We start from the raw sequence: 54,411 nt of genomic DNA, 5'->3' as shown, positions 1-54,411 counted from the left end.
GGGCTGCTCGCGGGCGAGCGCGGCGAAAGCGGCTATGCGATGCTGATCGGCGACGCCGCGCACGAAGGGCTGGGCTTTGCCGCGAGCCCGGGCATCGGCACCGTTATACGATATAATATATTTGATAATCAATATTTTAGCGTCATACTGGAAAATGGCTGGGTCTCCGGCTCGCGCTGGCAGGATGACCCTCTCCTCCGCTACCGCTCGGGCCGCGACAGCCGCTACCAGCGCCTCGGCGCCGCGTGGGACGGCCGCTTCGGCCCCGTCCGCGCCGCGCTCGGCGCCAGCCGGCTCCGCGAATCGGACAGCCTCCTCGGCGCCCGTCTCGGCTCCGTCTTCGGCGCTGGCGGTGCGACCAGCGTCGTCGGCGACGCCAGCTTCACTCTCGATATGCGCGATGATTGGCAAATTGCCGCCGCCTGGCGCCAGATGTGGACCCGCCCCGATGCCCGTGGCCTCGTTGCGGGCGGCGCGCTTTGGTCGACCGCCTTCTCCTTCGACCTCGCCAAGACCCAACTGCTGCAAGCCGGCGACCGCGCCGTGCTCCGCTTCGCCCAGCCTTTGCGCGTCGCGCGCGGCGGCATCGACCTGATGCTCCCCATCGCGCACGACTATGCCAGCGGCCGGACCGATTTCGGCCGCCGCACCTATAATCTCGCGCCGACCGGGCGCGAACTGGTGGTCGAGGCGAGCTATGCGCTTTCGCTGTTCGGCGGCGACCTCATCGCCAACACATGGTGGCGCCGCGATCCCGGCCACATCGCCGCGATGCCCGACGACCACGGCGCGGCGCTTCGCTTTACGAAGGGCTTCTGATCGGCTTTAACGCCCCCCAATTCAAAACAGGGGATGCAAAAAATGAAGCCGCTTTACCTCCTTCCGCTTGCGCTGTTCGGCGCGGCGCTCGCCACGCCGCTCGCCGCGCAGGCGCCCGCGCGCACGGTCATCCATGCTGGCCATCTGCTCGCCGAACCCGGCAAGCCCGCGCGGGGCGCGTCGACGATCGTGGTCGAGGGCGGCAAGATTCTGAGCATCGCCGACGGCCACCAACCCGCCGAACCCGGCGCGACGTTGATCGATCTCAAGGACAAATATGTCCTCCCCGGTCTCATCGACAGTCATGTCCATTTGACGAGCGACGCGGGCGGCATCGCCGGCCAGCTCGAGGAAATCACGCTCAGCCCCGCCGCGCAGGCCTTCAACGCCGAGGTCAACGGTATGAAGACGCTGCGCGCGGGTTTCACCACCGTTCGCAACCTCGGCGACGGCGACGGGGCGACGCTGGCGCTTCGCGACGCGATCCTCGCGGGCAAGGTGCAGGGACCGCGCATCGTCGATGCCGGTGCCAGCATCTCGGGCAGCGCCGGACATATGGATGGCTCGCTCGGCTATCGCGACGAGCTTCGTCCGTTTTTCGCGGGCGCGGGCAATACCTGCAACGGCGCCGACGATTGCCGCCGCGCGGTGCGGCTCCAGATCGGGCGCGGCGCCGATGTGATCAAATTCGCCTCGACCGGGGGCGTGAACAGCCGCATCGGCGCGGGTCTCGGCAAACAGATGTTCGACGACGAGGCACGGGCGATCGTCGAAACCGCGCATCTTTTCGGCAAGAAGGTCGCGGTCCACGCGCACGGCGCCGACGGCATCCGCCTCGCGATCGACGCCGGCGCCGATTCGATCGAACATGGCACGATCCTCGACGATGCGACGATCGCGGCATGGGCGAAGTCGAAGACCTATTATGTCCCGACGCTCTCGACCGTGAACGGTTACAAGGAACGCCTCGCCGCCAATCCCGACACCTATGAACCCGATGTGCTGGCGAAGATCAAATGGCGCATCTCGATCACCGGCAAAAGCCTCGAAACGCTCGTGCCCAGGGGCGTGCGCATCGCCTTCGGCACCGACGCCGGCGTCTCGAAGCACGGCCGCAACGGCGATGAGTTCGAGCTGATGGTCCAGCACGGGATGACGCCGGTCGAAGCCTTGAAGGCGGCGACGGTCAATGCCGCCGACCTGCTCGGCCTCTCGGAACAGATCGGCACGATCGCACCCGGCAAGAGCGCCGACATCATCGCGGTGGCGAGCGACCCCGTCGCCGACGTGCGCATACTCAAGAAGGTCGATTTCGTGATGGCGCGCGGCGAGGTGATCGATTGATCACAGCGTGCGGCGCAGCGCCAGCCAATGGTCGAGTTTCGCATCGAATCCGATCGTATGCGCGGCGCTGCTCGACGGCAGATCGACCACCGCGACGCCCTCGACAGGCGGGAGCTGCTTCCGCCCGATCGCTGCGGCCTTGCCGCCGTTGAACGCGACCATGCGCAAATCGGGCAGCTTGGCGATCAACGCGGCGAGGTCATGGGCTTCGGCTTCGCGGATGTGGCTGTCGCTGCTCGTGTGCCGTTCGGCGCTGCGGATGACGTCCCACAGCCCGATCTTCGCTTCGCGCAGCGCGGTCAGCCTGTCGTTATAGGGCATGTTGGCAAGCCGCCGGCCCACCACTTCGCCCAGCAGACGCCAGAACTGGTTCGTCGGATGCGCATAATATTGCCGCGCGGCCAGCGAGCGGGCGCCCGGCAGGCTTCCCAATATCAGCAACCGCGTGTCAGGCGCGACTTGTGGGGCGAAGCTGGCGTGGCGGACGGCGGACATGATACTCGATAGCCCGCCCTCGCCCGCGTAACAATATTGCTCGCCTCTCGGTAGGCCCTCTTGACCATCGGGGGAATCGGGTCTAGGGGCGCGCTCGACCGAAAAGGGCGGTTTGCCGCCTCTTTCAGTTGCAACAGCGCTTGAACATTGCTGGCGCGGATGGAGCCTCCGGACGATCTTGTAGGTCTGCCGGGGTCTTTTGCTGTTATCAGGTCGGCCGTTTTCCGCCATTTTCGGCGGGTTGGGGTCGGAGCTTCATCCACCGCGGTACAGTAACCGTTCGCTTTGATGGGCGGACACAAAAAGGTGAAGCATTCATGCCCACGATCAACCAGCTGGTCCGCAAGGGCCGGACTCTCCAGAAGGTGAAGTCCAAGGTCCCGGCGATGGAAGCAAACCCGCAAAAGCGCGGCGTTTGCACTCGTGTCTATACGACGACCCCGAAAAAGCCGAACTCGGCACTCCGCAAGGTTGCGAAGGTCCGCCTGACCAACGCCCGCGAAGTCATCACCTACATTCCCGGCGAAGGCCACAACCTCCAGGAACACAGCGTCGTGCTGATCCGCGGCGGCCGTGTGCGCGACCTTCCCGGTGTGCGTTACCACGTCCTGCGCGGCGTGCTCGATACGCAGGGTGTGAAGGACCGCAAGCAGAGCCGTTCGAAGTACGGCGCGAAGCGTCCGAAGTAAGGACCGCTTTTTCGGCTATTTGATCATCCGTGAGCGCCCCGGCGCCCGGATGCTGTTGTAAAGGAATATCCCATGGCTCGTCGTCGTCGTCCTGAACGCCGCGAAATCCTGCCCGATCCCCGTTTCGGGGATGTCGTGCTGTCGAAATTCATGAACAGCGTCATGCTGGACGGGAAGAAGTCCGTCGCCGAAAGCATCGTCTACGGTGCGCTTGAGTCGGTCGAAGCCCGCGCGAAGAAGGAACCGCTCGGCGTGTTCCACGAAGCGCTGGCAAACATCCGCCCGAACATCGAAGTCCGCAGCCGCCGCGTCGGCGGTGCGACCTATCAGGTTCCGGTCGAAGTCCGCCCCGACCGCGCGCAGGCGCTCGCGATCCGCTGGCTGATCACCGCCGCGCGCAACCGCAGCGAGACCACGATGGCCGCTCGTCTCTCGGGCGAGCTGCTCGACGCGTCGAACAACCGCGGCAACGCGGTCAAGAAGCGCGAAGATACGCACCGTATGGCGGAAGCGAACCGCGCCTTCTCGCACTACCGCTGGTAATTTGCCGGGCGCCCCCCTGTCTGGGGGGCGTCTCGCAATCGCAACAAAACTTCCTATATCGGGGGCGGCTCCAAAGGCCTCCCCCCAAACCCAAGGAAAAGACCATGGCACGCAGCCATCCGCTCGAACGCTATCGCAATTTCGGTATCATGGCGCACATCGACGCCGGCAAGACCACGACGACCGAGCGCATCCTCTATTACACCGGCAAGTCCTACAAGATCGGCGAAGTCCATGACGGCGCCGCAACGATGGACTGGATGGAGCAGGAGCAAGAGCGCGGGATCACCATCACGTCGGCTGCCACCACCTGTCTGTGGAAGGCCGAAGAGGGCAACGGTCCCGAGCATCGCCTGAACATCATCGACACCCCCGGACACGTCGACTTCACGATCGAAGTCGAGCGCAGCTTGCGCGTCCTCGACGGCGCGGTCGCCGCGTTCGACGGCGTTGCCGGCGTCGAGCCGCAGTCGGAAACCGTGTGGCGCCAGGCGGACAAGTACAAGGTTCCGCGGATGTGCTTCATCAACAAGCTCGACCGTACCGGCGCCAATTTCTACTATTGCGTCCAGACGATCATCGATCGTCTCGGTGCGACCCCGGCTGTCCTCTATCTGCCCATCGGCGCGGAATCGGACTTCAAGGGCCTCGTCGACCTCGTGGGCGAACGCGCGATCATCTGGAAGGATGAAAGCCTCGGCGCCGAGTTCTTCTATGAGGATATCCCCGCCGACCTCGCCGACAAGGCGGCAGAATATCGTGAAAAGCTCGTCGAGCTCGCCGTCGAACAGGACGACGAGGCGATGGAAGCCTATCTCGAAGGCAATGTCCCCGACGTCGCGACGCTCAAGAAGCTGATCCGCAAGGGCACGCTGAACCAGTCGTTCGTCCCCGTGCTGTGCGGCTCGGCGTTCAAGAACAAGGGCGTACAGACGCTGCTCGACGCGGTCGTAGACTATCTGCCGTCGCCGCTCGACATCGAAGACGTCCAGGGCATCAACCCCGACACCGAGGAAGCCGATTCGCGCGCGACGTCGGATTCGGCGCCGCTGTCGATGCTCGCGTTCAAGATCATGAACGACCCGTTCGTCGGTTCGCTCACCTTCGCCCGCATCTATTCGGGCACCCTGACCAAGGGCAGCTATCTGAACTCGGTCAAGGACAAGAAGGAAAAGATTGGCCGTATGCTCCTGATGCACGCCAACTCGCGTGAAGACATCGAGGAAGCGTTTGCGGGCGACATCGTCGCGCTCGCCGGGCTCAAGGAAACCACCACCGGGGACACGCTCTGCGCCGCCAACGCGCCGATCATCCTCGAGCGGATGGAATTCCCCGAGCCGGTCATCGAGCTGTCGGTCGAACCCAAGACCAAGGCCGACCAGGAAAAGATGGGCATCGCCCTCAGCCGCCTGGCTGCCGAGGATCCCTCGTTCCGCGTCTCGACCGACCATGAATCGGGCCAGACGATCATCAAGGGCATGGGCGAGCTTCACCTCGACATCCTCGTCGATCGCATGAAGCGCGAGTTCAAGGTCGAGGCGAATGTCGGCGCGCCGCAGGTGGCGTATCGCGAATCGCTCGCGAAGCCGGTCGATGTCGACTACACCCACAAGAAGCAGTCGGGCGGCTCGGGTCAGTTCGGCCGCGTCAAGGTCAGCGTCGCGCCCGGCGAGCGCGGATCGGGCATCACCTTCGTCGACGAGATCAAGGGCGGTAACATTCCGCGCGAATATATCCCGTCGGTCGAAAAGGGCATGCGCGAATCGGCCGAAAACGGTCACATGATCGGCTTCCCGATCATCGACTTCGAAATCCGTCTGACCGACGGCGCCTATCACGACGTCGACTCGTCGGCGCTGGCGTTCGAAATCGCGGGCCGTGCGGCGATGCGCGAAGTGGCGGCGAAGGCCGGCATCAAGCTGCTCGAACCGGTGATGAAGGTTGAAGTCGTCACCCCCGAGGAGTTCATGGGCGACGTCATCGGCGACCTCAACAGCCGCCGTGGCCAGATCCAGGGCACCGACAGCCGGGGCAACGCCCAGGTGGTTGAAGCCATGGTTCCGCTTGCCAATATGTTCGGCTACGTCAACCAGCTGCGTTCCTTCACCCAGGGCCGCGCGCAATATTCCATGCAGTTCTCGCACTATGAAGAAGTGCCGAACAACGTGGCAGAAGAAGTGAAGGCCAAGATGGCCTGATAGGTCGACGCCGCGCGGGCTTGCACCGCGCGGCAAGACCCTCTAAGGGCGGCGCCTGATTCAGCAGGCTCGTCCAGGACTGATCAACGCAAACATCGAACAAGAAGGTTCAATATCATGGCCAAGGCTAAATTTGAGCGGACGAAGCCGCACTGCAACATCGGCACCATCGGTCACGTCGACCATGGCAAGACCTCGCTGACCGCAGCGATCACCAAGGTGCTTGCCGAAAACGTCGCGGGCAACGCCGCCGTCGACTTCGCGAACATCGACAAGGCTCCCGAAGAGCGCGAGCGCGGCATCACCATTTCGACCGCCCACGTCGAATATGAAACCGACGGCCGCCACTATGCGCACGTCGACTGCCCGGGCCACGCCGACTATGTTAAGAACATGATCACCGGTGCCGCCCAGATGGACGGCGCGATCCTCGTCGTGTCGGCCGCTGACGGCCCGATGCCGCAGACCAAGGAGCACATCCTGCTCGCGAAGCAGGTCGGCGTCCCGACCATGGTCGTGTTCCTCAACAAGGTCGACCAGCTCGACGATCCCGAACTGCTCGAACTCGTCGAGCTTGAAATCCGCGAAGAACTTTCGAAGCGCGACTTCGACGGCGACAATATTCCGATCATCGCCGGTTCGGCGCTCGCCGCGCTCGAAAGCCGCGACGACAACATCGGCAAGGACGCGATCCTGAAGCTGATGGCCGCCGTCGACGAATGGATCCCGCAGCCGGAACGTCCGCTCGACAAGCCCTTCCTGATGCCGATCGAAGACGTGTTCTCGATCTCGGGCCGCGGTACGGTTGTCACCGGCCGCGTCGAAACCGGCGTCGTCAAGGTGGGTGAAGAAGTCGAAATCGTCGGCATCAAGGACACCAAGAAGACCGTCGTCACCGGCGTCGAAATGTTCCGCAAGCTGCTCGACCAGGGCCAGGCCGGCGACAACATCGGTGCGCTGATCCGCGGCGTCGGCCGTGAAGAAGTCGAGCGTGGCCAGGTTCTGGCTAAGCCCGGCTCGATCACGCCGCACACCGAGTTCACCTCGGAAGTGTACGTCCTGTCGAAGGACGAAGGCGGTCGTCACACGCCGTTCTTCGCGAACTACCGTCCGCAGTTCTACTTCCGCACCACCGACGTCACCGGCGAGGTCATCCTCCCCGAGGGCACCGAGATGGTCATGCCGGGCGACAACGTCCAGCTGTCGGTCAAGCTGATCGCCCCGATCGCCATGGACCCGGGTCTGCGCTTCGCGATTCGCGAAGGCGGCCGCACCGTCGGCGCAGGGGTTGTGGCAACCGTCACAAAGTAATATAGGGCCGCGAGCCGCGCGATTCGGACTGATTCGCGCGGCTCGTAGCTTAAAGGTTTTTGATGGCCGATCCGGCTTCCTGAGCGGAAGTCGGAGCAGGCCATTTCGGCTCTTTCGCATCGTTAGACGGGATTCGACTGGAACAGTCATGGAAACGCAGAATATTCGCATTCGCCTGAAGGCCTTTGATCACCGCGTGCTCGATCAGGCCACCACCGACATTGCCGATACGGCACGTCGTACCGGAGCGCTTATTCGCGGCCCGATCCCGCTTCCGACGCGTATTGAAAAATTCACCGTGAACCGCGGTCCGCATGTCGACAAAAAGTCGCGCGAGCAGTTCGAGGTGCGCACCCACAAGCGGCTGCTCGACATCGTGCAGCCCACCCCGCAGACGGTCGACGCGCTGATGAAGCTCGACCTCGCCGCGGGCGTGAACGTCGAAATCAAGCTGGCCTAAGGTCAGCGAAGCCCCGGTGAAAACCGGGGTCTCTATCGGCAGGACACTTCGGTGCCTGCATCGTCCGGAACGATCCGGACCGACGATAGGGTGGATACCGCCGGTCGTTTCTTCGGAAGCATCAGACCGGGCTGCGTCCCCCGTCTCGCCGCTTCTCCTTCGGGATGGCGGCACCTCAGCCCGGACGGGGCGAAGCATCGAAATTTCGGGCTGGGAGGGTTCCATTGGGGCAACGCCTCAACGGGTCCCGCAAGCCGTGCGGAATGGTCCGCCCGGCCTCTGTTTAGGAGTATGGATCATGCGTACTGGCGTGATCGCGAAGAAAATGGGGATGACCCGCCTGTTTCAGGACGACGGCCGCCACGTGCCCGTCACCGTCCTGAGCCTCGAAGGCTGCCAGGTCGTCTCTGTGCGCGATAAAGAACGCGACGGCTATGTGGCCGTTCAACTCGGTGCTGGCTCGGCCAAGGCGAAGAACGTCGCCAAGCCGCAGCGCGGCGCCTACGGCAAGGCCGAGGTCGAGCCCAAGGCGAAGCTCGTCGAATTCCGCGTCGCCGACGACGCGACGCTCGACGTCGGCGCCGAACTGTCGGCCGACCACTTCGTCGCCGGCCAGATCGTCGACATCCAGGGCGTGACCCAGGGTAAGGGCTTTGCCGGTGCGATGAAGCGCTGGGGTTTCGGCGGTATGCGCGCGACCCACGGTGTTTCGATCAGCCACCGTGCGCATGGTTCGACCGGTAACCGCCAGGATCCGGGCCGCGTCTTCAAGAACAAGAAGATGGCCGGCCACATGGGCGCGCGCAATCGCACCCAGCAGAATCTCGAAATCGTCCGCACCGACGTCGAGCGCGGCCTTCTCTTCGTCAAGGGCTCGGTCCCTGGCTCGAAGGGCGGCTGGCTGCTCGTCCGCGATGCGGTGAAGCTGCCGCGCCACCCCGAAGCCCCCTATCCGGCGGGCATCAAGAGCGCGGCCAACAGCAACGAAGCCCCGGCTGACGCGCCGGTCGAAACGCCGGTCGAAGAAACCGTCGTCGACACCGCGGCGACCGACGGCGCACAGGAGTCCTGATCATGAAGGTCAAGGTTCAGACCCTCGACGGCAAGGCCGGCACCGACATCGATCTTAACGACGACGTCTTCGGTGTCGACGCGCGCGCCGACATCCTGCACCGCGTCGTCGCCTGGCAGCTCGAAAAGCGCCGTGGCCCGGCTCGCGCCGCCCGCGAACGCAGCGATGTGTCGCGCACCGGCAAGAAGTTCGGTCGCCAGAAGGGCGGCGGTACCGCCCGTCACGGCGATCGCAAGGCGCCGATCTTCATCGGCGGTGGCAAGGCGCACGGCCCGCGTGCCCGCACCTTCGGCCACTCGCTGAACAAGAAGATCCGCACCCTCGGCCTGAAGATGGCTTTGAGCGACAAGGCGAAGGGCGGCAAGCTCGTCGTTCTCGACACGCTCGAGCTCAAGGACGCGAAGACCAAGGCGCTCGCCGGCAAGCTCGGCAAGATGGACCTCGGCAATCGCGCGCTCTTCATCGACGGTGACGCGGTGCACGAAAGCTTCGCCATGGCCTCGGCCAACCTCATCGGTGTCGACGCGCTGCCCGCCATCGGTGCCAATGTCTATGACATCATCCGTGCCGACACGCTGGTCCTGACCCGCGCGGCGGTCGAAAAGCTGGAGGCCCGCTGCAATGGCTAAGGCAAAAACCATCGACGCGCGTCACTATGACGTGATCCTCGCTCCGGTGATCACCGAAAAGTCGACGCTGCTCAGCGAAAATGACGCGGTGGTGTTCAAGGTCGCGAACGACGCGACCAAGCCCGCCATCAAGGCCGCCGTCGAGGCGCTGTTCGATGTCAAGGTGCTCAGCGTGAACACGCTCGTCACCAAGGGCAAGACCAAGCGCTGGAAGGGCAAGCCCTACACCCGCAGCGACGTGAAGAAGGCGATCGTCCGCCTGGCCGAAGGCCAGTCGATCGACGTCACCACGGGCGTCTGATTGTAGGAAGAGGCAGAGAAAATGGCACTTAAATCCTATAATCCGACCAGCCCCGCGCAGCGCGGCCTGATCCTCGTCGACAAATCGTCGCTGTGGAAGGGCAAGCCTGTCAAGGCGCTGACCGAAGGCAAGCGCAAGACCGGTGGCCGCAACAACAAGGGCCATGTGACCTCGCGCGGTATCGCCGGCGGCCACAAGCAGAAGTACCGCTTCATCGACTTCAAGCGTCGCAAGTGGGACATGCCTGCCACCGTCGAGCGTCTGGAATATGACCCGAACCGCACGGCGTTCATCGCGCTCGTGAAATATGAAGACGGCGAACTTGCCTACATCCTCGCGCCGCAGCGCCTGGGTGTCGGTGACACGGTCGTCGCGGGCAAGAAGACCGACGTGAAGCCGGGTAATGCGATGGAATTGTCGCAGATGCCGGTCGGCACGATCGTCCACAATATCGAGATGAAGCCGGGCAAGGGCGGCCAGATCGCCCGTTCGGCGGGCACCTATGCGCAGGTCGTCGGTCGTGACCGCGGCCTCGTCATCGTGCGTCTCGGTTCGGGCGAACAGCGTTACATCCGCGGCGAGTGCATGGGCACGGTCGGTGCGGTGTCGAACCCCGACAACCAGAACACCAACCTGGGCAAGGCCGGCCGGGGCCGCTGGCTCGGCAAGCGTCCGCTGACTCGCGGTGTCGCGAAGAACCCGGTCGACCACCCGCACGGCGGCGGTGAAGGCCGCACCTCGGGTGGCCGTCATCCGGTGACCCCGTGGGGCAAGCCGACCAAGGGTGCTCGTACCCGTCACAACAAGTCGACCGACAAGATGATCATCCGGTCGCGTCACGCGAAGAAGAAGAGGTAAGCCATGGCTCGCTCGGTCTGGAAGGGTCCGTTCGTGGACCTCCATCTCCTCAAGAAAGCCGAAACGGCCCAGGACGGCGGCAGCTCTGCCCCGATCAAGACCTGGTCGCGCCGGTCCACCATCCTGCCGCAGTTCGTCGGGCTGACCTTCAACGTCTACAACGGCCGCAAGTTCGTGCCGGTGTCGGTCAATGAAGACATGGTCGGCATGAAGCTGGGTGAATTTGCGCCGACGCGCTTCTTCCCTGGCCACGCGGCCGACAAGAAGGGCAAACGCTAATGGGCAAGGAAAAGTCCCCCCGCCGCGTTGCGGATAACGAGGCGCTCTCGGTCGGCACGCAGATTCGCGGCTCGGCGCAGAAGCTGAACCTCGTTGCCGCGCTGATCCGCGGCCGCAAGGTCGAAGACGCGATGAACGTCCTCGCTTTCTCGAAGAAGGCGATGGCCGTCGATGTGCGCAAGGTTCTCGCCAGCGCCGTCGCCAACGCGGAAAACAACCACAACCTCGACGTCGACGCGCTCGTCGTCAAGGAAGCGAGCGTCGGCAAGTCGCTCTCGATGAAGCGCTGGCACGCGCGTGGCCGCGGCAAGTCGACCCGGATCGTCAAGCCGTTCAGCCGCATCCGCATCGTCGTGCGCGAACAGGAAGAAGAGGCGTAAGATGGGCCAGAAGAGCAATCCGATCGGCCTGCGCCTGCAGGTCAACCGCACCTGGGACAGCCGCTGGTTCGCCGAAGGCCAGGACTATGGCCGCATGCTTGTCGAGGATCTGAAGATCCGCAAGTTCGTGTTCAAGCACCTGCCGCAGGCCGCGATCTCGAAGGTCGTGATCGAGCGTCCGGCGAAGCTGTGCCGCGTGTCGATCTATGCCGCCCGCCCGGGCGTTATCATCGGCAAGAAGGGCGCGGACATCGAAAAGCTGCGCAAGAAGCTGGGCGAGATGACGGGCAGCGACGTGTCGCTGAACATCGTCGAGATCCGCAAGCCCGAAGTCGACGCCAAGCTCGTCGGTCAGGGCATTGCCGACCAGCTCGAACGCCGCGTCGCGTTCCGCCGCGCCATGAAGCGCGCCGTTCAGTCGGCGATGCGTCTTGGTGCCGAGGGCATCCGCATCAACTGCGCCGGCCGTCTCGGCGGCGCGGAAATCGCGCGCACCGAATGGTACCGCGAAGGCCGGGTGCCGCTGCACACGCTGCGCGCCAATGTCGACTATGCCGAGGCCGAAGCGCACACCGCTTACGGTGTCTGCGGCATCAAGGTCTGGATTTTCAAGGGCGAGATCCTTGGTCACGACCCGATGGCGACCGACCGTCTGATGCTTGACGCGCAGACGACCGGTGTCCGTCCGGCCCGTGAAGATCGCCGCTAAGGACTGCTGACATGCTGCAACCGAAAAAAACCAAGTTCCGCAAGGCCTTCAAGGGCCGCATCCATGGCAATGCCAAGGGCGGTACCAGCCTGAACTTCGGCTCCTACGGGCTGAAGGCGATGGAACCCGAGCGCATCACCGCGCGCCAGATCGAAGCGGCCCGCCGCGCGATCAGCCGTGCGATCAAGCGTCAGGGCCGTTTGTGGATCCGCATCTTCCCCGACGTCCCCGTGTCGTCGAAGCCTGCCGAAGTCCGCATGGGTAAGGGCAAGGGTTCGCCGGAATTCTGGGCCGCGCGCGTGAAGCCGGGCCGCATCCTGTTCGAACTCGACGGCGTCCCCGGCCCCGTGGCCGCGCTGGCGTTCGAACGCGCCGCGATGAAGCTGCCGATCAAGACGAAGGTTATCGCCCGTCTCGGCGACACTTCGCACCTGGAGGGTTAAGGACATGGCCAAGACCGAAGATTTCAAGGCCAAGACCGACGACCAGCTCGCCGAACAGCTTGGCGAACTGAAGCGCGAGGCGTTCAACCTCCGCTTCCAGGCGGCCACCGGCCAGCTTGAAAAGGCCTCGCGCGTCAAGGAAGTGCGGCGCTCGATCGCCCGCATCAAGACGCAGCAGACCGAGCGCGCGCGCTCGGCCGCGAAGTAAGGAGACTATCGATGCCGAAGCGCATTCTGACCGGCACGGTGGTGTCCGACAAGGGCGACAAGACCGTCGTGGTGAAGGTCGAACGGAAGGTGAAACACCCTCTGTACGGCAAGATCATCCGCCGCTCGAAAAAGTATCACGCCCACGATGAGGACAATGCCATCAAGGCTGGCGAAACCGTCCGAATCGAGGAAACGAAGCCGATTTCGAAGCTGAAGACCTGGAAGGTACTCGACAAGGTCGACACCCACAGCAAGCCCAAGGGTGCCGCTCCGGCTGCTCCCGCCGCGGCCGAAGGCTAAAGAGTTTCACGGAACCGCCGGGGCATCCCGGTAGGCCAAGGAAGAAGGAAGTGCATCGATGATTCAGATGCAGTCACAATTGGAAGTCGCCGACAACAGCGGCGCGAAGCGCGTCCAGTGCATCAAGGTGCTCGGCGGCTCGAAGCGTCGTACCGCCGGCGTCGGCGACGTGATCGTCGTGTCGATCAAGGAAGCGCAGCCGCGCGGCAAGGTGAAGAAGGGCGACGTGCATCGCGCCGTCATCGTCCGCACCGCGAAGGATGTGCGCCGCGCCGATGGCTCGGTGATCCGTTTCGACAGCAACGCCGCCGTGCTCGTCAACAAGAACGAGGAGCCGATCGGCACCCGTATCTTCGGCCCCGTCGTCCGCGAACTGCGCGGCCGCGGCTATATGAAGATCATCAGCCTGGCGCCGGAGGTGCTCTGACCATGGCGAACAAGATCAAGAAGGGCGACACGGTTGTCATCCTGTCCGGAAAGGACAAGGGCAAGACCGGCGAAGTGACGCAGAGCCTGCCGAAAGACGGCAAGGTCGTCGTCGCGGGCGTCAACGTCATCACGCGCCACCGCAAGCCGAGCCAGACCAACCCGCAGGGCGGTCTGGAACGCAAGGAAGCGCCGCTGTTCGCAAGCAAGGTTGCGCTCGCCGATCCCAAGACCGGCAAGCCGACGCGCGTTTGTTTTGAAACCAAGGACGGCAAGAAGGTCCGCGTGGCCGTGAAGTCCGGGGAGACGATCAATGGCTGACAATTACACCCCGCGCATGCGCAAGCGCTATGACGATGTGATCGTCAAGGCGATGACCGAGAAGTTCGGTTACAAGAACGCGATGGAAGTGCCGAAGATCGAAAAGATCACGCTCAACATGGGCGTCGGCGAAGCCACGCAGGACAAGAAGAAGGTCGAAGCGGCCGCTGCCGAGATGGAACTCATCGCCGGCCAGAAGCCCGTCGTGACCAAGGCGAAGAAGTCGATCGCCCAGTTCAAGCTGCGCGAAGGCATGCCGATCGGCTGCAAGGTCACCCTGCGCCGCGAACGTATGTATGAATTCCTCGATCGCCTGATCACGATCGCGATGCCGCGCATCCGCGACTTCCGCGGCGTGTCGGCGACCAGCTTCGACGGCCGTGGCAACTATGCCATGGGCCTGAAAGAGCAGATCATCTTCCCCGAGATCAACTATGACCGCATCGACCAGGTGCGCGGCATGGACGTGATCGTCACCACCACCGCCCGGACGGACGAAGAAGCCCGCGAACTGCTCAAGCTGTTCGGCTTCCCCTTCCCGATCGAAGCGCAGGAAAAGGAAGCCGCCTGATCCCCGCAAGGGACCAGGCAGGCTCTTTCAAGAAGGAAAGAGAACTTAAGTCATGGCGAAACTGAGTTCGGTAAACAAGAACGAGCGTCGCAAGCAGCTGGTGAAGAAATATGCCGGCCGTTACGCGAAGCTGAAGGCGATTGCGGCGGACACGTCGCTCGACGATGGCGAGCGTCTGATCGCGCGCCTCAAGATGGCGGAAATCCCGCGCAACGGCAACCCGACCCGCATCCGCAACCGGTGCGAGCTGACGGGCCGCCCGCGCGCCTATTATCGCAAATTCCGGCTGTGCCGTATCCAGCTCCGCGATCTGGCCAACAAGGGCCTGATCCCCGGTGTTGTGAAGTCGAGCTGGTAAGGGACTGACAAGATGGCAATGACCGATCCCCTGGGTGATATGCTCACCCGCATCCGCAACGGCCAGCAGGCGAAGAAGGACAGCGTCCTGACTCCCGCCTCGACCCTGCGCGTCCGCGTTCTCGATGTTCTCCAGCGCGAAGGCTATATCCGCGGCTACAGCGAAGAAGCGCTGGGTGCCAAGGGCCAGCACAAGGGCATTCGCATCGAGCTTAAATATTTCGAAGGCCAGCCGGCGATCCGCCACGTGGCCCGCGTCTCGAAGCCGGGCCGTCGCATCTATTCGGGCTCGAAAGAGCTGCCGATCGTGCGCAACGGCCTTGGCATCACCATCGTGTCGACCCCGCGCGGCGTTCTCTCGGACGCCGAAGCCCGCGAGCATAATGTCGGCGGCGAAGTGCTGGCGGAGGTGTTCTGATGTCGCGCATTGGTAAAAAGGCAGTAGCGATCCCCGGCGGTGTCACCGCTGCGATCGACGGCGGCCAGCTGTCGGTCAAGGGTCCGAAGGGCACGCTCGCGATGCCGCTGTCCGACCTCATCAAATATGAAGTCGGCGAAGGCAGCATCTCGGTGCAGCCCGCGAACGACACCCGCGAAGCACGCGCCTTCTGGGGCATGCAGCGCACGCTGGTCCAGAACCTGATCACGGGCGTGACCGAAGGCTTCACCAAGGTGCTCGAAATCACCGGTGTCGGCTATCGCGCCAACGCACAGGGCAAGAATCTGAAGCTGCAGCTCGGCTACAGCCACGATGTCGATTTCGCGGTGCCCGAAGGCATCGAGATCAAGACGCCGGACAATACGACGATCGAGATCAACGGCATCGACAAGCAGAAGGTCGGCCAGGTCGCGGCGGAAATCCGCCGTTGGCGCAAGCCCGAACCCTATAAGGGCAAGGGCATCAAATATCGCGGCGAGTACATCTTCCGCAAAGAAGGCAAGAAGAAGTAAGCCATGGCACATCTTACCCCTTTCCAGAAACGCCGTCAGCGCGTTCGTACCGCCCTCCGTCAGCGCGCCGCTGGCCGTGCCCGCCTTTCGGTGCACCGTTCGGGCCGTCACATCTATGCGCAGCTCATCGATGACGCTGCCGGGCAGACGCTGGCTTCGGCCTCGACGCTCGACAAGGATGTTCGCGGCAAGACCGGCGCTACCACGGCGGCGGCTGCCGACGTCGGCAAGCGCCTCGCCGCTGCCGCCAAGAAGGCGGGCGTGACGCAGGTCGTGTTCGACCGTGGCGGCTTCCTGTTCCACGGGCGCATCAAGGCGCTGGCCGACGCGGCTCGCGAAGGCGGATTGGAGTTCTAATCATGGCAGACGAAATTCAGAACGCCGAAGGCGCCGCCCCCGAGGCGACGACCCCGACCGAAGGCCAGGCTCCGCGCCGCGGCCGTGGCGGCGGCCGCGATGGCGGTCGTGGTGGACGTGACGGTGGCCGTGGCCGCCGCGACGATCGCCGCCCGCGCGACGAGGATGGCGGCGAAGAGCTGATTGAAAAGCTCGTCCACATCAACCGCGTTTCGAAGACCGTGAAGGGCGGCAAGCGCTTCGGTTTCGCCGCGCTCGTCGTCGTCGGCGACGGCAAGGGCCGCGCCGGTTTCGGCCATGGCAAGGCGCGCGAAGTGCCCGAAGCCATTTCGAAGGCGACCGCTGCCGCGAAGAAGGCGATGATCCGCGTTCCGCTGCGCGACGGCCGCACGCTGCACCATGACGGTCGCGGTGTGTTCGGCGCGGGCAATGTGACGCTGCGTTCGGCGCCCGCCGGTACCGGTATCATCGCCGGTGGCCCGATGCGCGCTGTGTTCGAATCGCTGGGCGTTGCCGATGTGGTGACCAAGTCGGTCGGCACCTCGAACCCCTATAACATGATCCGCGCGACCTTTGAGGCGCTCGGTGAACAGACCAGCCCGAAGTCGGTCGCGCAGCGTCGCGGCAAGAAGGTTTCGGACCTGATCAAGCGTGGCGGCGCGTCCGACCGCGCAGCCGAGGCGGAAGCCGCGGCGGTGACGGAGTAAGACCATGGCCGACAAGAAGATCAAGATCCGCCAGATCGGTTCGCCGATCCGTCGTCCCAAGAGCCAGCGTGCGATCCTGACCGGCCTCGGCCTGGGCAAGATGCACCGCGAGGTCGAACTGGTCGACACCCCGGAAGTGCGCGGCATGATCCGCAAGCTTCCACACATGGTGGAAGTCGTCGAGGGCTGAAGCCGGTGAAACTCTATCGCCTGTTGACCGGTCCCGACGACAGCGCCTTTTGCGCGCGGGTCGAGGGACTGCTCAACCGGGGATGGCAGCTTCACGGCAGCCCCTCGATTACCAGTGTCGATGGCCGCGGCTATGTCGCCCAGGCCATCGTGATGGAAAAGGCTGGGCCCTATCCCGGCTTTCAGCCGTCGAGTGAAATCGAACCGGACTGAAGCGTTTCGGTCCATAGCGCGAACACAGCGAAAGCGAGTGCAACATGACTATCAAGCTTAACGAACTTCGTGACAACAACGGCGCCCGCAAGGGCCGCATGCGCGTCGGACGCGGCATCGGCTCGGGCAAGGGCAAGACCGCCGGCCGCGGCCAGAAGGGCCAGAAGGCGCGCAGCGGCGTCGCGATCAACGGCTTCGAGGGCGGCCAGATGCCGCTCCACATGCGCATCCCGAAGCGCGGCTTCAACAACATCTTCGCGAAGGACTTCGCGATCGTGAATCTGGGCCAGATCCAGAAGCTGATCGACGAAAAGAAGCTCGACGCCAAGAAGACCGTCGATCACGCCGCGCTCAAGGCCGCTGGCGTCGCGCGCGGCGGCAAGGACGGCGTTCGCCTCCTCGCCAAGGGCGAACTCACCGCGAAAGTCAACTTCGCCGTTGCCGGCGCGTCGAAGGGCGCGATCGAAGCGGTCGAAAAGGCCGGCGGCAAGGTCGAGTTGCCCGCAGCTCCGGCCGAAGCCAAGGCGGAATAATCTGGCAAAGGGGCGGCTCGGGATACGGGCCGCCCCTTCGTCGTTTGGCGATCTGATACTTCCCGTTCGATACGAACGGATGACGCAGCCGGTATCGACGAGCTGCGTTGCAAAATAGGCCTTTCCCCTTGCGCTTCGCGACCGCCGAACGCACATAGGCGCCGGGTCGCGGGGGGCGCGGCCCGGACTATCCGAGGAAAACACCCATGGCCTCTCGCGCCGACCAGCTTGCATCCAACCTCAATTTCTCGAAGTTCGGTCAGGCGACCGAACTCAAGAACCGCATCTGGTTCACGATCGGCGCGCTGATCGTCTTCCGTTTCCTGTCGTTCGTGCCGCTTCCGGGCGTCGATCCGGTCGCGCTGTCGAACCTCTATTCGCAGGCGGCCTCGGGCGGCGTCCTCGATATCTTCAACACCTTCTCGGGCGGCAGCCTCGAGCGCATGAGCATCATCGCGCTCGGCGTCATGCCCTATATCACCGCATCGATCGTCGTGCAGCTGGCGGCGGCCTTGTCGCCGAGTCTCGCCGCGCTCAAGAAAGAGGGCGAGAGCGGGCGCAAGAAGCTCAACCAATATACGCGCTACGGCACCGTCGCGCTGACCGCGATCCAGGGCTATTTCATCGCCGTCGGGCTTGAAACGCTCGGCGCGAGCCAGGGCATCGCCGCGGTCGTAGACCCCGGCATGATGTTCCGCGTCGGCGCGGTCATTTCGATCGTCGGCGGCACGCTCTTCCTGATGTGGCTCGGCGAGCAGATTACCAGCCGTGGCATCGGCAACGGCGTCTCGCTGATCATCATGGCGGGCATTCTCGCGCAGTTGCCGCGCAGCTTCGCGCAGATGTTCACGCAGGTCCGCGAAGGCTCGATGGGCGGCGGCACGATCATCGCCGTCATCGGCGGCGCGATCGTGATCATCGCCTTCATCAGCTTCATGGAACGCGCGCAGCGCCGCGTGCTGGTCCAGTATCCGAAGCGGGCGACGCAGCGCGGCGTGATGCAGGCCGACCGCAGCCACCTGCCCTTGAAGGTCAACACCGCCGGCGTCATCCCGCCGATCTTCGCCTCGTCGCTGCTGCTGATGCCGCTGACGGTGACGCAGATGATGGGCCAGAACGTCCAGGGCGACACCGCGACCGGCGATTTCCTGATCACGCTCAACCAGTATCTCGCGCACGGCCAGCCGCTCTATATGGCGCTCTATGCCGCGGGCATCATCTTCTTCTGCTTCTTCTACGTCGCGGTGGTCTTCAATCCTGAGGAAACCGCCGACAATCTGAAGAAGCAGAACGGTTTCATCCCCGGCATCCGCCCGGGCAAAAATACGGCGACCTATCTCGACTTCGTGCTGACTCGCATCACCGTGCTCGGTGCGGCCTATCTGGCGGCGATCTGTCTGATCCCCGAATATTTCATCGCCGGATCGGGCCTCCCCTTCCAGCTCGGCGGCACCAGCCTGCTGATCATCGTGAACGTCACGATCGATACGATCAGCCAGATCCAGAGCCACATGCTCGCGCATCAATATGGCGACCTGATCAAGAAGGCCAAATTGAAAGGCGGCGTTGCGCGGCGCTAAGGCGCCCGCTACGGCACTCGCGACACGGTAGGGCAAACAGGGGTCCCCATGACGCTGAATATCATTCTGCTTGGTCCGCCGGGAGCGGGCAAGGGTACGCAGGCTTCGCGGCTCGAGGACGAGCATGGCATGGTCCAGCTCTCCACGGGCGACATGCTGCGCGCCGCGGTCAAGGCGGGAACGCCGATCGGCCTCCAGGCCAAGGCGGTGATGGACGCGGGCGAACTCGTCTCCGACGCGATCGTCTCGGGCCTCATCGGCGAGCGGCTCGACGAGCTCGGCCCCGACGTCTCGGTGATCTTCGACGGCTATCCGCGCACCGCGGCGCAGGCCGACGCGCTCGACACCATCCTCTCGGACCGGGGCCGCAAGCTCGACCATGTGATCGAACTGCGGGTCGAGGAAGACGCGCTCGTCGACCGCATCACCGGCCGCTTCAGCTGCGCCAAGTGCGGTGCAGGCTATCACGACCGCTACAAGCTCCCCAAGGTGGAGAATGTTTGCGACGTTTGCGGCAGCGACGAATTCAAGCGCCGTCCCGACGACAATGAGGAAACGGTGCGCACGCGCATGGCCGAATATCGCGCCAAGACCGCGCCGATCCTGCCGATCTACGAGGCGCGCGGCATCGTCACCCATGTCGACGGCATGGCGCCGATCGACCAGGTCAACGACGCGATCGAAACGGTCCTGGCAACCGCTGGCTAGCCAGCGTCCCCCGCGCCGGTTATTGAGGCGTCAAGGGGGATAGGGCTGATGAGGATTTCGCGATTTTCGACCGGCGCGGCGTTCGTCGCCGCGTTCGCTGTCGCCCCGGCGGCAAGCGCCAAGATCATCGATCAGGGCGAGATCGGCTTCACCGTCGCGCACACCGCGCAAGTTGCCGCGACTCCCGCCGACGTCTGGAAAATGCTCCGCATGCCGCAAAGCTGGTGGTCGAAGGAGCATAGCTGGTCGGGCGACGCCGCCAATTTCTGGCTCGATTCGCAGGCCGGCGGCTGCTTCTGCGAAAAGCTGCCCGACGCCGGATCGGGCGTCGGCAGCGTCCAGCACGCGCGCATCGTCTTTGCCAAGCCGAACGAGATGCTCCGCCTGTCGGGCGCCTTCGGCCCGCTGCAGGGCGAAGCGCTCGCCGGCACGCTGACGATCCAGATCAAGGAAACGCCGACGGGCAGCGCGCTGCGCTTCGATTATGTCGTCGGCGGCTATATGCGCTTCAAGGTCGCCGACATCGCACCCGCGGTCGACAAGGTGATCGGCGAGCAATTGCTCGGCCTCGCCAATGTGCTCGGCGGGCCGCTGCCACCGACGCGCGACGAAAAGGCTGCCGAAACGCCGAAGGAAGAAGCGCCCGCCGCGAAGGATGAGCCCGGGCTCGACGCCGCGGTCGCCGACCTGGTCGAGGAAGAGGCGAAACCCGCGCCCGACGAAGGTCGCTAGGCGCCGGGCTTGCCGCGCAGTTTGGCGAGCGCGGCGAACGGCCCCGCGGCCTCTTCGCTGAGCACGCCCTTTTCGGCAAGGATGCGGTCGGCGTCGGGGTGGCGTGGAAAAGGATTTAGCGCGAGCGAAAGCGTCTGCACCGCGGCCTCGCCCAAATCGATCCGGTCGCCCTCGAGCGGCAGCAGGTCGAGATCCTCGCTGCCGATCTCGATTTCTTCCTCCTCGCTTGCAGGCGCATCGACGTCGCGCAGGAAGCGCAGGTCGAACGGCTCGACGATCGTCGCAGAGACGGGCAGGTCGGTCGCGGCGCACGCCTGTACGACGTCGGCGCTCACCTCGCCCTTCGCGGCAATTCCGCCCGCGATCGCACGAACCTCGGCGGTGAGGACAAAGCGATCGAGCGCGAGCAGACCGAGCCGGCGGGCGATCGCAGCGCGCGCGCCGGTGTCGGCTTCGACTGCAATGGCGCGGCCGTGCGCCGCGTCGGCCAGCGTCACGATCAGCGAAAATTCGGGCAGCGAGAATTCGGCCGCGGTCACGCCCGCGCTCCGTCCAGCCGGGAGGCGACGACCAGATCGGACACCGGCGTAGCCGCGAGCTCCGCGCGGAGTGCCGCGACCTCGGTCATCACATGCGCCAGCCCCGCTTCGGGGGGGGCGTTGCCGCGCCACAGGTTGCGGACCAGCGCCTCGCGCAATTCGGCCGAGCCGTCCGCGGCACGATAGGCGCCGAGCCGCCCGCCGAGCGCGCTCATCATCCGTCCGACCTGCTTGCCGACGACCATGTCGCCGAACCCGATCTGGCGCATCTGCCCGTCCATGTCGTTCACGAACAATTCGGTGAGCTGGACGCCGGCAAGTCCCTGTCCGGGGTCCTCGTCGATCCGGTGCAGCACGAGCGAAAGCACGAGGCTGATCATGTCGAAGCGGCCGTCGAGCGTGTCAGGCACCGCCCCCATCGCATACCAGTGCGGCGCGCGCGCGGTGGTGACGACGGCATCCCATAGCGGGCGGCGCGCCTCGCGCGGATCGGGCTCGGATTTGAAGAGTTTGCGGAGCGAAGAAAACATGGCGCAACGCTTAGGCCGAATCATGTCGGCGGAAAAGGGGCCTGAGTCAGCTTGGCGCAAGCTTTGCCGCGGCATAAGCCGCTTGTGCGCGCCGACCGCTTGCGGTTAAGAGGCGCGATTGCCAGCGCCCGACACGAGCGGCGCAACGGAGATATGTTGATGCCGACCCATGACCCGAAGCTTCCTGTCCGCCCCGCGCGTCTGATCGTCGCCGGGCTGGCGCTCGCGTTGACCGTTGGCGGCTGCGCGCAGCTCAAGGGGCGGCAGGGCTATGTTGCCGATCCGGCGCTGACCCAGGCGATCACCCCCGGCGTCGACAATCGCGAGTCGGTCGAAAAGACGCTCGGCCGTCCGACCTTCGTCGGACAGTTCGGAACCGACGAATATTATTATGTTTCGCGCGAAACGCGCCAGCTCGCCTTTGCGCGGCCCCGCCCCGTCGACCAGCAGGTGCTGCGCGTCCGCTTCGATGCGGCGGGTAACGTCGCCGCGGTCGATCGCACCGGGCTCGAACTGGTGAACAAGATCAGCCCCAACGGCGACAAGACGCCGACGCTGGGCCGCGAACGCAGCTTCTTCGAAGACATCTTCGGCAATATCGGCGCGGTCGGCGCGCCGGGCGCGGGCGCGCCCGGCGGGCGGTAATTTTTGATACTTCAGCAAAGCTGAAGCGTAGCGGCCCGGCCTGCTCCCGACCCGGCCGCCGTTAGTTTACTGTCGTTGGGGAGGCCGGGTGGGCAGGCCGGTGCCGCATTCGGCGTTAGCCGGACTATTGTGCGATTCCGCCCGCCGCGAGCACGGCCAAGGTAACGAGGTCCGACGCGGTCGACGCCATCGTCGCGACCTGCACCGGATTCTCCATGCCCACGAGCATCGGACCGATTACAGCACCGCCGCCGAGTTCGCGCAGCAGCTTTGCCGACAGGTTCGCCGACTGCAGCCCCGGCATGACCAGCACATTCGCGGGCCCCGACAGGCGGCAGAAGGGATAATTCTTCATCACCTTCTCGTTCAATGCGACATCGGGCGCCATTTCGCCTTCATATTCGAAGGCCGGTTTCCGCCGGTCGAGGATCGCCACCGCCTCGCGGATGCTCTCGAGCCAGCTCCCTTCGGGATTGCCGAAAGTCGAATAGGAGAGGAACGCGACGCGCGGTTCGTGGCCCATGCGCCGGGCGACCTGCGCGGTCCGTTCGGCGATGTCGGCGAGCATCTCGGCGGTCGGCCGTTCGTTGACCGTCGTGTCGGCCATGAAGATCGTGTGATGCTGGTCGACGAGGACGTGGATGCCGAACGGCGTCTTGCCCTCGGCATGGTCGATCACGCGCCTTATCTCGCGCATCGATTGCGAATAGGTCCGCGTCGTGCCGGTGATCATCGCATCGCCGAGCCCCATCTTGAGCAGCAGCGAGCCGAAGATATTGCGGTCGCGGTTAACCATGCGCTCGACGTCGCGGCGAAGATATCCGCGCCGCTGCAGCCGCTCGTAGAGCATGTCGACCATCTGCGGCACATGGGGCGAATTGACGCTGTTGTGAACCTCGAAGCTTTCGGCGTCGGCGACGCCCATCGCGCGCAATTTGTCGTGCAGCCCCTCGCGCCCGACGAGCACCGGAATGCCGTAACCGCCGTCGCGGAACTGAATCGCGGCGCGCAGCACCACCTCTTCTTCGCCTTCGGCAAAGACGACGCGTTTCGGATTGTTGCGCGCGGCTTCATAGGCAAGCGTGAGGACCGAGGTCGTCGGGTTGAGCCGGGCGCGCAGCCGGGTGCGATAGTCGTCGAGATTCGCGATCGGCCGCTGCGCGACGCCGGTATCCATAGCAGCCTTGGCGACTGCGGCGGGAACGATTTCCATCAAACGCGGGTCGAAGGGCGAGGGGATGATATATTCGGGGCCGAAGCTCGACGCGCGCCCTCCGTAAGCCGCGGCGACTTCCTCGGGCACCTGCTGGCGTGCGAGATCGGCGATAGCGTAGGCCGCCGCGATCTTCATCTCCTCGTTGATCGCGGTCGCATGGACGTCGAGCGCGCCGCGGAAGATGAAGGGGAAACAGAGGACGTTGTTGACCTGATTCGGATAATCCGAGCGCCCGGTTGCGATGATCGCGTCGGGCCTTGCCGCGCGCGCGTCGGGCGGCGAGATTTCGGGATCGGGGTTCGCCATCGCGAAGATGATCGGCGCCGGCGCCATGTCCTTGACCATTTCGGGCTTGAGCGCGCCGGCCGCCGAAAGCCCGAGGAACACGTCGGCGCCCACCAGTGCTTCGGTCAGGTCGCGTGCTTCGGTGGGCACAGCATGCGCCGACTTCCACTGGTCCATGCCGTCGGTGCGGCCTTGGTAAATCGTGCCCTTGCGGTCGCACATGATCACATTTTCATGTTTGACGCCCATCGCCTTGATCAGTTCGGTACACGCGATCGCGGCGGCGCCCGCGCCGTTGACGACGACCTTCACCGTCGAAAGGTCGCGCCCGGTCAGGTAACAGGCGTTGATCAGTCCGGCGGCAGTGATGATCGCGGTGCCATGCTGATCGTCATGGAACACGGGGATGTTCATGCGCTCTTTCAGCGCGGCTTCGATGATAAAGCAGTTGGGCGCGGCGATGTCTTCGAGGTTGATGCCGCCAAAGCTCGGCGCGAGCAGTTCGACCGCTTCGATGAAACGCTGCGGATCTTCGGTATCGACCTCGAGGTCGATCGAATCGACGTCGGCGAAACGCTTGAAGAGCACGGCCTTGCCTTCCATCACCGGCTTCGAGGCGAGCGCGCCGAGATTGCCGAGGCCCAGGATCGCGGTGCCGTTCGAGATCACGGCGACCAGATTGCCCTTGATCGTATAGTCATAAGCCTTGGCGGGATCTTCGGCGATCGCGTTGACCGGCACCGCGACACCCGGCGAATAGGCAAGGCTGAGGTCGCGCTGCGTCGCCATCGGCTTTGATGCGACGATCTCGATTTTCCCGGGCCGGCCATATTCGTGGTAAAGCAGGGCCTCGCGGTCGGAAAATTGCACCTTGCTGCCGCTGTCCATTCTGTATCCTCTCGAAATTTCCACAAGATGCGCGCCCGAATATTTCCCCTAGCGCCGCCCCGCGAAAATGTAACCGGCAATGTTGCACGTCGATGGCGGCGCGAGTGCGTCGCCCGGCCTTGCCATGCCGCCCCCAGTCACTAAGCAGGGTCCGATGTCCGCCACCGCCCGAACCGCCGCCAATATGAACACTGCCGCGCCCGCCGCGACGCCGATGATGGCGCAATATTGGTCGCTGAAGGACAAGGCCGGCGATTGCCTGCTTTTCTATCGCATGGGCGATTTCTTCGAGCTGTTCTTCGACGATGCGAAGGCGGCCGCCTCGACGCTCGACATCGCGCTGACCTCGCGCGGCGAGCATGGCGGTGCGCCGGTGCCGATGTGCGGCGTCCCCGTCCATTCGGCCGAATCCTATCTCGCGCGGCTGATCCGCGCCGGGCACCGCGTCGCGATCGCCGAGCAGGTCGAAACCCCGGCGGAGGCGAAAGCGCGCGGCGGTTCGAAGGCGCTCGTCGCGCGCGACATCGTGCGTTTCGTGACGGCGGGCACGCTCACCGAGGAAAGCCTGCTTGAAGGACGCAGCGCGAACCGGCTCGCCGCGCTCGCGCAAGTCGGCAGCGAGGGCGAGGTTGCGATCGCCGCCGCCGATATTTCGACCGGTCGGTTCGAGGTCGTCGCGGTGCCGGCGGCGGCGGTCGACGCCGAACTCGCGCGGCTCGCGCCGTCGGAGCTGCTGTTGAGCGAAAGCGCCGACGAGCTTCCGATCACCTCGGCGCGGCAGGTCGTGCGCCGGCCTTCGTCGGACTTTGCGAGCACGGGCGCGCAAAAGCGGCTCGAAGCCTTTTTCGGCGTCCAGACGCTCGACGGTTTCGGTCAGTTTTCGCGCGGCGAGATCGCCGCGATGGGCGCGCTCGTTGCCTATCTCGATCATGTCGGCACCGGCGGGCCGACCTTCCTCCAGCCGCCCTTGCGCCACCTCGCCTCGGGACGAATGGCGATCGACGCAGCGACGCGCGAAAGCCTCGAACTCGTCCGCACGATGGCGGGTGCGCGCGACGGCAGCCTGCTCGGCACGATCGACCGCACGGTGACGGCGGCGGGGGCGCGGCTGCTCGCCGACGATCTTGCGAGTCCGCTCACCGACAAGACGGCGATCCTCGACCGGCTCGACCTCGTCGACGCACTCGCGCGCGATGCACTGTGGCGGGGCGAGCTCCGCGCGGCGCTTCGCGCGCTGCCTGACGCCGGGCGCGCATTGGGCCGCCTCGTTGCGGGGCGCGGCGGACCGCGCGATCTCGCGCAGCTTCGCGATGCGCTCGGCGGTGCGCGGTTGCTGCGCGAACATCTCGCGCGGCGCGCCGACCTGCCGCCGTTGCTCGCGCGGCTGCTTCCCGGGCTCGACGGTCACGGCGCGCTCGTCGACGAACTCACCCGTGCGCTGATCGAGACGCCGCCGGTCGATGCCGCGCAGGGCGGTTATGTCGCCGAAGGCTACGACCATGCGCTCGACGCGCTGCGCGAAACCGCGCGCGACGGACGCAAGGCGATCGCATCGCTCGAAGCGCAATATCGCGACCGAACCGGCATTGCCTCCTTGAAGATCCGCCACAATGGCGTGCTCGGCTATCATGTCGAGGTGCCCGCAAAGCATGCCGACGCGTTGATGGCGCCCGAATCGGGTTTCACCCACCGCCAGACGCTCGCTGGCGTCGTGCGCTTCAACTCTTCCGACCTCCACGAGGCCGCGAGCCGGGTGACGCAAGCGGGCGTCCACGCGGTCGCCGCCGAGGCGGCGCATCTCGAAGCCCTCACCGACGCCGCGATCGGCCGCCGCGAAGCGATCGCGGCGTCGTGCGACGTGCTCGCGCGCCTCGACGTCGCCGCGGCACTCGCCGACCATGCGATGAGCCACAGTTGGTGCCGTCCCGACCTCGCCGAAGAGCCTTGCCTCGACGTCAGCGGCGGGCGCCATCCGGTGGTCGAGGCGGCGCTCGCGAAGGCAGGCGAACGCTTCGTCCCCAACGATGTGTCGCTCGCCGAAACCGACCGGCTGTGGCTCGTCACCGGCCCCAATATGGGTGGTAAATCGACTTTCCTCCGCCAGAATGCGCTGATCGTCGTGCTCGCACAGGCAGGCGGCTTCGTCCCCGCGGCGGCGGCGAAGCTCGGGCTCGTCGACCGCCTGTTCAGCCGCGTCGGCGCGAGCGACAATCTCGCGCGCGGGCGCTCGACTTTCATGGTCGAGATGGTCGAGACCGCCGCGATCCTCGCACAGGCGACCCCGAACAGCTTCGTAATCCTCGACGAGGTCGGGCGCGGCACCTCGACCTATGACGGGCTCGCGCTCGCCTGGTCGGTGGTCGAGGCGGTGCACGAGGTCAACCGCTGCCGCTGCCTCTTCGCGACCCATTATCACGAGCTGACGCGGCTGGCCGAAACGCTCGACGCGCTCTCGCTCCACCACGTCCGCGCGCGCGAGTGGCAGGGCGATCTGGTGCTGCTCCACGAGCTTGCCGAAGGGCCCGCCGACCGCAGCTACGGCCTTGCGGTCGCGCGGCTGGCGGGCGTCCCCGCGCCCGTCGTCAAGCGTGCCGAGGCGGTGCTCGCCAAGCTCGAAGCGGGGCGCGAGGCGACCGGCGGGCTCGCCGCGGGGCTCGACGACCTGCCGCTCTTCGCGGCGACGCTCGCCGCTGCGCCCGAACCGCCGAAGGACGCGTTGCGCGAAGCGCTCGGCGCGATCGACCCCGACGCGCTCGCGCCGCGCGAGGCGCTCGAGGCGCTCTACGCGCTCAAACACATGCTGGCGGACGAGACATGAGCAATCTCTTCGACAATCTCGACCAGCGCCGCGCGATCATCGACCGCCGTGATCTCGCGGCGCGGCTCGACGCGATCGCCGCCGAAACGAACGATTCGGGCGCGCGCCGCCGTGCGATGGTCGCGCTGCTCAAGGACGCGCTCGACGCCGGACGCGGCGAGATCGAGCGCCGGCTGCTCGAACGCCCCTCTTCGGGGCGCGTCGCGGCGAATGCGATGGCGTTCCTGATCGACCAGATCGTCCGGCTCAGCCATGATTTCACCACCGGCCATCTCTATCCCTCGGCGAACCGCTCGGCGGGCGAGCGCATCACGCTGATCGCGGTCGGCGGCTATGGCCGCGGCGAAATGGCGCCGCACAGCGACATCGACATCGGCTTTTTGACCCCGTTCAAGCAGACGAGCTGGACCGAGCAGGTGATCGAGGCGCAGCTTTATACGCTGTGGGACCTCGGGCTGAAGGTCGGCCATTCGTCGCGTTCATTGGACGAGATGGTGCGCGCCGCGAAGGAGGATCTCACGGTCCGCACTGCGTTGCTCGAAGGGCGCTTCATCTGGGGCGACCGTGATCTTTACGACCAGGCGTCGGCGCGCTTCGATGCCGAGGTCGTCGCGGGCAACGCGCGCGCCTTCGTCGCCGACAAGCTCGCCGAGCGCGACGAACGTCATAAAAGGATGGGCGATTCGCGCTATGTCGTCGAACCCAATGTGAAGGAAGGGAAGGGGGGGCTTCGCGACCTCCACACGCTTTTCTGGATCGGCAAGTTCATCCACCGTGTGCGCACCGTGCCCGAGCTCGTCGATGCGGGGCTGATGTCGGCGCGCGAGTTGCGCCAGTTCGAGCGCGCTGAAAATTTCCTGCTCGCGGTGCGCTGTCACCTCCATATCCTCGCGGCGCGCGCCGAGGACCGGTTGACCTTCGATTTCCAGCGCGAGATCGCGAGCCGCATGAAATTCGCAGACCGCCCGGGCAAGAGCGCGGTCGAACGCTTCATGCAGCTATACTTCCTCCACGCCAAAAGCGTCGGCGACGTCACCGGTACCTTCCTTGCGCATCTCGACGATCAGATGGCGGCGCGCGGGCGGCGTTTCCTGCCGACGATTCGCCGGCGGCCGGGCAAGCTCCACGGCTTCGTCCTCGACCGCGGGCGGCTCGCGCTGCCGGCGGAAGATTTCTTCGCGAAGGACCCCGTCCGGCTGGTCGAGATTTTCGCGCTCGCCGACAAGCATGGTCTCGAAATCCATCCGCAGGCGATGCGGCAGGCGCGCCACGACGCCAAGCTGATCGAGACGCAGAGCGTGCGCCGCGATCCCCGCGCCAACGAGCTGTTCCTCGACGTGCTGACCTCCCCGCGCGATCCCGAAACGGTGCTGCGCTGGATGAACGAGGCAGGGGTGTTCGGCCGCTTCGTTCCCGACTTCGGCCGCGTCGTCGCGCAAATGCAGTTCGACATGTATCATCATTATACGGTCGACGAGCATACGATCCGCGCCATCGGGCTGCTCGCCGATATCGAGCAGGACCGGCTCAAGGACGATCATCCGCTGTCGACCGCGATCATGGATCAGATACACTCGCGCCGCGTCATCTATGTGGCGGTTCTGCTCCACGACATCGCCAAGGGCCGCGGCGGGGACCATAGCGTGCTCGGCGCCGAACTCGCCCTTCGGGTATGCCCGCGGCTGGGCCTGAACGATGCCGAGACCGAGACGGTGTCGTGGCTCGTGCGCTACCACCTCCTCATGTCGGCGACCGCGTTCAAGCGCGACCTCGCCGATTTCAAGACGATCCTCGACTTTGCGCAGATTGTGCAGAGCGCCGAACGCCTCCGGCTCCTCCTCGTACTCACGGTCGTCGATATCCGCGCGGTCGGGCCGGGCGTTTGGAACGGCTGGAAACGCCAGCTGCTGACCGAGCTCTTCGACGCCGCCGAAGAAGTGTTGCGCCTCGGCCACAAGCAGAAAGGGCGCGAGGCGCGGATCGAAAGCAAGAAGGAGGCCGTTGCCGCCCAATTCGGCTTCGATGCCAAGACGTTCGAAAAGCTCGCGAAGCGGCTCCCCGAAAGCTACTGGATCGCAGAGCCGGTCGAGGTGATCGCGGCGAACATGCTCCATATCCGCCAGGCGGGCGATGCGCCGCTCCATATCGCCGCGGTGCCCGACGACGATCGCGGTGCGACGCTGGTGATGGTGCTCGCCGCCGACCACCCCGGCCTCTTCTATCGCATCGCCGGGGGCATTCACCTCGCCGGTGGAAACATCATCGACGCGCGCATCCACACGACCCGCGACGGGCTCGCGCTCGACAATTTCCTCGTTCAGGACCCGCTCGGCCGGCCGTTCGACGAGGCGGGCCAGATCGGCCGGCTGACCCGCGCGATCGAGGACGCGCTCGCCAACCGCCAGAAGCTGCTCCCCAAACTCGAGGCGCGCGCGCTGCCGCGCACCCGCGCAGAGGCCTTCCGCATCGCTCCCAGCGTCTTCGTCGACAATAAGGCTTCCAATCGTTTTACGGTGATCGAGGTCAATGCGCAGGACCGCCCCGCGCTGCTCAACCAGCTTGCCTATGCGCTCTTCCAGTCGAAGGTCACGGTGCACAGCGCGCATGTCGCAACCTATGGAGAGCGGGCGGTCGACACATTTTACGTGACCGACCTGATCGGCGACAAGATTGACAGCGCGGCGCGGGTGAAGAGCCTCGAAAAGCGCCTGCTCGAAGCCGCGGCGAGCCGCAGCGAGGAAGCCGTCGCGGCCTGATCGACGCGCTGCGGCCGATCACCCCAAGGCGTTCGTTTCGGCCAAGCGGTCGAACATCGGATGGTCCGAATGAATGTGGTTTTCGACCACAAAGCCGTCCTTCAGGATCAGGCGATCGACGCCCGTCATTTCATTGGGGCCGACCGGAAAGTCCCCGCGGATCACCCATCGCACAAAAGCTGTGTCGCCGCTTACCGCGTGGTCGGTGACCTCGACTTCGAATGCGTCCAGCGCTGACAGGAAATTCGCGATGGCTGCAATATAGGCCTCGCGCCCCGCGACCGGCTCCGCCGCGCGCGGCCAGCGCCCGACGACTTCGGGCCAGACGACCGGCGCCACCATCTGAGGGTCGCGTCCGCGCGACCAGAAATATTCGAAACCCTCGACCGTCCAGCGGACCGATGGGGCGGTGTCGTTCAATGCTTCGGTCATGCGGGCCTCCTTGCTTGTCGAAGGCCAGCGTAGCGCCTCGGGTAATGCGATCAATTATGCCGCAGGTAATGGCCGAACGGCCGGCGCGCTAGAAATCGAACCCTTGCTGGACCGGCGTAAGCGCCACGCCTTCGAGTTCGAGCATGCGCGCCTTCGATAGCGCGCCGCCCGGCGCAGAGAACCCGCCGATGGCGCCGCCCGCCGCCAGAACGCGGTGGCAGGGGATGATCAGCGGCACGGGGTTTGCCGCCATCGCCTGCCCGACCGCGCGGGCATGTTCGGGACCGGCATCGAGCGCGCGCGCAACGGCGCCATAGGTGGTCGTCTCACCCCAGCCGAGCGTGCGCACATGATCATAGACGCGGGCAAAGAAGGGCGGCTGATCGCCCGGCTCGACGGCTATTGTGAAAAATTCGATGCGTTCGCCGGCAAAATAGCGGGTCGCGGCGTCGATGACCGCCGCGATTCCGACCGGCGGTGCGGCCCGGACCGCGCCGGGCAGGCGGCGCAACATCGCGCGCTCGGTTTCGGAGGCGGTCGGCGCAGGCAGCCGCAGCGCAGTGACACCCGCGCCCGCCCAGCCGAGCGCCGCGATTCCGGCGGCGGTCTCGAAAAGCTGATACTGGCTTTGCCCGGCCATGCGCGTTTCTCCGTCGTTGCCAGAGATATAGTATCCTATCGCGCCGACGCCATAGAGCAGGGATTCGACGCGCGGCGGTCGGTGGTATTTGGTGGTGAGGAGACGTTGCTACCTCATCCTCGTCATTCCCGTGAAACCGGGGCCCAGTGGCTACGCTGGCCCGCTGGGCTCCCGCTTTCGCGGGAATGACGAAGAGACGGAATGGCGGCTTCCGCCGAACCCCACACGACAATCAATCCTCAACCCCCATCGGCCCCGTCATCGCCGCGGCCGCCGCGAGCAGCCCGCCGTTGAAACGCTGCGACAGCGCCGCGTCGGGGATCGCGTTGAACGCATGGATCGCCCCGGCATAGCTGTGCAGGTCGATCGGCACCCCCGCCGCAACGAGCCGCCGGGCATAGTCGAGATTCTCGTCGAAGAAGAGATCGAGGCTGCCCGTCGCGATATAGGCGGAGGGCAAGCCGGTCAGGTCCTCGGCGAGGCTCGGCGAAAACCAGCCCCGCCGTTCGTCGTCGGCCTTGTAACCACCCTGCAGCGCGCGCCAGCCGAAGCGGTTGCTCGCGCGCGTCCAGATGAACTCGCCCGTCGCCGGGTTGGCATAGGGGCAGGTTTCGCTGCCCGTCCGGTGATCGAGCATCGGATAGGTGAGCAGCTGGCCGGCAATCGCGGGACCGCCCAGATCGCGCGCCATGATCGCGAGTGCGGCTGCCAGCCCGCCGCCCGCGCTTTCGCCCGCGACGACGATGCGGTCCGCATCGAACCCCAGCGCACCCGCCTGCCCCGCAAGCCATGCCAGCGCCGAATGGCAATCCTCCTGCGGCGCCGGGAAGGGGTGCTCGGGGGCAAGCCGATATTCGACCGACGCCACCGGCACGCCGGCCGCCGCGGCGAGCGCGGCGGGTCCCGCCTGCATCTGTTCGACCGACCCCATCACCATGCCGCCGCCATGGATGTGCAGGATCGCGCCGCCGCCGCGGCGCGTTTCGGCAGGGCGATAAAGGAAAATCATGATGTCGGGACCGCCGTGGATCGACGGCACGAACAGCTTTTCGGGCGCGATCACCGGCGGCGGCAGGATCGAATAGGTTTCGGCCGCGCGTGCGCGAATCTGCGCGATCGGCGCGGCGTCCAGATCGACGCGTGGAAACAGGTCGATGATTGGCGCTATCTCGCGATCGACAAGGTGGCGGGTGTCCATATCAAACCTTCCCTTTCATCCATCCTGTCGGCCGGACGGCCTCACCCCCTGAGAGTCGCCCCGGCCTTCGCCGCCGCAGCGACGATCTTGTCGGCGATCGCCTTCAGCTCGGCATCGGTGAAGCTTTTCTCTTGCGGTTGCAGTTCGACCTCGACCGCCAGGCTCACCTGACCCTCGGGCACGCCCGGCCCGGCGAAGCGGTCGAACAGCCGCGCATCGACGATGCTCGCCTTGTCGGCGCCGCGGATTGCGCGCACCAGTTCGGCGGCGGTCAGCCCCGCGGGCGCGAGGAAGGCGAAGTCGCGGCGCACCGATTGCAACGCGGGCGGTGCGAACGCCGCGCGGGCGGGGCCGCTCGCGCGCTTCGCGGGAATCGCGTCGAAGAAGATCTGCACCGCCATCACCGGGCCGTCGACATCGAACGCACGCGTCAACGCAGGGTGGAGCGCGCCGAATTCGGCGAGCACGGCCTTGGGGCCGAGGCGCAAGGTCGCCGATTGGCCGGGATGCCAGATGTTGCCGGTCGAGACGCCTTCCATCACCTGCAGCCGGTCGGCGGGCGCGCCCGCGGCTTCGAGCAGCGCCAGTGCGGCGGCCTTGGCGTCGAACGCATCGAACGGCGTGGCCTTGCCCGCCTGCCAGCCGCGCGCGCGCTTGTCGCCCGCCATCAGCATGGCGAGCGTCGGATGCTCGGCACCGGCGAGGTAGCGCCGCCCGATCTCGAACAGGCGGATGCTGTCGGCGCCGCGATTCTGGTTGCGCTGCGCTGCGGCGAGCAGGCCGGGGAGCAGCGACGGGCGCATGACCTTGAGATCTTCGCTGATCGGGTTGGCGAGCGACCAGATGCCGCCGCCGAAGGGCGCGGCGTCGCTTTCACTGATGAACGACCAGGTCACTGCTTCGTCGAAGCCCGCGGCGGCCGCCGCGCGGCGCAGGCGGCGTTCGATCAGCTGTTCGGCGGTCGCGGTCGGCTTCGCCACGCCATCGGAGCGTGGCAGCGGAACCGATGCGATCGCATCGAAACCGGTGATACGCGTGACTTCCTCGACCAGGTCGGGCGCGCCATCGACATCGCGGCGCCAGCTCGGCACTGCCACCTGCCAGCGGCTGCCCTGTTCGATCACGCTGAAACCAAGCGCCGCAAGTATCTCCTTCTGCCGCTCGGGCGCGATCGCGATGCCCCCGAGCGTCGCCGACAGCGCCGGGTCATAATCGACCGTCTTCACCTCGGCGGGCGGGGTGCCTGCGCGCGTCACCGCCGACGGCGTGCCACCGCAGATGGTCAGGATATGCTGCGTCACGATCGCGGTCGCATCGTCGAGGAACGCGGGGTCGACCCCGCGCTCGAAGCGGCTGCGTGCGTCGCTCGAAAGGCCGAGCGCCTGGCCCGTCAGCGCGATGCGTTCGGGGGTGAAATAGGCGATCTCGATCAGGACGTCGGTCGTCGTCTCGCTGCACCCGCTATGCTCGCCGCCCATGATCCCCGCGATATCGTGGACTTCGCGATCGTCGGCGATCACCGTCATCGTGTCGGTGAGCGTGTATTCCTTGCCGTTGAGCGCCGTGACGGTTTCGCCCTGCTTCGCGCGCCGCGCGACCAGCGCGCCCGAAAGCTTGGCGCGATCATAGATATGGCTTGGGCGGCCAAGGTCGAACATCACATAATTGCTGATGTCGACGAGCGCCGAGATCGAGCGCTGGCCGACGGCTTCCAACCGGCGGCGCATCCATTCGGGTGCCGTGCCGTTGGTGACGCCGCTGATCGTGCGGCCGAAGAAGGCGGGGCAGGCCTCGACATCGTCGGTCCGGATTTCGGTTGCGGGCGCACCCTCGCCGGCGATCGTCGGGACCTCGAGCGGCTTCAGCGTGCCGAGCCCCGCAGCGGCGAGGTCGCGCGCGATCCCGCGCACGCCCATGCAGTCCTGCCGGTTCGGGGTGATCGAGATATCGACCACGGGATCGCCCGCGCCGCTGTAGTCGGCGAAGGGCGTGCCCACCGGCGCGTCGGCGGGCAGCTCGATGATCCCGTCATGGTCGTCGCCGAGTTCGAGTTCGCGCGTCGAGCACATCATGCCGTTCGACTCGATGCCGCGCACCGCGGCGACCTTTAGCTCCATGCCGTTCGCGGGGACGATCGCGCCGGGCAGCCCGAGCACGCCGATCAGGCCCGCGCGCGCATTGGGCGCGCCGCAGACGACCGTCAGCGGTGCGCCACCGTCGCCGGTATCGACGGTCAGCACCTGCAACTTGTCGGCCTGCGGATGCTTTTCGGCAGTCAGCACCTTGGCGACACGGAAACCCGCGAGCTTCTCGGCGGGGTTTTCGACGCCTTCGACCTCGTGGCCGATGCGGTTCAAGGTCGCGACGACATCGGCGACGGTGAACTCACCGTCGAGATGGTCGCGGAGCCAGTCGAGCGTGATCTTCATGCTGAAATCCCTCCGCTCAACGTCGGGACACTCAGCGCGCCGAACCCGTAGTGCGCCAGCCAGCGCAGGTCGCCGTCGAAGAAGGCGCGCAAATCGTCCATGCCATATTTGAGCATCGCGAGCCGATCGACACCGACCCCGAAAGCGAAGCCCTGCCATTCGTCGGGGTCGAGCCCGCAATTCGCGATGACGCGGCGGTTGACCATGCCGCTGCCGAGCAATTCCATCCACGCGTGGCCGTCATCGTCGCCGTTGCCGCCGACGATGCGGCGGCCCTTTTCCTGTTTATAACCGACATCGACCTCGGCCGACGGTTCGGTGAAGGGGAAATAGCTGGGGCGCAGGCGGAGCACGATGTCATCGCGCTCGAAATAGGCCTTGAGGAAGGTCTCGAGTGTCCATTTGAGGTGCCCCATATGAATGCCGCGGTCGATCACGAGGCCTTCGACCTGATGGAACATCGGCGTGTGCGTCGCGTCGCTGTCGCTGCGATAGACGCGCCCCGGAGCGATGATACGGATCGGCGGTTCCTCGCTCATCATCGTGCGGATCTGCACCGGCGAGGTGTGCGTGCGCAGCAGCATCGCGCGGCCTTCGGCGTCGTTCATCTGCGGCGGGAAATAGAAGGTATCGTGCATCGCGCGCGCCGGATGCGTTTCGGGAATGTTGAGCGCGGTGAAGTTGCGCCAGTCATCCTCGATCTCGGGCCCGGTCGCGACCGCGAAGCCCATGTCGGCGAAGATTTCCGCGAGCTCGTCCATCACCTGACTCACCGGATGCACGCTGCCGCGCGGGGCGGCGTCGGCGGGAAGCGTCATGTCGATCGCTTCGGCGGCGAGTTTAACGTCGAGCGCCGCCGCGTCGAGCATGGTCTTGCGCGCGGCGAGCGCGGCGGTGACGCTCTCGCGCAGGGCGTGGATCAGCGGCCCCTGCGCCTGCCGTTCTTCGGGGCTCATGCCGCCCAATGTCTTGAGCAGCGCGGTGATGCTGCCCGCCTTGCCGAGTGCGGCGACGCGCAGCGCCTCGATCGCAGCCGCATCAGGCGCTGCTTCGATGTCGCCCAGAAGCTGGGCCTGGATGGCTTCGATATCGCTCATCGTCATTCGTCCTGTTCCGGCGGCGCTGCCGCCGCCGGTATCATCTTTCCGTGAGTCCGTGGATAGGCGGCTGCCCGCGCGTCCGTCGTCCGCCGCTTGCACCGAAGGCACGGCGCGGGTCAAGTCCGTTGGCCGAAAAGCGGCCTATCCGGCGGGTTTGTGGAGCCCCTGCACTGCCGCGCCCGCCGCCGCCGCCCGCGCGAACGCCGCGGCGCCCAATATCGGCTTGGGCCGCGCCGCGTAGTCGCGGGGGCTCATCCCCATGAAACGCTGAAAATCGCGGGTAAATTGCGCCTGATCATAATATTGATGGTCCATCGTGTCGATCCACGCCATCGACGGATCGAGCATGAAGCGCGCGAGGCTGCGCAAAAAGCGTTGGCGGCGCAGCAGCAGCTTGGGGGAGAAGCCGAAGGCGCGATGGCTCAATCGCTCGATCGAGCGTTCGGAAAGGCCGAGCTTCGCCGAAAGCTCGGCAACGCTCGACAGACCGTCATCGACGAGCGCGCGGTGCGCGGCGAGGACGGCGGGATCGTCGGGCGGCGCATCGGCAAGCAGCGTGCAGAAATGGGCGTCGATCAGCGCCGCTGCGGCATCGACGTCGTTGGTCTGCCGCAACCGCTCGGCGAGCGGTGCGAAGCGGGCAAAGGCCGGATGCGCGCCGCCGTCGCAGAGACGGTCGGCGAATTCGTCGGCAGGCAGCGGAATGAATTTGGCCCATCCCATCGGAAGCACGCCGATACCCCAGGTCCGCATATTGCCCGCGGCAAAATAGGTGGCCTGACTCGTCGGGCCGGTGACGATGAAGCGCGGGGTCTTACGCGCTGGCGCGTCGCCGATCGCCGCGAGCGGCGGGTCGCCGTCTATAAAGCGCAGGTTCGCCCATTCGGGGTGCAGATAATCCTCGACCCGCGAACCGTCGGCGACGCCGGTCTCGCTCAGATAGATGGTGCTGAGATAGGGGCGGAGCGGCTCCGACAGGGAAAAGAAGCGTGTCGAGATACGCGTGCGGTCGGACGAGGCGAAGGGTGCGTCGCGGTGCGGCATGTTGTTTCGTTTTAGCGCGCAAAACGCATAAAAAACAATGTCCGGAAGCTATTCTCTGTCGGGTTCTTACAATTTTATGGGCTGCGGCTGCTGCATAGTTGCGTTGCCTGCTCCGAAGGGGAGTGAGCGCGGGGAATCGAACGTGACGCCAGAGGATGGGGCTTGGCGGGGACCTGAAATAGACGATTGATTTTCCGAGCTTCGTTCCGGCCGTCGGCTTTCTGCGACCCACGGCTATTCGGCACGGGCGGGGGGCGATGGTTCCCACTGGAACCATTGTCGGGGCGGTGCGGCGCGTGAGCGCCGCGCCGCCTCTTCGCGCGGAGCAAGGCAGGCGCCGCTATCGCGCGCGCGCGGCCTGATGGGCAATATCGGTCATTAGCTTGCGGAACAGGACTGCGCCTGCGGTGCCCGACGCCTTGAGTGAGCGTTCGCAGTCGAGCAGGCGGCTCATCAGCCGCGCGATGCGCACCGAATCCCAGATATGAAGCTGCGCCGTCACCGCGTCGCGTTCCTTCCAGAAAATGCCGCTCGAGCGTGCCGAAACGACGGTCGCCGGATGCGCGCCGCCATCGACTTCGGCGCGCAGCCGCGCGAGTGCCAGCGCCCGGATCGCGAGCGCGCGGATGATGCGGATTTCGGCGACGCCGACCGCCGCCGCCTTGGCCAGCATTTCGGGCAGATCGCGCACCTTGCCGCCGAGCGCGACGTTGATGCACGCGCTGACATCCTCTTCGTGCGTCGCGGCGCCCAGCGCGGCGATGTCGGCGGGCGTGACCTGCCGCTGACGATCGGGGCCGGCGTCGAGATAGAGCGCGATCTTTTCGATCTCGCGCCGCATCAACGCCTGGTCGCCCGAAACAAGGTCGACGAGCAATTGCGCTTCGCTGTTGGCGATGCGGAGCCCTTGCTCCTGTGCCGCCGCCATCGCGATGCCGATGAGCGCGCGTCGGTCGGGCTGGTAACAGATCGCCGCGACGGCATTATCCGACCCCTCGACCAGCTTGACGAGCTTCGACTTCGCGGTGACCGAGGCGCCCGTCGCGACGACGGGGTTGATCGCGGTTTCGGCGGCGAGCAGCGCTTCGACCGCGGCGAGGCTGTCGTCGCCACTACCGGTCAGTTCGAGCTTGATGATGCGCGCGGGCGAAAAGAGTGACATCGATGCCGCTTCGGCGGCGAGCAGCGAGGGATCTTGCGACAGCTGGGATCCGGTCAGGTCGAGCCGCTCGGCCTCCTTGCCGGCAAGGCCGATGAGGCGCGCCGCGACGGCTTCCATCGTCGCTTCGTCGGGGCCGGTCAGGAGGGTGAAGCGGACCGCGGGGTCGAGGCGCGTCTGGCGTTCGAGGTCGGCGGGCTTGACGCTCTTCATTGCCCGGCGGGCGCGGATACGGTGGGCGCGAGCACCGCTCCCGGCTGACCGCCACCGCGGTTCGCATAGACCGCAAGGCGCGCGACGATCTGGTCGGCGACGCCCGAGGCGAGCCGTTCGAGCGCGGTCGATTCGGCGGCAATTGTTGCATATTCGCTGCCGACGACGTCGATCCCGGCATCCTGCGCGGCGGTCGCGTCGAGCAGCACTGCGCCCGATGCCGAATCGACGAGCTGATAGCGCGCACGAAGCGTCCGGCGTTCGCGCGTCACCGTATCGTCGGCGCGAACGCCGAAGCCGGTGATCGAATCCTCGAGCCGGACGTCGAGGCGGAGGCGCTTGCCCGCGCCCTCGCCGCCCTGCGTCGCCTGCAACCGGTCGCGAAGCGCGTTGCGGACGAGCCAGCCTTCATGTCCTTCGATCGGCGCGACATCGACGTCGGCGAGTATCTGCGCCACCGCCCCCTTGCTGCCGTTTGCATAAAGCGGACGCAGCCCGCACCCGCCGAGCATCAGCGAAGCGGCGACGAGCGAGGAGGTCAGGAGCGCGCGCATATCAGGGTACGATATTCACCAAACGGTCGGGCACCACAATCACCTTCTTAGGTTCGGCTCCCGCGAGCAGCTCGACGATGCGCGGACGCGCAAGCGCCGCCGCTTCGGTGGCGTCCTTGTCGAGGCCCTTGGCGATCGTCATCGTATCGCGGAGCTTACCCGCCATCTGGATCGCGATTGTCACCTCGTCATCGACGAGCAGTGCCGGATCGGCGGCGGGCCACGCGGCGTCGGCGATCATCGGCGTGGTGCGCTGGCTTGCCGGCAGCGCCGCCCACGCCTCTTCGGCGAGGTGCGGCATCATCGGTGCGACGAGCAAGATGAGCGTGCGGCACGCCTCGGCGCGCGTCGCCGAGGGCTTTGCCTTTTCGATCTCGTTCGCGAGCGCGTGGATCTTCGCCACCGCCTTGTTGAAACCAAGCGATTCGATATCGGCGGCGACGCCGGCGATCGCCTGATGCAGTTTGCGGGCGAGGCCCAAGTCCTCGCCGCCTTCGCCGGTATTTTCGGTGTCGCCGAACAGGCGCCACAGGCGCTGGACGAAGCGCCACGCGCCTTCGATACCCGCCTCGCTCCAAGGCAGGTCGCGCTCGGGCGGGCTGTCGGACAGCATGAACCAGCGCGCCGCGTCGGCGCCATATTGGTCGAGGATGGCATCGGGATCGACGACATTCTTCTTCGACTTCGACATCTTGGTCACGCGGCCGATGGTTATCGGGTCATTCGTACCGCGCGCAAACAAGCCTTCCGGTCGCTGTTCAACATCTTCCGGCGCAACCCAATAGGCTTGTTCCGTTTTCATTGTCGGATCGCTGTCGTCAGCGAACGGCCCATCGCTAGCCACTTTCCAAGCCTGATAGGTCTCGTGCGTCACCATGCCCTGCGTGAACAGGCTGGAGAACGGTTCCTTGATGTCGATCATCCCCAGCTTGTTCAGCGCACGCGTCCAGAAGCGCGCATAGAGCAGGTGGAGGATCGCATGCTCGATGCCGCCGATATACTGGTCGACGGGCAGCCAGCGGCGGATGACGTCGGGATCGAACGGCTTGTCCGACGGCGCTGACGCGAAGCGCAGGAAATACCAGCTCGAATCGACGAAAGTGTCGAGCGTGTCTGTCTCGCGCACCGCTTCGCCGCCACAGGTCGGGCACGCGACATGCTTCCAGGTCGGATGGCGATCGAGCGGATTGCCGGGGACCGAGAAATCGGCGTCCTCGGGGAGCACGACCGGGAGCTGGCTCTTCGGCACCGGCACCATGCCGCACGCGGCGCAATGGATGAAGGGGATCGGAGTGCCCCAATAGCGCTGGCGCGAGACACCCCAGTCGCGCAGGCGCCAAACCGTCGTGCCCTTGCCCCAGCCCGCATGCTCGGCGCGGGCGATAACGGCCGCCTTGGCCTCGTCGATCGTCATCCCGTCAAGGAAGTGGCTGTTCACGAGGCGGCCGGGTCCGGTGTAGGCCTCGTCACCGGTGAAATGCTGCGCGACCTCGTCGCCGTCCGCGATCACGCGATAGACGGGAAGCTCATATTTATGCGCGAAGTCGAGGTCGCGCTGGTCGTGCGCCGGACAGCCGAAGATAGCGCCCGTGCCATAATCCATCAGCACATAGTTCACGACCCAGACCGGCAGATGCCAATCGGGGTCGAGCGGATGCTCGACCGAAATGCCGGTGTCGAAGCCCATCTTCTCGGCGGTATCGAGCTGTTCGGCGGCGGTGCCCCGACGGCGGCATTCCTCGATGAAGGCAGCAAGCTCGGGCGAGTCCTTTGCGAGGCGTTCGGCCAGCGGATGGTCGGGCGAAATCGCAGCGAAGCTAGCGCCATAGAGCGTGTCGGGACGCGTCGTGAAGACGTCGAATCCCGGCGCGCCGCCGGCGAGCTTGAACGAAAACTCCAGCCCCTGCGACTTGCCGATCCAGTTTTCCTGCATCAGCCGCACCTTGTCGGGCCAGCTTTCGAGGCTGCCGAGCCCTTCGAGCAGTTCGTCGGCGAAGTCGGTGATCTTGAGGAACCACTGCGACAATTTCTTCTTCTCGACGAGCGCGCCCGAGCGCCAGCCGCGGCCGTCGATCACCTGCTCGTTCGCGAGCACAGTCATGTCGACGGGGTCCCAGTTGACGTAGCTTTCCTTGCGCGTGACGAGGCCGTGCGCGAACAGGTCGAGGAACAGCGACTGCTCCTGCCCGTAATAATCGGGTTCGCACGTCGCGAGTTCGCGACTCCAGTCGATCGCGAGGCCGAGGCGCTTCAGCTGCGCGCGCATCGACGCGATATTGTCGCGCGTCCATCCCCCCGGATGCACGCCCTTTTCCATCGCGGCATTTTCGGCGGGCATGCCGAACGCGTCCCAGCCCATCGGGTGGAGCACATCGTGCCCGGTCATCCGTTTGAAGCGCGCGAGCACGTCGCCCATCGCATAGTTGCGGACATGCCCCATGTGGATGCGCCCCGACGGATAGGGGAACATCTCGAGGATGTAAGCCTTCGGCTTGTCGCCGCTGTCGGTCGTGGCAAAGCTGTTCGCCGCCTCCCACGCCTTTTGCCAGCGGGCATCGGCGGCGAGGGCGCCAAAGCGCGTTTCGCGGGTCATGTCTTCGGTTACCCCGTTAGTATCTATGGGCAGGCACGCGTCCGTGCTGCCGGATTAGTCCCTGATGGCGCTGCGGCGCAGGTCGCGGGCGCGGGTGAGGATGATTTCCTCAAGCTTTTGCACGGTGGCCGCCTGCACCGGCGCGTCGACCCAGGCACCGCCCTGCGACACCTGCCGCGACGCTGCGACGCGCAGCGCGTCGGCGCGCAGGTCCTGGTCGAGGATCGACACAGTGACCTTCATTCGCTCGCCCGGGTTCGACGGATTCGCGTACCAGTCGGTGATCACGACGCCGCCCGCGCTGTCGGCTTGGAGCAAGGGCATGAACGACAGCGCGTCGAGCGAGGCGCGCCACAAATAGCTGTTCACGCCGATCGTCGTCACCTGGCTGGCGGCGAGGTCGGCGCGCGGCCGGTCCTTGTTCGCGCACGCCGAAAGGCCGAGCGCCGCAAGTCCGAACAGCGCGAGCGTGGCCGGGCGGCGACCGATCGTGGCAAGGGCAGAAAGCTGGGGCATGCCGATAACACCTTATCTTTTTTGGAGCCCGCCCGAATAAAAGAAAATCGGCCGCGCATAACGGAATTGCCAGCGTCTCTATCGCCCTTGCCGTCACCCTGCAAGCGCGGCAATTCCGGCCATGCCGCCGTTCAGATTCTGGTCAGATTCAAAGCGCACTGTGACGATCGCGCAACAATTTTGGCAAAAAGCAGAATCGTTGCAAAGATTTGGCGGGATTCGCTGGTATTATCAGGCCGGCAGTCCTATTTGACGAGTCGATTGGGGTTGGAGTCGCAGAGCAATGGCGCGGACGTCGCGACATTTTTGGAAAGCAGGTCTCACCGCTTTGGCGGTGGCTTCGCTTGCGCTGCCGCCGGCCCTCGCCGCGATGTCGAACGCCGACCGAATTCGTGACACCGCGCTTTCGGAAACGCTGCTGGGCCAGTTCACTCCGGCGTCGGGCGACGAAAGGCTGATCGCGCGCTATAACAAGATGTCGGCCGAGCAGCGCGGCAATTTCAGCTTCACGCCAGCCCTGACCGACCGGGATCGCAAGAATCGCGCGATCACCGTCGTGATTCGCGCTCGCGACGATGCGTCGAGCGCCGCGCGCACTTCGGCGCTGGCGGCGGGCCGCACCGCGCCGGTCGCGATCGCCCCGGTCAAATATAATCTGGGCGCGTCGGTCGGCTTCGAAAAATTCGTCACGCCGTCGCTGCCGCGCGGCACCGATCTCCGCAACCTGCCGGTCGCCAAGGCGCCCGAACAGGAAGAGAAAAAGTCACGCTTCGCCACGCGTATGGTGAACCGCCCAAGCGACCCGAGCGGGGCAACCGATCGCGTCACTGCTCCCGGCGAGGCGTCCGCCGTCGATGTCGTCAGCAGCTATCGTCTGACCAAGAATATCGATGTCACCGCCGGCGTCCGGTACCGCAGCGACGACCGCGTCGAACCGCTCACCGATTCGCGCCGCGACAGCCAGGCGGTCTATGTCGGAACGGCGTTCCGCTTCTGACGCGTCCGGCGTTTCGCCGCCTTTTCATCCCAGGCATCGATCGCAGCCCAGCCGTGCGCGCTTCCGCTCGCCAGCTTTAGCTGGCGAGCCCGCGCCTCGGTCATCCCGCCGAGCGCGATCGGTGCCGCCGCCGACTGGCGCGCCAGCCGCAGCCAGGCCGCCCGGCCGAGTGCTGAGCCCTTGGGATGCGAGCGGGTGGGATAGAGCGGCGATATGAAGACGGCGTCGGCCCCCGACCGCCGCGCCCGGCGCGCCTCGGCGACATCATGGACCGGCATCGTGACCAGAAGCCCGAGCCTGAGCGCCCGCGGCGCCCGATCGGCGTCGCGCTGACGCAGGTGGACGCCATCGGCACCCCAGCGCCGCGCCATATCGGGCGATCCTGCAAGCAGGACGATGAGCCCGCGCGCCCGCGCCGTGCGCATCAGCCGCCTGAACAGGCGCCAGCGCCGCCTGGACGCCAGCCCGTCGTGCCGGAATATGATACCACTGCCGGGCGGCAACAGCGCGGCGAGCGCGGCAGGGCCAGTCCGCGCCCGCTCGTCGCTGAACAGCCAGAGCTCAGGAAATCGGGGAGGCGGGGGGTGGCGCGGGCGCATCGCGCTTTCTATAGGCGCGTCGCGAGCGCACGCAACGCGCGGGATGAAAGCGAGACGATGAGCGAAGCAGCAGACCGGCTGGCCGAAGTGCAGGGACATATCGACGACGCGGCGAAACGCGCGCAGCGGGAGGCCTCCGAAATCTGCCTGATCGCGGTATCGAAGACGCACGACGCACAGGCGATCCGCCCGCTGATCGCGGCGGGTCAGCGTCATTTCGGCGAGAACCGGGTGCAGGAAGCCGCTGCCAAATGGCCCGAACTGCGCGCCGAAACGCCCGGCATCATGTTGCACCTGATCGGTCAGCTGCAATCGAACAAGGCCGAAGAAGCGGTGGCGCTGTTCGATGCGATCCACTCGGTCGACCGCTCGTCGCTGGTGCAGGCGCTCGCCAAGGCGTGCGCCAAGGCGGGCCGGCAGCCGCAACTGTTCGTGCAGGTCAATATCGGCGACGAAGAGCAAAAGGGCGGCTGCGGCGTCGCTGGCCTGCCAAGACTGCTTGCCGAAGCGAAAGACGCGGGGCTGACGATTGACGGCCTGATGGCGATCCCGCCCGCCGATATCGAGCCTGCGCCTTTCTTCGCGCTGCTCGACGAACTCGCCGAACGCCACGCCCTGCCGCTGCGTTCGATGGGAATGAGCGGCGATTATGAGAGTGCGGTGATGCTGGGCGCGACACATGTGCGCGTCGGCAGGGCGCTGTTCGGCGAGCGGGGTTGAGAGTCTGCCAGTGGCCGGCTGCGGACCGTCCTGCATCGCCACCCGGGGGCCATGACGTCAGTGCCACAGTGGATTCCGGATCAAGTCCGGGATGACGAAGGAGAGGAAGCGGAGGTCCGCTTCCCACCCCAAAACAGCCCTTCGCTTATTGATACTCCACCGTCACCGGAATCCGCCCGCGATAATCGCCGTCGTCGAGCGCCGCGACCTTCAGCCGGCCGCCGAAACGAAATTGCAGCCGGCCGTCGGGCCCGAGACGCGGCGTCGCCGAAAGGTCCGTGACGAGACCGGTGACGCGCGCGGTGCGGCCATAGCCGCCCTCCAGGTCGATGCTCGCCGGCAGGGTCACGCGCACCTCGGCGCCCGGCGCGCCGCGCACGGCCACGACGCCGGTCAGCGCGAAGCCGCCCAGATCGACGACGTCACCGCGCACCCGGCGTGCGCCCGACACCGGGTCGACCTCGACCTCGCCGCCCATCGCGCCGACGGCGACGCGGCCCATATCGAGTCGGGTTTCGACCTCGACGTGCAGCGGCGTTTCGGTCGCGCGAGTTGCGGCGGCACCCGACTTGTCCTGCGCGCAGAGCATGCACGGCGCTGCCGCGACGGGCGCGCCGCCAAGGGTCAAGGCGAGGCCGAGGAAAAGACAGTGTTTCACGCCCATTCAAATAGCCCGGCCATGGTTAATCCGCAGTAAAGTGGGCCGGGCGCTAATCGCTGGTCTGTCCTCCGCTTTTCGGCCACACCTGCGCAATGATCATCTCTCCGCCCCCTCGGCTGAACGCCCTCGCCACCGCGGTTCCGGGGCATGATATCCATCAGGCCTTTATCGACTGGGCGGCGCCGCGGCTCAGCGACGAGCGCGTGCGCGCGCTTTTTACGCGGATGGCGGCGCGATCGGGGATCGATCATCGCTGGTCGGTGCTACCGCCCACGCCCGCTGGCGGGTCGCCCGTCGCGGCGGGCGGCTTCTACGACGTTCCCGGATTGCCGCCGACATCGGTTCGCATGGCCGCCTATGCGGAGCATGCGCCGGCCCTCGCGATGCAGGCGATCGCGGGATTGGGCGACGCGCTCGATCCGGCGCGCGTCACGCATCTGGTCGTCGCGAGTTGCACCGGTTTCGTCGCGCCCGGCATCGACCAGATCCTTGCGCGACGGCTGGGGCTGAGCGCCGCGGTCGAGCGCGTGCTGATCGGTTTCATGGGCTGTTACGCCGGGATCACTGCGCTGCGCATGGCGCGGCATATCGTGCGGTCGGAGCCGGGCGCGGTCGTTCTGGTCGTGAGCGTCGAATTGTCGACACTTCACCTCAGCCTCGCCGACGCGCCCGAGCCGCTGCTCGCGATGCTCCAATTCAGCGACGGCGCCGCAGCGGGAATCGTCTCGGCGGCGGCGGGTGGTATCGAACTCGGCGAAGGCCGCAGCCTCGCGCTCGACGACAGCGAAGAGCTGATCCGCTGGGACATCGGCGACCGGGGATTCGAAATGACGCTGTCGGGCGAGGTGCCGGGGCGACTGCGCGAAACCTTGGCCGACCCGCAGGTCCAGAGCGAATTGTTCGGCGACGACGGCGCGCCGCCGCTACTCGCGGTCCACGCCGGCGGCCGCTCGGTGCTCGACGCGGTCGAACATGCGATCGCCGTTCCGGCGGAAGCACTCACCGACAGCCGCGCGGTGCTCGCGCGGTTCGGCAATATGTCGTCGGCGACGATCCTTTTCGTACTCGCCGACATGATGGCGCGCGGGGCGAGCGGTGAGGGCATTGCGATCGCCTTCGGCCCCGGTCTCGCCGCCGAGGCGATCCGGTTCCGCGCATGAACCCCTTCGCCAGCCTCCGGGTGCCGATCGCGCGCGAGGAGGAAATGGACGCCGCCGAACTGCCGCCTGATCACTATGCAAAAGTGCTTGCCGACCTGTCACGGATCAACGCGCTGACGCTCGCGCCGCGGCCGACACTGGGGTTTCTCGACCGGGTCGAGGCGCGTGGTATTGGCGACCGCCCTTGGCGTATTCTCGACGTTGGCTTCGGCGCGGGCGACATGCTCGCGCGGATCGCGCGCTGGGGCGAACGCCGTGGCGTCGCGCTCGATCTCGCCGGCGTCGACCTCAACCCGAAGAGCGAGGCCGTTGCCAGCGTGCGACTTGGTGGCCGCGCGCGGCTTGTCACCGGCGACTATCGCGATCTGGCGGGGCGGGGGTGGGACATCATCCTGTCGAGCCTTGTCAGCCACCATATGACGCCGGGGCAGCGCACCGAATTCCTGCGCTTCATGGAAGCCGAGGCGGCGCGCGGCTGGCTGGTCAACGACCTGCATCGCCAGCGGCTGCCCTTTGCCGGCTATCCTCTGCTCGCCGCGCTGGCGTTGGTCGATCCGATCGTGCGGCGCGACGGACAATTGTCGGTCGGGCGCAGCTTTCGCCGCGCCGAATGGTTGGCAATGCTCGCGGAGGCGTTGCCCGATGCGGCGGGCGAATGCCGCATCTTCCGCAGCTTTCCGTATCGCCTCTGTGTCGAGCGCATCCGGTGACCGCGCCCGATGCGATCATCGTCGGCGCCGGGCCTGCAGGGTCGGCGGCGGCGATCGGACTGGCGCGCGGTGGCGACAATATCCTGCTGCTCGACCGTGCGCGCGAAACGGGCGATGCGCTGTGCGGCGGTTTTCTGAGCTGGCAGACATTGGCGCGGCTCGAGATGCTCGGGATCGACCGGGCGTCGCTCGGTGGGCAATCGGTCCGTTTTGTGCGCCTGTTCGCGGGCGAGCGGCGAAGCGAAACCATGCTGCCCGGCGAAGCCATGGGGGTGTCGCGCCGTCGGCTCGACAGCCTATTGCAAGCGGCTGCGGTCGCCGCAGGCGCGGACCTCGAACGCGGCGTTCACGCGACCGCGATCGACGAGGGCGCGGTGCAAACGCGGGACGGCGCGACGCTGGCGGCGCGCTCGATCTTCCTCGCGACCGGCAAGCACGGTTTTCGCGGTTTCCCGCGCGAGCCCGCTGGATGGCAGCGCGGCGATCCCGTCATCGGGCTGCGGCTGCGCTTGCCCGCGCATCCCGCGCTCGCCCGGCTGGTCGGCAATGCGGTCGAGCTGCACCTGTTCGATCGCGGCTATGCCGGGCTGGTGCGGCAGGAGGACGGCAGCGGCAATCTGTGCCTGGCGGTGCATAAATCGCGGCTCGACGAAGCGAACAGCGATCCGGCCGCCCTGCTCCTCTCGCTGGGCAACGCGCTTCCGCGCCTAGGAGAGCGGCTGGCGCACGCCGACTGGTCGCGGGCCGTCGACGCGATCGGCCATGTACCCTATGGCTGGCGAACCGCCGAGAGCGCGCCCGGCCTGTTTCGCCTCGGCGATCAGGCGGGGGTGATTCCCAGCCTCGCGGGCGAAGGAATGGGGCTCGCCCTCGCCAGCGCCGATGCCGCGGTGGCGGCGTGGCGTCACGGCGGCGGCGATGCCGCGCCGGTATTCCAGCGAAGCCTCGCTGCGGCGATGACGCGCCCGTTCGCGCTCGCAAACCTCGTCTGGCGGCTCGGCGAAAACCCGCGCACGGCGGGAGGCATGACGCGCGCGGCGTCACTTTTTCCTTCGCTGGCGCGAATGGTCTCGCACGCGACGCGCATCGACTCGCGCTGACCGCTCACCCCTTGCGGTCGCGCGGCGCGTCACCGATATTATGGATAACATCGATGGCCGGACACAGCCCATCCAAAGGATCTTCTCCATGACCGACCCGAAAACCGAAAAGACGCTCGACCCCATGGCGCATCATGTGCTGCGCGAAAGCGGCACCGAACGCGCGTTCACCGGCAAATATACCGACCACAAGGGCGACGGTGTCTATCATTGCGCCGGGTGCGGCGCGCCGCTCTTCGATAGCCGGACCAAATATGACAGCGGGTCGGGCTGGCCGAGCTATACCGCGCCCGCCGAGGGTTCCGCGGTGAGCGAACATCGCGACGCCAGCCACGGCATGGTCCGCACCGAAGTGCGCTGCGCGAAATGCGAAGGCCACCTCGGCCATGTCTTCCCCGACGGCCCCGGACCGGAGGGTCTGCGCTATTGCATCAACAGCGCGGCGCTTGACTTCGCGGACCGCGGGCAGGATGAGGCGTCAACCGGCGAAGGCTGATACGCCCTCGCTACTGACGCATCAGGGGCGACGCGAGGGAAGGAATACGGGCTTTGCGCCGCGAAAGACAGCAAGCTTCGTCGAATAAATCGTCATCGTCCAGCAAGCGCAGCGGCACGTCCCGTGGTGGTCCGCCGCGCTGGCGCGTGTGGTTGCGCCGCGCCCTTCGCTGGGGCCTCGGCCTCGCGGTCGTCGGCCTCGTCGCGCTCGGCGTCGCGGTCGGCATCGCGGTGCAGCGGATGCCGAGCTTCGAGGAACTCAAGAAATCGCCGGCGGGGCAGACGATCCGCGTCCGCGCCGCTGATGGCACGGTCTTTCTGTCGCTCGGGCCCAATTACGGCCGCTGGCTGACCCTCAGGGAAACGCCGCAGGTGATGCAGGATGCGATGGTCGCGGTCGAGGATCGGCGCTTTCGTTATCATCCCGGCGTCGATCCCGTGGGAATGGCGCGCGCGGCGGTGTTCGCGGCGCAAAATTACGGCACAGGCCGGCGGATGCAGGGCGCATCGACGATCACGCAGCAGCTCGCGCGCAACATCTTCCTGTCGAACAGCTATACTTGGGCGCGCAAGATGCGCGAGATGGTCCTGTCGCTCGCGCTCGAATGGAAATTCTCGAAGGACGAGATTCTCGAACTCTATCTCAACAAGGTCTATTTCGGCGGCGGCAGCTATGGCATCGATGCCGCTTCGAACAGCTTCTTCGGTCATAGCGCGACCGAAATGTCGCTGTCGGAGGCCGCCGTCGTCGCGGGGCTCGTCAAGGCGCCGTCGCGCTATTCGCCGACCGCCGATGCGCAAGCGGCGCTCGGGCGCGCCGGTGTCGTGCTCGACGTCATGGTCGACGCGGGGGTCATCACCCAGGCGCAGGCCGACGCCGCCGAGCCCGCCAACGTTCAGCTCGCGAAGGAAACTGGACAGAATAGCGCCCGCTATTTTACCGACTGGGCGCTGCCGCAGCTCGACATGCTGATCGACGAAGGCAGCGAAGCACTCGACGTCTATACGACGATCGACCTCGGCATGCAGCGCGCGGCGACCGCGGCGATCCAGGCCGACACGCCCGCCGGGGTGCAGGGCGCGCTGGTCTCGCTCGACCGCGACGGCGCGGTGCGCGCGATGGTCGGCGGCCGCGATTATGTCGCGTCGAACTACAACCGCGCGACGCAGGCGCTGCGCCAGCCGGGGTCGGCGTGGAAATTGTTCGTCTATATGGCGGCGCTCGAGGCGGGGTATAAGGTCAATGATCCGGTCGTCGACGAGCCTGTCACGATCAACGGCTGGAGCCCACGCAACTCGTCGGGCCGTTTCGCGGGCACCATGGACCTGCGCAGCGCCTTCGCTTACTCGGTCAACACCGTCGCGGCGAAGCTCGGCGACGAAGTCGGATTTTCGGCGGTCGCGAACATGGCGCGACGCTTCGGCATCACCACGCCCGTCAACACCCACCCCTCGATGGTGCTCGGCAGCGCCGAGGTCCGCGTGATCGACATGACCGCCGCCTTTGCCGCCGTCTCGCGCGGCGGCGTGTCGGTGCAGCCCTATGGCATCACCAAAGTGACGACGGCGGGCGGCGAACTTCTTTACCAGCGCCCTGCCGAGCGCGGGAATACACTCGTCGATCATTGGGTCGCGGCCGGGATTACCGATCTTTTGCAGACCGCAGTCAACACCGGCACCGGCCGGGCGGCGCAGATCGGGCGTCCCGTCGCGGGCAAGACCGGCACGACGTCGAGCAACAAGGACGGATGGTTCCTAGGCTTTTCGAGCGGGATCACCACCGGCGTGTGGATGGGTCGCGACGATGCCAAGCCCGTCGGCGGGCTGCAGGGCGGGCGCGCGCCCGCCCGCGCCTTCGCCGACTATATGCGCGTCGCGGTCGCGCGGCGCCCGGTCGAGCAGTTCGACACCGAAGTCGTGCTACCCGAATGGCAGCTCGAGGACGAAGGCGAAGCCTATATGGGCGAGCCCGGCGAAGACGGGTTCGTCGACGAGAATGGCATGCCGATCGAGCTGCCCTATGACAGCCGGCCGCCCGAAATGACGGGGCCGATGCCGCCGCCGGTCGACGAAGGACCGGTACTAGACCAGCAATGGATCGAGGAACAGACGGGGCGGCGCCCGCCCGCGGACAACAGTGCAGCGCCCCCGAATGGCGCGGCGCCGAAAAACGGCGGCCAGCCCAGATTGATCACGGTGCCGAAGACCGTGCCGCCGCCGACGGCGGCGCGGCCGACGCAACAGCGCCCGCCGTCGGAGCCTTCCGACTAAGCTCAGGCCGTGAAGCGATAACGGTGGAGCCCGCGACCTTCGCGGCGCAGCCAGCCGCGCGCCGCCGCGACGTCGCCGTCGTGCAGTTCGTCGACGAGCGCGTGGAACGCCGCTCCATGGTCCATATGGCGAAGATGCGCGACCTCGTGCGCGACGGTCGCGCGCCGGACATGGTCGGGCGCCATCACCAGCCGCCAGCTGTAGCGAAGGTCGCCGTCATGGGTGCAGCTGCCCCAGCGGCTGCGTGGATCGCCGACCCCAACGCGGCCCACCGCGAGCCCTGCCGCAGCAGCGATCTCGCGGCTCTCGCGCTCCATCAGGTCGAGCGCCTGTACCTTGAGCCAGCGTTCGATGCGCCGCCCGAGTGTCTCGAGCGGACCGCCGACGTGCAGCCGGTCACCATCGAGGCGGATCGCGCGCGGCGCGGCCGGCGCCCAGTCGACATGGCGCTCGATGCCGCGAAAGGGCAGCGCAGCGCCCGGCCCGACGACGATCGGCACCGCCGCCTTGCCGAGCTGTTCGGTGAGCCATGCCTGCTGCTCGCTCGCCCATTTGAGTGCCGCCCGCTCGCTGGCGCGGCGCGGCACGGTCAGCCGCAGCTCGCCGCGCGCGCCGTCGAAGACGAGGCGGTAGCGGCGCGATTGCGCATGGCAGACGACGCGTACCGGCCAGGCTTCATCGCCGACCTGGATGTGCGGCCGGTCGGCCGACCGATCAAACGACGCGTTCGACAAGATGATTCTCGAGCGGCCCCGCGACATCCTCGCCGACCGTCCAGCCGATGATCGACTGGCCCGCGCGGTGCACCGCCTCGCGATCGCCGCAGACGAGATAATGCCAGTCGGGCAAGGGTTCGCCCTCGGCGCGCAGTCGATAGGCGCAGCTCTGCGGCAGCCATTCAAGGTCGTCGACCTTTGCCTTGGTCAATGTCAGGCAATCGGGAACATGACGGCGGCGGTGCTTGTAATCGCTGCAGCGCGCGGTGGTAAGGTCGAGCAGGCGGCACGCGACATTGGTGGGATAGATGCGGCCGGTGTCCTCGTCTTCCAGCTTGTGCAGGCAGCATTTGCCGCAGCCATCGCACAGCGCTTCCCATTGCCCGGCGTCGAGACTGGCGAGCGGCGCTTCCCAGAAGGGGCGCTCCGATGTCGCCCCGGCCGCCATCACTTCACCCACTTCGCCAGCTCGGCGGCGACCTTGCCCGGCGCACCCTCGTCGACGTCGGTCGACGGGTCATCGAGCGGCAGCAGCGCGAGCGGCTTGCCGTCGGGATCCATCAGAAAGGCGAGCTGGCTGTGCGCCATCAGATAGCGGTCGGGCGCCGAGCCCGGCACCTTGTTATAGGTGACGACATAGGCCTTGGCAGCCGCGGCGATCTGTTCGGGGGTGCCTGTCAGGCCGAGCAGGCGGGGATGATAGCGCGCGACGAAGGGCTTCAAGGCCTCGGGCGTGTCGCGTTCGGGATCGACGGTGATGAAGAGCGGCGCTACCTTGGCGCCGCGTGCCGCGTCGGTCTTTTCGAACTGCGACAGGCCGCGCATCAGCTTTTGCAGGTCGACCGGGCAGATGTCGGGGCAAAAGCTGTAGCCGAAATAGACGAGGCGATATTGGCCGGCGAAATCGCTGTCGCGCACCGTTTTGCCATTCTGGTCGGTCAGCGTGAAGGCGCCGCCGATCCGCGCGCCCTCGAGCGGCGGCTTGGCAGGCGTACTCTCACCCGAACCATTGCATCCCGCGAGCGCGACGCCGAAAGCGAGGATCAGGCTTGCACGGACGAGCCTTTGTCCCATATTTGCGATATTCATCATGTGGCCAGCCTTGGTCGGCTAGCTTGCGAAAATCAACCATTGTCGTCGCCGTACGCGGCGGACAAATTGCCCCAGGGGGTCGCCCGATCATGTTTCGACGCGCGGAATTCCGCCTCGCCTCTTGCCTGTTGCTGCTGCTCGCGGTTGCGGGTCTCGCCCTCCCCGCGCAGGCGCAGTTCCGCGGTGGCTATGCCTTTCTGCAGGCGGTCGAGAACCGCGACGGGACCAAGGCGACCGAGGCGCTGAAGGATGACCCCTCGTTCGTCAACACGCGCAACCCCGACACGGGTGAAACGGCGCTGATCATCGTCGCCAAGCGGCGCGATATCAGCTGGCTGCGCTTCCTGCTCGCCAAGGGCGCCGATCCGTCGATCGGCGATCGTCAGGAAGTGACCCCCCTGATGCACACCGCGCTGATCAACTTCACCGACGGCGCTGAAGAGCTGCTCGACCGCAAGGCCCCCGTCGACCAGGCTAACCGGCGCGGCGAAACCGCGCTGATCCTTGCGGTGCAGGCGCGGAATGTCGCGATGGTCCGGTTGCTCGTGAAGCGCGGCGCCAATCCCGACAAGACCGACCATATCGCAGGCATGTCGGCACGCGACTATGCCAAGCGCAACGATCGTAGCGGAAGGATTCTCGCGCTGCTCGAAGCCAAGGCCGATACGCCGGAGCGCGAGTTCGGGCCGACCTTCGGACCGCAATGATCATTACAATGTGATAGATTTATTGACAGTCACATTATGATGTGAGACACGATGATCATGTCCACAATGCTCATCGATCGTATCCGCGCCATCGTCGACGACGGGGCCATGTCCCGCTCGGGTCTCGCTCGCGCCGCGGGTCTCCACGCCAACAGCCTGCGCGACCTCGACTCGCCCGGTTGGAACCCCACCGCCGAAACGCTGCGCAAGCTCGAAAACTGGCTCGCGAACGGCAGCGATCTGTCGCCGATGGCGAGCCCCGAGGAGATCATCGCCGAGGCGCGCAATGGGCGCATGTTCATCCTCGTCGACGATGAGGATCGCGAGAATGAGGGCGACCTCGTCATCCCCGCGCAGATGGCGACTCCCGACGCGATCAACTTCATGGTCACCCACGGCCGGGGCCTCGTCTGCCTGACGCTGACGAAGGCGCGCGTCGACACGCTCGGGCTCGAACTGATGAGCCGCAACAACGGCACGCGGCACGAAACCGCCTTCACGACGTCGATCGAGGCGCGCGAAGGGGTGACGACGGGTATTTCGGCGGGCGACCGCGCGCGCACTGTTGCCGTGGCCATCGACTCGGGCAAGACCCGCGACGACATCGTGACGCCGGGCCATATTTTTCCGCTGATCGCGCGCGACGGCGGCGTGCTCGTGCGCGCCGGCCATACCGAGGCGTCGGTCGACATCGCGCGGCTCGCGGGGCTCAACCCCTCGGGCGTGATCTGCGAGATCATGAACGACGACGGCACGATGGCGCGGCTCGACGACCTCATCCCCTTCGCGCGGCGCCACGGGCTCAAGATCGGCACGATCGCCGACCTCATCGCCTATCGCAACCGCAGCGACCGGCTGGTCGAATGCGTGTCCGACGATCCGTTCGAATCGGACTATGGCGGCGACTGGCGCCTCAAATCCTATCGCAACAAGATCGACGGCA

62 protein-coding genes (2 of these 62 only partly in view) are annotated in these 54,411 nt (G+C 66.1%); 43 read left to right on the top strand and 19 right to left on the bottom strand.

Annotation, left to right across the window (positions count from 1 at the left end; all coding sequences use genetic code 11):
- Positions 1 to 819: the final stretch of a S8 family peptidase gene (locus E5675_RS20830; RefSeq protein WP_136176170.1), read on the top strand. The gene continues 1,554 nt to the left of window position 1, outside the view; 819 of the gene's 2,373 nt are visible here — the last part of the coding sequence; the start codon falls outside the window, past its left edge; the stop codon is at positions 817 to 819.
- Positions 820 to 861: 42 nt separating this feature from the next.
- Positions 862 to 2,163 (top strand): amidohydrolase family protein, encoded by a 1,302-nt coding sequence (locus E5675_RS20825; RefSeq protein WP_136176169.1) that lies wholly within the window; start codon positions 862 to 864, stop codon positions 2,161 to 2,163.
- On the opposite strand, the gene E5675_RS20820 is transcribed toward E5675_RS20825, so the two are convergent.
- A complete protein-coding gene (locus E5675_RS20820; protein ID WP_136176168.1) occupies positions 2,164 to 2,658 on the bottom strand; it encodes a DNA-deoxyinosine glycosylase in 495 nt (164 codons plus the stop codon).
- A gap of 317 nt (positions 2,659 to 2,975) precedes the next feature.
- On the opposite strand from E5675_RS20820, the gene rpsL reads away from it, so the two are divergent.
- The 29 genes from rpsL to E5675_RS20675 all read left to right on the top strand — a co-directional run bounded on the left by rpsL (position 2,976) and on the right by E5675_RS20675 (position 20,685).
- Entirely contained in the window at positions 2,976 to 3,347 is a 372-nt protein-coding gene (gene rpsL / locus E5675_RS20815) for a 30S ribosomal protein S12 (RefSeq protein ID WP_037556358.1), read from the top strand.
- A gap of 72 nt (positions 3,348 to 3,419) precedes the next feature.
- On the top strand, positions 3,420 to 3,890 hold the full coding sequence (gene rpsG / locus E5675_RS20810) for a 30S ribosomal protein S7 (RefSeq protein ID WP_033074359.1): 471 nt from the start codon (positions 3,420 to 3,422) through the stop codon (positions 3,888 to 3,890).
- Between the two features lie 104 nt (positions 3,891 to 3,994).
- A complete protein-coding gene (fusA, locus tag E5675_RS20805) occupies positions 3,995 to 6,088 on the top strand; it encodes an elongation factor G (RefSeq protein WP_136176167.1) in 2,094 nt (697 codons plus the stop codon).
- Between the two features lie 117 nt (positions 6,089 to 6,205).
- Entirely contained in the window at positions 6,206 to 7,399 is a 1,194-nt protein-coding gene (tuf, locus tag E5675_RS20800; protein ID WP_136176166.1) for an elongation factor Tu, read from the top strand.
- Between the two features lie 148 nt (positions 7,400 to 7,547).
- Positions 7,548 to 7,859, top strand: coding sequence for a 30S ribosomal protein S10 (rpsJ, locus tag E5675_RS20795; protein WP_003042199.1), 312 nt, complete (start codon positions 7,548 to 7,550; stop codon positions 7,857 to 7,859).
- A 298-nt stretch (positions 7,860 to 8,157) separates the two neighbouring features.
- On the top strand, positions 8,158 to 8,931 hold the full coding sequence (rplC, locus tag E5675_RS20790) for a 50S ribosomal protein L3 (RefSeq protein WP_054590453.1): 774 nt from the start codon (positions 8,158 to 8,160) through the stop codon (positions 8,929 to 8,931).
- Between the two features lie 2 nt (positions 8,932 to 8,933).
- Positions 8,934 to 9,560: a 50S ribosomal protein L4 gene (gene rplD / locus E5675_RS20785; protein WP_136176165.1), complete on the top strand. Its 627-nt coding sequence runs from the start codon at positions 8,934 to 8,936 to the stop codon at positions 9,558 to 9,560.
- Complete coding sequence (locus tag E5675_RS20780) at positions 9,553 to 9,861, top strand: 50S ribosomal protein L23 (protein ID WP_037556365.1); 309 nt, start codon at positions 9,553 to 9,555, stop codon at positions 9,859 to 9,861. The genes rplD and E5675_RS20780 overlap by 8 nt, the downstream gene beginning before the upstream one ends.
- 21 nt (positions 9,862 to 9,882) lie before the next feature.
- Positions 9,883 to 10,719 carry a 50S ribosomal protein L2 gene (gene rplB, locus E5675_RS20775; protein ID WP_136176164.1) on the top strand — a complete coding sequence of 279 codons (837 nt, stop codon included), beginning with the start codon at positions 9,883 to 9,885 and terminating at the stop codon, positions 10,717 to 10,719.
- Positions 10,720 to 10,722: 3 nt separating this feature from the next.
- A complete protein-coding gene (gene rpsS / locus E5675_RS20770; protein WP_037556370.1) occupies positions 10,723 to 10,998 on the top strand; it encodes a 30S ribosomal protein S19 in 276 nt (91 codons plus the stop codon).
- Positions 10,998 to 11,378, top strand: a complete 381-nt coding sequence (gene rplV / locus E5675_RS20765) for a 50S ribosomal protein L22 (RefSeq protein ID WP_011543083.1) — start codon at positions 10,998 to 11,000, stop codon at positions 11,376 to 11,378. Before rpsS ends, rplV begins: the two co-directional genes overlap by 1 nt.
- A gap of 1 nt (position 11,379) precedes the next feature.
- On the top strand, positions 11,380 to 12,087 hold the full coding sequence (rpsC, locus tag E5675_RS20760; protein WP_037556371.1) for a 30S ribosomal protein S3: 708 nt from the start codon (positions 11,380 to 11,382) through the stop codon (positions 12,085 to 12,087).
- Positions 12,088 to 12,098: 11 nt separating this feature from the next.
- Positions 12,099 to 12,530, top strand: coding sequence for a 50S ribosomal protein L16 (gene rplP / locus E5675_RS20755; protein ID WP_037515653.1), 432 nt, complete (start codon positions 12,099 to 12,101; stop codon positions 12,528 to 12,530).
- A 4-nt stretch (positions 12,531 to 12,534) separates the two neighbouring features.
- Positions 12,535 to 12,738 (top strand): 50S ribosomal protein L29, encoded by a 204-nt coding sequence (gene rpmC, locus E5675_RS20750; RefSeq protein WP_037556372.1) that lies wholly within the window; start codon positions 12,535 to 12,537, stop codon positions 12,736 to 12,738.
- An 11-nt stretch (positions 12,739 to 12,749) separates the two neighbouring features.
- Positions 12,750 to 13,040 carry a 30S ribosomal protein S17 gene (gene rpsQ / locus E5675_RS20745; protein WP_037556374.1) on the top strand — a complete coding sequence of 97 codons (291 nt, stop codon included), beginning with the start codon at positions 12,750 to 12,752 and terminating at the stop codon, positions 13,038 to 13,040.
- A gap of 58 nt (positions 13,041 to 13,098) precedes the next feature.
- Positions 13,099 to 13,467 carry a 50S ribosomal protein L14 gene (gene rplN, locus E5675_RS20740; RefSeq protein WP_011543078.1) on the top strand — a complete coding sequence of 123 codons (369 nt, stop codon included), beginning with the start codon at positions 13,099 to 13,101 and terminating at the stop codon, positions 13,465 to 13,467.
- Positions 13,468 to 13,469: 2 nt separating this feature from the next.
- The gene (gene rplX, locus E5675_RS20735; RefSeq protein WP_136176163.1) at positions 13,470 to 13,787 is read left to right on the top strand and encodes a 50S ribosomal protein L24; all 318 of its coding nucleotides are present in this window, start codon (positions 13,470 to 13,472) and stop codon (positions 13,785 to 13,787) included.
- Positions 13,780 to 14,358: a 50S ribosomal protein L5 gene (gene rplE, locus E5675_RS20730; protein ID WP_037556378.1), complete on the top strand. Its 579-nt coding sequence runs from the start codon at positions 13,780 to 13,782 to the stop codon at positions 14,356 to 14,358. The genes rplX and rplE overlap by 8 nt, the downstream gene beginning before the upstream one ends.
- A gap of 52 nt (positions 14,359 to 14,410) precedes the next feature.
- Positions 14,411 to 14,716 (top strand): 30S ribosomal protein S14, encoded by a 306-nt coding sequence (rpsN, locus tag E5675_RS20725; protein WP_037556379.1) that lies wholly within the window; start codon positions 14,411 to 14,413, stop codon positions 14,714 to 14,716.
- Between the two features lie 12 nt (positions 14,717 to 14,728).
- On the top strand, positions 14,729 to 15,133 hold the full coding sequence (rpsH, locus tag E5675_RS20720; protein WP_037556380.1) for a 30S ribosomal protein S8: 405 nt from the start codon (positions 14,729 to 14,731) through the stop codon (positions 15,131 to 15,133).
- On the top strand, positions 15,133 to 15,666 hold the full coding sequence (gene rplF, locus E5675_RS20715) for a 50S ribosomal protein L6 (RefSeq protein WP_037556381.1): 534 nt from the start codon (positions 15,133 to 15,135) through the stop codon (positions 15,664 to 15,666). The genes rpsH and rplF overlap by 1 nt, the downstream gene beginning before the upstream one ends.
- A 3-nt stretch (positions 15,667 to 15,669) precedes the next feature.
- Positions 15,670 to 16,023: a 50S ribosomal protein L18 gene (gene rplR, locus E5675_RS20710; protein WP_037556384.1), complete on the top strand. Its 354-nt coding sequence runs from the start codon at positions 15,670 to 15,672 to the stop codon at positions 16,021 to 16,023.
- Positions 16,024 to 16,025: 2 nt separating this feature from the next.
- Positions 16,026 to 16,730 carry a 30S ribosomal protein S5 gene (rpsE, locus tag E5675_RS20705; RefSeq protein WP_136176162.1) on the top strand — a complete coding sequence of 235 codons (705 nt, stop codon included), beginning with the start codon at positions 16,026 to 16,028 and terminating at the stop codon, positions 16,728 to 16,730.
- Positions 16,731 to 16,734: 4 nt separating this feature from the next.
- Positions 16,735 to 16,920 (top strand): 50S ribosomal protein L30, encoded by a 186-nt coding sequence (rpmD, locus tag E5675_RS20700; RefSeq protein WP_037515666.1) that lies wholly within the window; start codon positions 16,735 to 16,737, stop codon positions 16,918 to 16,920.
- A 5-nt stretch (positions 16,921 to 16,925) separates the two neighbouring features.
- Complete coding sequence (locus E5675_RS20695; RefSeq protein ID WP_037556386.1) at positions 16,926 to 17,132, top strand: DUF1737 domain-containing protein; 207 nt, start codon at positions 16,926 to 16,928, stop codon at positions 17,130 to 17,132.
- Positions 17,133 to 17,176: 44 nt separating this feature from the next.
- Complete coding sequence (rplO, locus tag E5675_RS20690) at positions 17,177 to 17,665, top strand: 50S ribosomal protein L15 (protein WP_136176161.1); 489 nt, start codon at positions 17,177 to 17,179, stop codon at positions 17,663 to 17,665.
- Between the two features lie 206 nt (positions 17,666 to 17,871).
- Positions 17,872 to 19,245 carry a preprotein translocase subunit SecY gene (secY, locus tag E5675_RS20685; protein WP_136176160.1) on the top strand — a complete coding sequence of 458 codons (1,374 nt, stop codon included), beginning with the start codon at positions 17,872 to 17,874 and terminating at the stop codon, positions 19,243 to 19,245.
- A gap of 48 nt (positions 19,246 to 19,293) precedes the next feature.
- Positions 19,294 to 19,953 carry an adenylate kinase gene (locus E5675_RS20680; RefSeq protein ID WP_210727577.1) on the top strand — a complete coding sequence of 220 codons (660 nt, stop codon included), beginning with the start codon at positions 19,294 to 19,296 and terminating at the stop codon, positions 19,951 to 19,953.
- Between the two features lie 48 nt (positions 19,954 to 20,001).
- On the top strand, positions 20,002 to 20,685 hold the full coding sequence (locus E5675_RS20675; RefSeq protein ID WP_136176159.1) for a hypothetical protein: 684 nt from the start codon (positions 20,002 to 20,004) through the stop codon (positions 20,683 to 20,685).
- On the opposite strand, the gene E5675_RS20670 is transcribed toward E5675_RS20675, so the two are convergent.
- Complete coding sequence (locus E5675_RS20670) at positions 20,682 to 21,224, bottom strand: DUF177 domain-containing protein (protein ID WP_136176158.1); 543 nt, start codon at positions 21,222 to 21,224, stop codon at positions 20,682 to 20,684. The genes E5675_RS20675 and E5675_RS20670 overlap by 4 nt on opposite strands.
- Complete coding sequence (locus E5675_RS20665; protein ID WP_136176157.1) at positions 21,221 to 21,754, bottom strand: ubiquinol-cytochrome C chaperone family protein; 534 nt, start codon at positions 21,752 to 21,754, stop codon at positions 21,221 to 21,223. Before E5675_RS20665 ends, E5675_RS20670 begins: the two co-directional genes overlap by 4 nt.
- Positions 21,755 to 21,913: 159 nt before the next feature.
- Between E5675_RS20665 and bamE the strand changes: the two genes are divergently transcribed.
- Positions 21,914 to 22,399, top strand: coding sequence for an outer membrane protein assembly factor BamE (gene bamE / locus E5675_RS20660; protein ID WP_210727576.1), 486 nt, complete (start codon positions 21,914 to 21,916; stop codon positions 22,397 to 22,399).
- A 124-nt stretch (positions 22,400 to 22,523) separates the two neighbouring features.
- On the opposite strand, the gene E5675_RS20655 is transcribed toward bamE, so the two are convergent.
- Entirely contained in the window at positions 22,524 to 24,788 is a 2,265-nt protein-coding gene (locus E5675_RS20655) for an NADP-dependent malic enzyme (protein ID WP_136176155.1), read from the bottom strand.
- 154 nt (positions 24,789 to 24,942) lie between these two features.
- Between E5675_RS20655 and mutS the strand changes: the two genes are divergently transcribed.
- Both mutS and E5675_RS20645 read left to right on the top strand, forming a co-directional pair.
- Positions 24,943 to 27,606: a DNA mismatch repair protein MutS gene (gene mutS, locus E5675_RS20650; RefSeq protein ID WP_247594713.1), complete on the top strand. Its 2,664-nt coding sequence runs from the start codon at positions 24,943 to 24,945 to the stop codon at positions 27,604 to 27,606.
- Entirely contained in the window at positions 27,603 to 30,362 is a 2,760-nt protein-coding gene (locus tag E5675_RS20645) for a [protein-PII] uridylyltransferase (RefSeq protein WP_136176154.1), read from the top strand. The genes mutS and E5675_RS20645 overlap by 4 nt, the downstream gene beginning before the upstream one ends.
- 18 nt (positions 30,363 to 30,380) lie before the next feature.
- On the opposite strand, the gene E5675_RS20640 is transcribed toward E5675_RS20645, so the two are convergent.
- The 10 genes from E5675_RS20640 to E5675_RS20595 all read right to left on the bottom strand — a co-directional run bounded on the left by E5675_RS20640 (position 30,381) and on the right by E5675_RS20595 (position 42,240).
- Positions 30,381 to 30,794, bottom strand: a complete 414-nt coding sequence (locus E5675_RS20640; RefSeq protein ID WP_136176153.1) for a nuclear transport factor 2 family protein — start codon at positions 30,792 to 30,794, stop codon at positions 30,381 to 30,383.
- 88 nt (positions 30,795 to 30,882) lie between these two features.
- Complete coding sequence (locus E5675_RS20635; protein WP_136176152.1) at positions 30,883 to 31,434, bottom strand: methylated-DNA--[protein]-cysteine S-methyltransferase; 552 nt, start codon at positions 31,432 to 31,434, stop codon at positions 30,883 to 30,885.
- Between the two features lie 232 nt (positions 31,435 to 31,666).
- The gene (locus E5675_RS20630; protein ID WP_136176151.1) at positions 31,667 to 32,632 is read right to left on the bottom strand and encodes an alpha/beta hydrolase; all 966 of its coding nucleotides are present in this window, start codon (positions 32,630 to 32,632) and stop codon (positions 31,667 to 31,669) included.
- A gap of 41 nt (positions 32,633 to 32,673) precedes the next feature.
- On the bottom strand, positions 32,674 to 35,061 hold the full coding sequence (gene pheT / locus E5675_RS20625; RefSeq protein ID WP_136176150.1) for a phenylalanine--tRNA ligase subunit beta: 2,388 nt from the start codon (positions 35,059 to 35,061) through the stop codon (positions 32,674 to 32,676).
- On the bottom strand, positions 35,058 to 36,158 hold the full coding sequence (gene pheS, locus E5675_RS20620; RefSeq protein ID WP_136176149.1) for a phenylalanine--tRNA ligase subunit alpha: 1,101 nt from the start codon (positions 36,156 to 36,158) through the stop codon (positions 35,058 to 35,060). The genes pheT and pheS overlap by 4 nt, the downstream gene beginning before the upstream one ends.
- A gap of 144 nt (positions 36,159 to 36,302) precedes the next feature.
- Entirely contained in the window at positions 36,303 to 37,205 is a 903-nt protein-coding gene (locus tag E5675_RS20615; RefSeq protein WP_136176148.1) for a helix-turn-helix domain-containing protein, read from the bottom strand.
- Positions 37,206 to 37,545: 340 nt separating this feature from the next.
- Complete coding sequence (gene holA / locus E5675_RS20610) at positions 37,546 to 38,577, bottom strand: DNA polymerase III subunit delta (protein ID WP_136176147.1); 1,032 nt, start codon at positions 38,575 to 38,577, stop codon at positions 37,546 to 37,548.
- The gene (lptE, locus tag E5675_RS20605) at positions 38,574 to 39,131 is read right to left on the bottom strand and encodes an LPS assembly lipoprotein LptE (RefSeq protein WP_136176146.1); all 558 of its coding nucleotides are present in this window, start codon (positions 39,129 to 39,131) and stop codon (positions 38,574 to 38,576) included. Before lptE ends, holA begins: the two co-directional genes overlap by 4 nt.
- A 1-nt stretch (position 39,132) precedes the next feature.
- Complete coding sequence (leuS, locus tag E5675_RS20600; RefSeq protein WP_136176145.1) at positions 39,133 to 41,724, bottom strand: leucine--tRNA ligase; 2,592 nt, start codon at positions 41,722 to 41,724, stop codon at positions 39,133 to 39,135.
- A 54-nt stretch (positions 41,725 to 41,778) separates the two neighbouring features.
- Entirely contained in the window at positions 41,779 to 42,240 is a 462-nt protein-coding gene (locus E5675_RS20595; RefSeq protein ID WP_247594712.1) for a DUF3576 domain-containing protein, read from the bottom strand.
- Between the two features lie 334 nt (positions 42,241 to 42,574).
- Between E5675_RS20595 and E5675_RS20590 the strand changes: the two genes are divergently transcribed.
- Positions 42,575 to 43,237, top strand: coding sequence for a hypothetical protein (locus tag E5675_RS20590; protein ID WP_247594711.1), 663 nt, complete (start codon positions 42,575 to 42,577; stop codon positions 43,235 to 43,237).
- Here E5675_RS20590 and E5675_RS20585 read toward each other — a convergent pair.
- On the bottom strand, positions 43,210 to 43,836 hold the full coding sequence (locus E5675_RS20585; RefSeq protein ID WP_136176143.1) for a thiamine phosphate synthase: 627 nt from the start codon (positions 43,834 to 43,836) through the stop codon (positions 43,210 to 43,212). The two genes, E5675_RS20590 and E5675_RS20585, sit on opposite strands and share 28 nt — an antisense overlap.
- A 57-nt stretch (positions 43,837 to 43,893) precedes the next feature.
- On the opposite strand from E5675_RS20585, the gene E5675_RS20580 reads away from it, so the two are divergent.
- Entirely contained in the window at positions 43,894 to 44,556 is a 663-nt protein-coding gene (locus E5675_RS20580) for a YggS family pyridoxal phosphate-dependent enzyme (protein ID WP_136176142.1), read from the top strand.
- A 145-nt stretch (positions 44,557 to 44,701) separates the two neighbouring features.
- Here the strand turns inward: E5675_RS20580 and E5675_RS20575 are convergent, their stop codons facing one another.
- Positions 44,702 to 45,220, bottom strand: a complete 519-nt coding sequence (locus E5675_RS20575; RefSeq protein ID WP_247594710.1) for a DUF4402 domain-containing protein — start codon at positions 45,218 to 45,220, stop codon at positions 44,702 to 44,704.
- A gap of 89 nt (positions 45,221 to 45,309) precedes the next feature.
- On the opposite strand from E5675_RS20575, the gene E5675_RS20570 reads away from it, so the two are divergent.
- The 5 genes from E5675_RS20570 (at position 45,310) to E5675_RS20550 (ending at position 50,953) form a co-directional block, all read left to right on the top strand.
- Positions 45,310 to 46,377, top strand: a complete 1,068-nt coding sequence (locus E5675_RS20570; protein ID WP_210727575.1) for a type III polyketide synthase — start codon at positions 45,310 to 45,312, stop codon at positions 46,375 to 46,377.
- A complete protein-coding gene (locus E5675_RS20565; RefSeq protein WP_247594709.1) occupies positions 46,374 to 47,087 on the top strand; it encodes a methyltransferase domain-containing protein in 714 nt (237 codons plus the stop codon). The genes E5675_RS20570 and E5675_RS20565 overlap by 4 nt, the downstream gene beginning before the upstream one ends.
- Entirely contained in the window at positions 47,084 to 48,187 is a 1,104-nt protein-coding gene (locus tag E5675_RS20560) for an FAD-dependent monooxygenase (RefSeq protein ID WP_210727574.1), read from the top strand. Before E5675_RS20565 ends, E5675_RS20560 begins: the two co-directional genes overlap by 4 nt.
- 88 nt (positions 48,188 to 48,275) lie before the next feature.
- Positions 48,276 to 48,683 carry a peptide-methionine (R)-S-oxide reductase MsrB gene (gene msrB / locus E5675_RS20555; RefSeq protein ID WP_136176139.1) on the top strand — a complete coding sequence of 136 codons (408 nt, stop codon included), beginning with the start codon at positions 48,276 to 48,278 and terminating at the stop codon, positions 48,681 to 48,683.
- 146 nt (positions 48,684 to 48,829) lie between these two features.
- Positions 48,830 to 50,953, top strand: coding sequence for a PBP1A family penicillin-binding protein (locus E5675_RS20550; protein ID WP_247594708.1), 2,124 nt, complete (start codon positions 48,830 to 48,832; stop codon positions 50,951 to 50,953).
- Between the two features lie 2 nt (positions 50,954 to 50,955).
- Here the strand turns inward: E5675_RS20550 and E5675_RS20545 are convergent, their stop codons facing one another.
- The 3 genes from E5675_RS20545 to E5675_RS20535 are packed head-to-tail and all read right to left on the bottom strand — an operon-like array spanning position 50,956 to position 52,761.
- Positions 50,956 to 51,687 carry a M48 family metallopeptidase gene (locus E5675_RS20545; RefSeq protein ID WP_247594707.1) on the bottom strand — a complete coding sequence of 244 codons (732 nt, stop codon included), beginning with the start codon at positions 51,685 to 51,687 and terminating at the stop codon, positions 50,956 to 50,958.
- Positions 51,668 to 52,117, bottom strand: coding sequence for a YcgN family cysteine cluster protein (locus E5675_RS20540; RefSeq protein ID WP_136176601.1), 450 nt, complete (start codon positions 52,115 to 52,117; stop codon positions 51,668 to 51,670). The genes E5675_RS20545 and E5675_RS20540 overlap by 20 nt, the downstream gene beginning before the upstream one ends.
- Complete coding sequence (locus E5675_RS20535) at positions 52,117 to 52,761, bottom strand: SCO family protein (RefSeq protein WP_210727573.1); 645 nt, start codon at positions 52,759 to 52,761, stop codon at positions 52,117 to 52,119. The genes E5675_RS20540 and E5675_RS20535 overlap by 1 nt, the downstream gene beginning before the upstream one ends.
- Positions 52,762 to 52,850: 89 nt before the next feature.
- Here E5675_RS20535 and E5675_RS20530 point away from each other — a divergent pair, with 89 nt between their 5' ends.
- Positions 52,851 to 53,468 (top strand): ankyrin repeat domain-containing protein, encoded by a 618-nt coding sequence (locus E5675_RS20530; protein ID WP_136176136.1) that lies wholly within the window; start codon positions 52,851 to 52,853, stop codon positions 53,466 to 53,468.
- Between the two features lie 57 nt (positions 53,469 to 53,525).
- On the top strand, positions 53,526 to 54,411 hold the 5' portion of the coding sequence (gene ribB, locus E5675_RS20525; protein WP_136176135.1) for a 3,4-dihydroxy-2-butanone-4-phosphate synthase. Its footprint extends 389 nt past the window's final position; 886 of the gene's 1,275 nt are visible here — the first part of the coding sequence; it begins with the start codon at positions 53,526 to 53,528; its stop codon lies off the right edge, out of view.

It is taken from the genome of Sphingopyxis sp. PAMC25046 (assembly GCF_004795895.1).
Taxonomy (GTDB): domain Bacteria; phylum Pseudomonadota; class Alphaproteobacteria; order Sphingomonadales; family Sphingomonadaceae; genus Sphingopyxis.
This window is presented reverse-complemented; position numbering and strand designations above follow the sequence as displayed.

Bases quoted from the DNA above. Each gene is read 5' to 3' on its own strand.
- pheS (WP_136176149.1), bottom strand. From the start codon at position 36,158: ATGAGCGATATCGAAGCCATCCAGGCCCAGCTTCTGGGCGACATCGAA.
- holA (WP_136176147.1), bottom strand. From the start codon at position 38,577: ATGAAGAGCGTCAAGCCCGCCGACCTCGAACGCCAGACGCGCCTCGAC.
- rpmC (WP_037556372.1), top strand. From the start codon at position 12,535: ATGGCCAAGACCGAAGATTTCAAGGCCAAGACCGACGACCAGCTCGCC.
- rpsJ (WP_003042199.1), top strand. From the start codon at position 7,548: ATGGAAACGCAGAATATTCGCATTCGCCTGAAGGCCTTTGATCACCGC.
- E5675_RS20615 (WP_136176148.1), bottom strand. From the start codon at position 37,205: ATGCCGCACCGCGACGCACCCTTCGCCTCGTCCGACCGCACGCGTATC.
- rpsC (WP_037556371.1), top strand. From the start codon at position 11,380: ATGGGCCAGAAGAGCAATCCGATCGGCCTGCGCCTGCAGGTCAACCGC.
- E5675_RS20635 (WP_136176152.1), bottom strand. From the start codon at position 31,434: ATGGCCGGGCAAAGCCAGTATCAGCTTTTCGAGACCGCCGCCGGAATC.
- rplN (WP_011543078.1), top strand. From the start codon at position 13,099: ATGATTCAGATGCAGTCACAATTGGAAGTCGCCGACAACAGCGGCGCG.
- E5675_RS20630 (WP_136176151.1), bottom strand. From the start codon at position 32,632: ATGGACACCCGCCACCTTGTCGATCGCGAGATAGCGCCAATCATCGAC.
- tuf (WP_136176166.1), top strand. From the start codon at position 6,206: ATGGCCAAGGCTAAATTTGAGCGGACGAAGCCGCACTGCAACATCGGC.
- bamE (WP_210727576.1), top strand. From the start codon at position 21,914: ATGCCGACCCATGACCCGAAGCTTCCTGTCCGCCCCGCGCGTCTGATC.
- E5675_RS20595 (WP_247594712.1), bottom strand. From the start codon at position 42,240: ATGCCCCAGCTTTCTGCCCTTGCCACGATCGGTCGCCGCCCGGCCACG.
- rplE (WP_037556378.1), top strand. From the start codon at position 13,780: ATGGCTGACAATTACACCCCGCGCATGCGCAAGCGCTATGACGATGTG.
- E5675_RS20570 (WP_210727575.1), top strand. From the start codon at position 45,310: ATGATCATCTCTCCGCCCCCTCGGCTGAACGCCCTCGCCACCGCGGTT.
- rplC (WP_054590453.1), top strand. From the start codon at position 8,158: ATGCGTACTGGCGTGATCGCGAAGAAAATGGGGATGACCCGCCTGTTT.
- fusA (WP_136176167.1), top strand. From the start codon at position 3,995: ATGGCACGCAGCCATCCGCTCGAACGCTATCGCAATTTCGGTATCATG.
- E5675_RS20825 (WP_136176169.1), top strand. From the start codon at position 862: ATGAAGCCGCTTTACCTCCTTCCGCTTGCGCTGTTCGGCGCGGCGCTC.
- E5675_RS20680 (WP_210727577.1), top strand. From the start codon at position 19,294: ATGACGCTGAATATCATTCTGCTTGGTCCGCCGGGAGCGGGCAAGGGT.
- E5675_RS20585 (WP_136176143.1), bottom strand. From the start codon at position 43,836: ATGCGCCCGCGCCACCCCCCGCCTCCCCGATTTCCTGAGCTCTGGCTG.
- E5675_RS20655 (WP_136176155.1), bottom strand. From the start codon at position 24,788: ATGGACAGCGGCAGCAAGGTGCAATTTTCCGACCGCGAGGCCCTGCTT.
- rpsE (WP_136176162.1), top strand. From the start codon at position 16,026: ATGGCAGACGAAATTCAGAACGCCGAAGGCGCCGCCCCCGAGGCGACG.
- E5675_RS20820 (WP_136176168.1), bottom strand. From the start codon at position 2,658: ATGTCCGCCGTCCGCCACGCCAGCTTCGCCCCACAAGTCGCGCCTGAC.
- rpsG (WP_033074359.1), top strand. From the start codon at position 3,420: ATGGCTCGTCGTCGTCGTCCTGAACGCCGCGAAATCCTGCCCGATCCC.
- lptE (WP_136176146.1), bottom strand. From the start codon at position 39,131: ATGCGCGCGCTCCTGACCTCCTCGCTCGTCGCCGCTTCGCTGATGCTC.
- rpmD (WP_037515666.1), top strand. From the start codon at position 16,735: ATGGCCGACAAGAAGATCAAGATCCGCCAGATCGGTTCGCCGATCCGT.
- rplV (WP_011543083.1), top strand. From the start codon at position 10,998: ATGGGCAAGGAAAAGTCCCCCCGCCGCGTTGCGGATAACGAGGCGCTC.
- E5675_RS20780 (WP_037556365.1), top strand. From the start codon at position 9,553: ATGGCTAAGGCAAAAACCATCGACGCGCGTCACTATGACGTGATCCTC.
- rplD (WP_136176165.1), top strand. From the start codon at position 8,934: ATGAAGGTCAAGGTTCAGACCCTCGACGGCAAGGCCGGCACCGACATC.
- secY (WP_136176160.1), top strand. From the start codon at position 17,872: ATGGCCTCTCGCGCCGACCAGCTTGCATCCAACCTCAATTTCTCGAAG.
- rpsL (WP_037556358.1), top strand. From the start codon at position 2,976: ATGCCCACGATCAACCAGCTGGTCCGCAAGGGCCGGACTCTCCAGAAG.
- E5675_RS20530 (WP_136176136.1), top strand. From the start codon at position 52,851: ATGTTTCGACGCGCGGAATTCCGCCTCGCCTCTTGCCTGTTGCTGCTG.
- mutS (WP_247594713.1), top strand. From the start codon at position 24,943: ATGTCCGCCACCGCCCGAACCGCCGCCAATATGAACACTGCCGCGCCC.
- rpsN (WP_037556379.1), top strand. From the start codon at position 14,411: ATGGCGAAACTGAGTTCGGTAAACAAGAACGAGCGTCGCAAGCAGCTG.
- E5675_RS20675 (WP_136176159.1), top strand. From the start codon at position 20,002: ATGAGGATTTCGCGATTTTCGACCGGCGCGGCGTTCGTCGCCGCGTTC.
- E5675_RS20645 (WP_136176154.1), top strand. From the start codon at position 27,603: ATGAGCAATCTCTTCGACAATCTCGACCAGCGCCGCGCGATCATCGAC.
- rpsH (WP_037556380.1), top strand. From the start codon at position 14,729: ATGGCAATGACCGATCCCCTGGGTGATATGCTCACCCGCATCCGCAAC.
- E5675_RS20565 (WP_247594709.1), top strand. From the start codon at position 46,374: ATGAACCCCTTCGCCAGCCTCCGGGTGCCGATCGCGCGCGAGGAGGAA.
- rplF (WP_037556381.1), top strand. From the start codon at position 15,133: ATGTCGCGCATTGGTAAAAAGGCAGTAGCGATCCCCGGCGGTGTCACC.
- E5675_RS20540 (WP_136176601.1), bottom strand. From the start codon at position 52,117: ATGGCGGCCGGGGCGACATCGGAGCGCCCCTTCTGGGAAGCGCCGCTC.
- E5675_RS20580 (WP_136176142.1), top strand. From the start codon at position 43,894: ATGAGCGAAGCAGCAGACCGGCTGGCCGAAGTGCAGGGACATATCGAC.
- rplB (WP_136176164.1), top strand. From the start codon at position 9,883: ATGGCACTTAAATCCTATAATCCGACCAGCCCCGCGCAGCGCGGCCTG.
- rpsQ (WP_037556374.1), top strand. From the start codon at position 12,750: ATGCCGAAGCGCATTCTGACCGGCACGGTGGTGTCCGACAAGGGCGAC.
- rplX (WP_136176163.1), top strand. From the start codon at position 13,470: ATGGCGAACAAGATCAAGAAGGGCGACACGGTTGTCATCCTGTCCGGA.
- msrB (WP_136176139.1), top strand. From the start codon at position 48,276: ATGACCGACCCGAAAACCGAAAAGACGCTCGACCCCATGGCGCATCAT.
- E5675_RS20535 (WP_210727573.1), bottom strand. From the start codon at position 52,761: ATGATGAATATCGCAAATATGGGACAAAGGCTCGTCCGTGCAAGCCTG.
- pheT (WP_136176150.1), bottom strand. From the start codon at position 35,061: ATGAAGATCACGCTCGACTGGCTCCGCGACCATCTCGACGGTGAGTTC.
- rpsS (WP_037556370.1), top strand. From the start codon at position 10,723: ATGGCTCGCTCGGTCTGGAAGGGTCCGTTCGTGGACCTCCATCTCCTC.
- rplP (WP_037515653.1), top strand. From the start codon at position 12,099: ATGCTGCAACCGAAAAAAACCAAGTTCCGCAAGGCCTTCAAGGGCCGC.
- rplO (WP_136176161.1), top strand. From the start codon at position 17,177: ATGACTATCAAGCTTAACGAACTTCGTGACAACAACGGCGCCCGCAAG.
- E5675_RS20640 (WP_136176153.1), bottom strand. From the start codon at position 30,794: ATGACCGAAGCATTGAACGACACCGCCCCATCGGTCCGCTGGACGGTC.
- leuS (WP_136176145.1), bottom strand. From the start codon at position 41,724: ATGACCCGCGAAACGCGCTTTGGCGCCCTCGCCGCCGATGCCCGCTGG.
- E5675_RS20665 (WP_136176157.1), bottom strand. From the start codon at position 21,754: ATGTTTTCTTCGCTCCGCAAACTCTTCAAATCCGAGCCCGATCCGCGC.
- rplR (WP_037556384.1), top strand. From the start codon at position 15,670: ATGGCACATCTTACCCCTTTCCAGAAACGCCGTCAGCGCGTTCGTACC.
- E5675_RS20575 (WP_247594710.1), bottom strand. From the start codon at position 45,220: ATGGGCGTGAAACACTGTCTTTTCCTCGGCCTCGCCTTGACCCTTGGC.